Origin of the sequence: Legionella rowbothamii (assembly GCF_900639985.1) — a bacterium.
Classification (GTDB): Bacteria; Pseudomonadota; Gammaproteobacteria; order Legionellales; family Legionellaceae; genus Legionella; species Legionella rowbothamii.
On record NZ_CAAAIM010000011.1, the window covers coordinates 1 to 57,671 of the forward strand.

Consider the following 57,671-nt stretch of genomic DNA (forward strand, 5'->3'; position numbering starts at 1 on the left):
GTCGTCAGTTTTCACTAACGTTTCTTTTTACTTCTTCTATCTAGTCACAAGCACTCAAGTTATTTCAAAGTGCCCACACAGTTTGTCTTCTAAGTTTTTAATGAACATCCGCAGCTTGGACCGACCATTCTACGCAGTTCTCACATAATGTCAAACACTTTTTTAAAAAAAAGTGAAAATTAATGATTCACTGTTGGTTTTTATTTCAAATAGAAAAAATCCAATTCAAAAATGGGGCTAAAGCTCCGCTACGTATCCAAAACGAGCTTCATATTCTAATTCTAACAAGCGGTTCTTTTCATGATTATCTATTAAATAACTTTCCAAATTATCGATTTGAATTTGGCATGCGCTTAATCTTCTATCCAACATGAGCATAAGCTCTTCTTTATCCGGCGAATCATCTTTTTGCACTTCATCGATTAAAAGCTGAAGCGCATGCTTAGCACCAACTGCATATTCCAAGGCTTCTAGCTCTAGGCCTTTTATTTGTGCCGCTACACGTGCCATTCTTATTTTGGCATCAATTTCATCAATACTATGTTCTTCCTCAACAGGCTTTTCATAATATGTAAAGTTATAGTAGGTATATGCTTGCTGGAGGTTGCCAACAGATTCAAAGGCTGCTCCGCTAAAAATACTGTAGATTTGTTTATCAGCATCGTATTCCGCTCTACGCATATTCTCTGCGTAATCACTAACACGCGCAAAATATACTGCCGCACACTCATAATTTCCCAATGTTGCATATAATATGGCCAAGCGCTTATAGGTTTTATATAATAGTGGACTCTCTAGATCTAATACTGGAGTAATTGTTTGTTTCAGCACCTTCTCGATTTCAGTAATTAAAACATGCAGTGTTTCATTATTTCGTTTCCGAAATAAAACCATCTTCGTTGGTGGGTCTAGAACTAATTGATCGATGGTAATATCACTCGCTAGCATATTAAATAGAAAATCATTTACAGCGTTTTGTTTAGATAATAATTCTAATAATGATGTCCTAAGCTCGAGCTGTCTTTCTTGCGGTAATTGTTGGGCAACAAAGCTGTGCTGGTTATTAGTAAATGCATTCGCATAAGGTTCACTATACCAACCATTTCTCGACCGTACTGTTAGCTCTTCCGTTTGGGGATTAAATTCAACATTATAATAATAGGCATGTTCTAATGCTTGATTGATTATAATATTGGTATTATTGATTGTACCGGGAATCCTTTCTTTTAAAATTTGTAGAATATTTGTTTCAACAATGCTTTCATTCCAATGCTGGCTATTCACTACAATAATAACGTCTAATTGAGAATTCTCATGAGTACCAAGCTCTATATCTTTATAATAATGTGGATCCAGATCAATATAAGCTGGTTTTCTTAAGTGAGTGAATAAAGCCTCCTCGCTGCCAAATATACCGAAATGTCCTAAATCGAGAGTAAATGATGATTTTTTTGAATCATAAGGCTTTCGTAATGATTGTGGTGAAACATGTAACATAAAATAGTTATTATGGGTACGATCTTTAATTATAACTGTGTGGCAATGATGTATTGTTTCTGCACATAAGATAACCGACTCTTCAGATTCAAAACTTATTTCTCGATAAGCAGGCTCTGATGCATCAGTGAGTTGGGAATCATAATGAGGTTTTAGTTTGTAGTATTTTGCTTGAGCAGGTGTGTATTGAATCGCCTCATCTTCTCTTACTGAAACAATCAGTGGCATAAGTTACCTTTGTGAATATAGGAATATTGGTCAAAATTTTATCTTATAATGCTTAAGAGACTATTAAGAAGTTTGGTTGATTGAATTTGTTAACACATCTGAGCGCATTACAAATAGGGATTTTCTTAAAGCAAGCAAGATAACCGTGAATATTAATTCGTGAGAGATATAAAGAAGGGGCACTTGCGAGCACCGAGGCTACGCTAGAATAATTTTTCAGGGTGCCCCTCCCCTCCTATCTTAGTCTTCCTTGCTTGAATAACCGCATCCCTCTTGTGGGCACAGTATTTGACGGCCAAAACGCTTACTTTCTTTCACGGTTAGTATAGGCCACGAACACTTCGGACAAGGTTGTGCGATGGGCTCATTCCATAATGCATAATCACATTTAGGATAATTGCCACAGGAATAGAAAATTTTTCCTTTTCTTGATTTCCGCTGCAATATTTTTGCTTCATGACATTTAGGGCATTCAACACCTGTATCTGCTGGTTTTTCTAAAGGCTCCATGTGCTTGCATTGCGGGTAATTGCTGCAACCAATAAAACGACCATATTTTCCTGCTTTAATGTGTAATGCACTGGAACACACTGGGCATACACGTCCTTCAATGACTTCTGGCTCGTTTTTATCATTTTCTTGACCTGCCAGATCTTGGGTGTAATCACATTCAGGATAACCGGTGCAACCAATAAAACGTCCGCGTTTACCAAGTCGGATTGATAGAGGCTTAGAGCATTTAGGACATTTTTCATCAAGCACTTCAGTAGTGACGTCTTTACGTTGTACTTGCTCGTCAGTAGTTTGAATTTGTTGTAGGAAGGGTTGCCAAAACTCTTCTAAAACCGGAATCCACTCTTTCTCGCCACGAGCAATCGCATCCAAGGTGTCTTCCAATTGCGCAGTAAACTTATAGTCCACATAACGGGTGAAATAACCAGTTAAAAAGCGATTTACAATACGACCAACATCCGTTGGGAAAAATCTCTTTTTATCAACAATTACATATTCTCGTTGCTGTAATGTATGAATAATCGAAGCATAAGTAGAAGGACGACCAATATCATACTCTTCCAAAGCTTTTACTAAAGTTGCTTCCGAGTATCTTGGCGGTGGTTCTGTGAAATGCTGATTTGCCTGGATGTCTTTAATGTTTACTTTTTCACCCACAGCAAGTACGGGTAATAAAGAACCATCGTTGTCATCCTCCTTAGAATCATCACGTCCTTCTTCGTACACCGCGAGGAATCCAGGGAAGGTAACGGTAGAACCATTGGCCCTAAATACATTGCCTTCGCCACAACTTAAATCTACGGCTACGGTATCCATTAATGCGTCAGCCATCTGGCAAGCAATAGTACGCTTCCAAATTAAACTGTAGAGCTTAAATTGATCTGCAGTCAAAGCCGATTGCACCATTTCAGGGCTACGTTTAATGGAGGTAGGACGGATCGCTTCATGCGCCTCTTGGGCATTTTTCGATTTTGTTTTATATAGTCGTGGAGTTGCAGGACAGTTATCAGCACCATAACGCTCACTGATGTATTCGCGTATTTCATCCACAGCCTCAACCGCTAAGTTCACCGAATCGGTACGCATGTAAGAGATTAAACCCACGGTACCTGTACCAATATCAATACCCTCATACAACTGTTGCGCAACCATCATTGATTTACGCGCAGTAAATCCTAATTTACGAGCTGCTTCCTGTTGTAAGGTAGACGTGATGAAGGGGGGTGAAGGTTTGCGTTTACGTTGCTTTTTCTCAATTTGGGTCACAGTTAACGAACCCTGAGCTAGCTTGATCAAATCATCTCTGATCTGGTGAGCATTCTCTTGATTAACTACTGTAAATTGTTGCAGTTTTTCATTTTTATAGTGCGTTAGGCGTGCTTCAAAAGGAAGTTTCTCATGCAAACACTCAGCCAATATCTTCCAATATTCCTGAGAAACAAAACGCTCGATTTCCTCTTCTCTTTCAACAATAAGTCTCAGTGCGGGGCTTTGAACACGCCCAGCCGATAAGCCTCTTCGCACCTTTTTCCATAAAAGAGGAGACAAGTTGAAGCCCACTAAATAATCTAAGGCACGACGTGCTTGTTGTGCATTGACCAAATCCATGGAAATAGTACGTGGATTGTTGATTGCGTCTTCGACGGCTGCCTTGGTAATTTCATTGAAGAAAATACGATGAACTTGTTTGTCTTTAATTAAATTTTTTTCTTTCATCAACTCATAAATATGCCAGGAAATGGCCTCACCTTCGCGATCAGGGTCAGTTGCGAGTAATAATGAGTCTGATTTTTTTAAAGTCTTAGCAATGGTTTCAATATGCCGTGCATTCTTTTCCAGTGGCACATAAGTCATGGAAAATTGTTGATCAGGGTTCACAGACCCTTTGCGGGCAGGTAAATCGCGGACATGGCCGTAGGAGGCAAGAACTTCATAGTCATTACCTAGATACTTTTGAATTGTTTTAGCTTTAGCGGGTGACTCCACGATCACCAAGTGTTTACTCATAGTAAAGTTAACCTTTTCAATTTCAATAGATTATTCAAATAGTAATAATATATTCAATATAGTCAAAAAAGCTATTTGTGCTGCTAATTTACTTTTTTGCGCTCATAAAAAATCAAGCATTATATTTTGGATATTTTGGGTATATGCCCAGTATGCAAACTGGGCAACAGTAATTGTGGTGTTATAGCTGATGATTAGAACTAATGCAATGTTAATTCTTCTTCTGTTTGATAAAGTACTAAATCAAGGAAGGTCAATTCTTCTTCATTTAAATTTGCAGATAATACATTTCTAATAGTCCATTTAGTTTCCTCGAGAGTCACAATGCGTGAATCAGAAAACTGCAATTGATTGATAATCGTTTCAAAGGACTCTGCGTTAATAACATCCCATAATTTCATACGCATCAGAAATTGATAACTTGCTTTAGTCAACTTCATTTGTTCATCGTAAGTAAATACTCGAGTTGACGTTGGTTGCTGTGCTCGAACCAGAACTACTTGCTCATCTGCAGTATCTTCTTCATTCATTTGTGCTGCTGCTTCAGCATCTGCGGACTTTTGATTTTTTTGCAACTGCGTTAAACTTGTTTCGAATAGGCTTAGCAACATTTCAAATAAGTTATCTTTCATACTCACACCTCATATAGCCTCCGGGTACTGCATTAACAGCCCCTTTTAATTCTAGTTCTGCAAGCTCGGACATCACTTGCTCAACGGTGTATCCACTACGCAAAATGATCTGATCTACAGTAGTCATTTCAAAGCCAATGAACTTTACTAGGTTTTCATTCTCACTGGCAAGAGAAAAAATGGGTTTATCAATCCTACTTTGTTGTGGCTCGATTCTAAGCTCATCAAACACATCATTAATTGAGGTAACCAATTTTGCACCCTGTTGCAGCAAATGATGACAACCACGAGCCAACGGATTATGTATGGATCCAGGTATTGCCAAAACGTCCCTATTTTGCTCTAACGCCATGCGTGCAGTAATCAATGATCCACTTCGAATTGCAGCCTCGATAACCAATATGCACAATGACAAGCCACTTATTATACGATTTCTGCGCGGAAAATGTCCAGAGGTTGGCAGACTTTTTAATGGAAACTCACTAATTATCAAGCCCCTTGTCGTGATTTTTTCTGCAAGTAGTGCGTGACGACGAGGGTAAATACAGTCAATTCCGGTCCCCATTACCGCAATTGTTTGCCCTTCAGCATCCAAACATCCAGAGTGAGCTTGAGCATCAATGCCTAGAGCTAAACCACTTACAATAGTAACCCCTTGAGCTGCGATTGCTTTAGCAAAAGCATAGGAGTTATGGATTCCTGTTATGGAGGGATTACGACTACCAATGATTGCTAATTGGGGTTGTAAAAAGGCAGATAATTGTCCCTTGGCATATAACACTATCGGGGGGTCAGTGATTTCTTTTAATAAAGCAGGATAATCAGGGGACTCCCAGGTTAACAAATGATGATCTTCCCCAGCGTTGAGCCAATGTAAATCGGCTTGAATCAGCTCCATGTCAAAACTGGAAATTTTTCGAGCTAACAAGGGCGGCAAATCCGCCTGCTCAAGCTCTAAAGCAGAAAGTTGGAACATTTGATGCAAATCTGGCCACCGTTTATACAGCTTAGCTACGGTACGTGGACCTACTTTATCCATACGGTTTAAAGCAAGAAAATAGGGTAAGTTATTCATCGAAGTCAGTCCTTTGTACATTGTTGGATCTTGCAGCATTGCGCTAGATCAAGGATAATATCACAAATTTTACGCAGAGAACCAGTTTAACAATGGCTATTCACAAAATCCGTTATTTACCCGATCCATGTTTAAGAGACGTTTCAAAACCTGTTGTCACCTTTGATGACAAATTACAAACGCTTATCGAGGACATGTTTGACACAATGTATGATGCACGTGGAGTAGGACTCGCTGCTGTACAAATCGGTATCGGTCTACGCCTGTCTGTAATCGATGTAGAAGGTGATAAAAAGAATCAAATCGTTATTATCAATCCAGAAATCATTGCAACCGAAGGTGAAAAGAAATTTGATGAAGGATGTCTGTCTGTTCCAGGCGCTTATGATACCGTGATTCGTGCAGAAAAAGTCACTGTTAGCGCATTAGATCGCCACGGCCAACCTTTTGAAATCGAGGCCGATGGTTTACTTGCGGAATGCTTGCAGCATGAAATTGATCATATGAATGGTAAGTTATTTATCGATCTCTTGTCTCCGCTGAAAAAAGCGATGGCACGAAAAAAATTAGATAAATTCAAACGCCACAATGTGCGTAAATCATGAGTTTAAAGATTGTTTTCGCTGGGACTCCAGCTTTTGGTTTACCTTGTCTTGACGCGTTAGCTCAATCAACACATGAGATTCAGGCAATTTACACCCAGCCAGACCGCCCTGCGGGCCGCGGCCGAAAATTGCAAGCATCTGCAGTAAAAGAATGGGCATTAACGCGCAATATTCCCGTTTATCAACCGCTCAATTTTAAAAGCCCTGAGGCTATTGCTGAATTAGCAGCATTAAAACCGGATTTATTGATTGTTATTGCTTATGGTTTAATTCTGCCTAAAGTCGTACTAGAAATTCCGCGATTAGGTTGTGTAAACGTGCATGCATCATTACTACCTTATTGGCGTGGAGCATCCCCAATTCAACATGCTATTTTGCATGGAGACTCTGAATCAGGGGTAACCATTATGAAAATGGACGTAGGAATGGACACGGGAGATATGCTACGTAAAGTGAGTTGCCCGATCACAAATACAGATACCGCAACAACCTTGCATGATAAATTAGCCGCAATTTCCGCACAGCCTCTACTGCAAACTGTAGAAGAACTAGCCAGCAATACGGCAAAACCTGAAGTGCAGGATGGTTCTTTAGCTACCTATGCGGGAAAAATTAATAAAGAAGATGCGTTGATTAATTGGCAGCGCAGTGCAAAAGAAATTGATTGCCAAATTCGTGCATTTAATCCCTGGCCTATCGCTTATACCCTTTTAGATAAAGAAGTATTGCGCATTCATCAAGCACAAGTTGTGGATATGGATTTAAACCAAACTCCGGGTACCGTGTTACACCTTGATAAAAAAGGCATGCTTGTTGCCACAGCCCATCAAGGATTACTTGTTGAAAAAATACAGCTTCCCGGCGGTAAAGTAATTACTGTTGCTGATTGCTTAAATTCCTCTAAATCGCCGTTACAGGTTGGTTTAGTCTTCTCCTCTGAGTCTTAAACTCAGAGGATCTTAATTAATACATCTAAGTCTGTGAATCCTTATTCATGAATAAAAACGAACGACTGCATGCTTTAAAAATTTTAACTACGCTCTTGGTGGATAAATCTTCTTTATCACAACTTATGCCCTCTGCTGCAGATGTCTCACCCATGACAAAAGAAATCTGTTTTGGTTTCTGCCGCCATTATTACCGTTTGCAAGCCATGGCCAATTGCTTAGTAACCAAAAAGCCAAAAGAAATTGAGATTTGGATTGCCTTGTTAATCGGTATTTATCAACTCCATTACATGAACCAGCCCGATTATGCCGTAGTTAAAGAGACCGTCGCCTTATTAGAAAAAATAAAGAAGCCGTGGGCGAAAGGTTTAGTGAATGCGGTATTGCGTAATTTCTGTCGCCAACAGCAGGAACTATTGGAACAGCTTAAAAAGGATCCTTTATTCCTTTATGGCCAACCTCAATGGCTTTTAAAACGTCTTAAAACCGATTGGCCTGATCATTGGCAAGCAATTGCTCAAGCAAATGACATGCATCCGCCGATGGTCTTACGTGTTAATGTACAAAAAAACTCGCGCGAAGAATATCTGCATGCCTTGGAAAAAGCAGGTATTGAGGCTCAAGCACATTCTGTCGCTACGGAAGGGATTACTCTTAATATACCTTGTGATGTACGCCAACTGCCTGGCTTTGCAGAAGGCTGCATTTCAGTACAAGATGGTGCGGCACAATTAGCCGCATCGTTATTATCTTTGCAGCCTGGGCTGCGTATTCTCGATGCCTGCTGTGCACCGGGAGGTAAAACCTGTCATATTCTAGAAACAGAACCTAATTTAGCAGCTTGTATTGCCTTGGATGTTGATGCGAAGCGATTAGAACGAGTAAAAGACAATTTAAATCGCCTTAAACTGACCGCAACCCTAGTGCAAGGTGATGCGTCGACACCAACAGCTTGGTGGGACGGTCAATTGTTCGACCGAATATTATTAGATGCCCCCTGTTCTGCAACAGGAGTAATACGTCGCCATTCGGACATTAAACTGTTACGGACCCCCGAAGAAATTACTGCTGTCAGTGAAACACAACAAAACATGTTGCATGCATTATGGCCTCTGCTCGCCAAAGGTGGGTTGCTGGTTTATGCGACCTGTTCCATAATGACTATTGAAAATGAGCAGCAAGTTGCTGATTTTGTTTCTGAAACACCTGATTGCAAAGCGATTCGAGGGGACTGGCACTGGGGGCATGCTACAGGCCACGGACAACAAATATTACCCGGAGAACAGGGTATGGATGGATTCTTTTATACGCTTTTGCTAAAACAATAGATATAGCGGTACATTTTTAAGGATAAAAAATGATAATCGATTGGCCCTTAGTTATAGTTTTATTTTGTCTTTCCATCCCAGGCGTGCTTATTGCAATAAGGCGCCTGATTTATTTCTTACTACCTGAAAACTCCGCGGAATTAAAGAAGCGTATCAGTAGTTTTGCCATCATCCAAACCTTGGTTCTAGTCTTTATTTTATGTCTTGCTGGAGCCATTCTTTCTCAAAGTACTGGCTTACGTGCTGCACGCCTGGATGCCTTGTTATATGGAAAAGCCGGGATAAGTATTATTTTTCCCCTCCTTTTACCTGCTGTTGGCTATGCACTTTTAAGCCTGGTTGTTTTTTTGGGTCTTTATCATGTATTAGCCAAACGCCTAATCGATGAGAAGAGCCTGCAAATAATGCGTAACTTGCGAATAGCGCTTGGTCTTGATGGCTGCGTTCTTTATGGTGGGGTAGTGGAGGAAATTATCGCTCGATGGGGACTAATGAATTTAGCTACTTTTTTCGCGATTATCTTTATGCAACATACGACCAACTTAATTATCTGGATCTCTATCCTAGTGAGTGGATTAATTTTCTCCGCAGGACAAATCCCAGCCTATCTAGCTGCAGGATGTAGTTCAAGCCGAAAATTTATCTATTCCTACACACTGCTTAGTACCTCCCCATCAGTTATATTTGGCTATGTATTTTGGCAATATGGATTAGTTTGCTCCATTATATCGCATATGCTCTTTTACTTAGGTTGGGCACTTTACGGCTCAATATCAAACAAAGGGATCAAAAAACAGGCGTAAATTGTAAAAAAAGTGTAAAGCCGCCCAAACTTAACTTTGCCTTAATTTGAGTCACCTATTCTAGCTCTATATTATTTTGTGAATAGGTTATAGTTATGGCAAATAAATACATTTCAAGTGGTGATTTTGCTACATTGGTTAACCAATTACAGCAATCACCTGAAGACCCTTACTTAAAGCAAAAGATAGTTAAATACTTGCCATACATGCAAGAGTTAGCTAAAAAGAATCCTTTTGCACTTTATCACTTAGCTCATGTTTTTCCTGAAAAGTCATCTCAGCATAAAAATATGATTCTTAAGTCAGCAGAGCTAGGATGTACTAATGCCATGCTTGCTGCATGTAAGTTTTTAGCTGAGTCTAAAAGACCAGAGGATCAGCAAAAAGCTAAACTTTTTTTAGCGGAAATTGAGCTGTCTCAAGACAGTTTCATTATGAAGCACAGTAAAGAGTTAGTAGCTGCAAATCCTCATTTAGCTACTACAGCAGCCGCACAACCTGGAATGAGTAGTAATGCAGCAACAGCTAATCATAGGTTTTTTGCTAAGGCAGAAAACAAAGCTAATGATGTTGTACTGGAGAGTCAAAACAGTTATCGACCGGTATAAATGAAGTCTGTACCCCGTATTAGATACAATCCTAATACGGGCTACTTTTAAATTAACAAAAAGCGGAAATTTTTTTGTATTTCATTTAAATCGAATTGATTTAAATACAATGAAAAACTCATCCATGCACTTAATGCTGCTAAATCTCTAAATGGTGAGGGCAAATAGACCGGATTCGTTAAAATATCGCGTTCTTTTAATTCACGCAATAAAGGCAGATCATCTAAAACTAATTTGCCGGTAAAAAGTAATGGGATAGAATCCACATGCTTTTGGCTGATTGCAAAGCGAATGTAGTTATAAATGAGAATAAACCCTTTGGCATAAGATAAATCTTTAGTAAAAGGCCCACCTGTTGGCGTACTGCCGCGAAAAATTCGTACGGTTTGATTGTAACTGTCATCAGGAGTTAAACCACACTCAATAAAATAGCGATAGATATCAACGAAATTCGCCCCCTCAGTCACCTTATCCAAGGCAATGACACGATTAGTTATTTTTAGCATACGCCCAGGATAGGATGAAAAAGTAACAATCTCAGTAATCACCGCAAGCCCTTCCTGAATTACGCTACTGGAAGGAGAACCCTTTGACAGGAAAAAGCAATTCGGCTGCATAGAACCATTTAAGGTAGTACCCACATGCACCCAGCCCTCATGAACCTCTAAATAACGCAAATCACGCTCGCTAAACATGGCTTGCTGACTTAGTTTAATACTATCCGCACCAGCAGAGGCGTCGGCGACCATATCATCGCTTACCATCACCGTTACTCGCCCTGGATGCTTATCAAAAAATGCACCCAGTCGAGCCTGCAAAATTTCTTGAGCTTGTTGTGGGGTGTAGTGCTTCAAATCAGCGTCTGATTGCAATTGTACGCTTAAATTAGATAACACATCAAAAAGCAAAGTGCCCATTTGAGACATACGTGGCCCACCGGCGTAAAACACATCATTAGGGCTCCCATAGAGCTCCATGGCTAGTTCACTAAAAGCTGGCGTACCTCGTGCAGCAAGCATTTGAGAAGCTCGGCTGTACTCTTCACATTGGCGCCGAATCAAGCGCGTCACGGTGGAGTACTGCCCTAATTGATTTTGAGCATCTCGTAAAATTAACCGAAACTCTTCTTGTTTATCATGAACATTGAAAGGCAGTGGCTTCTTTTCATAATATTCTTTATCCACTGCGGGAAGCCGCTCTCCTTTGTGTTTAAAAAAATCCTTTTTAATTCCCTCATCCCATTTAATACTATCGAGAATACGGATCTTACGTTGCGCATCCACAATGCGTTGGGATAATTCTTGTATTATGAGTAATTCATCCGACTCAGATGTCATGATAACCCCTTATTACCTCGGCGGCACAATACTAACTTGTGCATCTTGATTTTGTGGAGGTAAATTGTAAAAGTCACTAATATTTCCTTTTGTTAATGGGGGAGGGACTTGTAAATTCACACCATTCCTACTTTTTAAGTATAGACTCTCACCGTTACTTGAATAACGTCCGGAACAGGCAGTAAGTACCAATACACTACAAACAATAAAACTCAACTTTTTCACAACATTCCCCAATTAAATCAATTCTAAACGCTTCATTACCTGTTCTAATGCGGCATGGTGTTCTGCAGACAATGGAGTTAGAGGTAATCTAAGTTCATTAGCAATTAGTCCCATTTTATACATAGCCCATTTAACAGGAATTGGATTTGTTTCAATAAACAATAAATCATTCAATGGCATGAGCTGCTCATGCAGACGTAAACAGACCGCATGATCACCATCTAAAGCACTGTCACACATTTTTGCCATTAATTTAGCAGCCACATTAGCGGTCACTGAAATATTCCCTTTAGCTCCAGCTAACATCCATGAGGCCGCAGTAGGATCGTCACCACTATAAACATCAATACGGCCTTCAGAAAGACGCAGTATTTGCTGCAACCGTGTCATTTGGCCTGTTGCCTCTTTAATTCCTATAATATTGGAAATCTTCGCAAGCCGTGCGACGGTTTCTGGCAATAAATCACATGCGGTTCGGCCTGGAACGTTATAAAGAATAATCGGCATCGCTACCGATTGAGCAATAGCAGAATAATGTTGGTATAAGCCTTCTTGAGTTGGTTTTATATACGCAGGAGTCATAATTAAAGCAGCATGCGCACCACATTCCATTGCTTCTTGAGTCAACTTGATGCAATCACGTGTCGCATTCATTGCCGTACCCGCAATTACAGGTATGCGCTCTTTTGCTTGTTCTACAACCGTTTTGATTACTAAGAGTTTTTCCTCATGCGATAAAGTCCCTGCTTCACCAGTGGAACCCGCAGCTACAATACCATGAGTGCCCATTTCAATATGGAACTCTACTAATTCACGCAATCGCGGTACATCTACTTGATCATCCTGCATTGGCGTAACTAAAGCCACTATACTTCCTTTGAACATAGCGTCCTCTTCTTCTTATTATTCTAATTACCTAATACTACTGGAAAACCTAGGTCAGAGTAAAATCCCAACGATAAAACTGCTAATTACCAATCAATAATGATTAATTATTTGTCACAACCACCTATTTTTGTACTAATATTGATAATGAAGAAATATCGTATTGGTTGTTTTATTCCAAAGTGAAACATTGCTTTAGAAAAAATACCTAAATAAAAAAAGGGAGTCTACTATGAAGAAAATCATCTCATCATTATGTGTAATTAGCTTCGCGACCTTGATGCTGGGTGGTTGTACCAATACTGAACTAGGCACCGGTGTCGGAGGAGCTGCCGGCGCAGGTTTAGGTTATGCAGTAACTGGTGGTAGCGCTGTAGGAACTGTAATTGGAGCAGGTGCTGGTGCCTTAGTAGGAAATGCTATTGGCCGAGATCAAGACCGACGCGCTTATTATTATAACCGTCATTATTATCGTCATGGTTATTATTATTAATTCATTAAATTACAACCATTACAAACCTGGATCTTCAGTCCAGGTTTACCTCGTTTCTGAAAAAAAATATAGTGAAATACAGCAATATCAAATTTACGTTGCTATACTCTAAAAGATTAATTTTTTGATTGTTCTCAATATTTTTTGAGATTAACCGGAAAACACTACAAGGATTGTAATCATGCGCTTAAAAAATAAGGTTGCAATAATCACTGGTGCCGCCAGTGGTATAGGCAAGGAAATTGCGTTAGTTTACGCAAAAGAAGGAGCAAAAGTTGCCATTGCTGATCTCAATTTAGATCAAGCACACCTTGCCGCAGAAGAAATCAAGTCTAAAGGTGGACAAGCAATGGCTGTTGCCATGAATGTCACCGATGAAAATGAGGTAAATCAAGGGGTTGATGCCGTAGTAGAACACTTTGGCAGTGTTGATGTTCTAGTAAGTAATGCCGGTATTCAAATTATTAACTCGATTGATGAACTCCCCTTCTCCGATTGGAAAAAATTATTATCTATTCACTTAGATGGTGCCTTTTTAACTACCCGGGCCGCACTCAGACATATGTATGCCGCTGGAAATGGCGGTAGCATCATTTATATGGGATCTGTGCATTCCAAAGAAGCTTCCGTACTCAAAGCTCCTTACGTTACCGCAAAGCATGGCTTACTTGGTCTGTGTAAAGTGGTTGCTAAAGAAGGAGCGGCTCATAATGTAAGAGCCAATGTGATTTGCCCTGGTTTTGTTCGTACTCCTTTAGTTGAAAAACAAATTCCTGAACAAGCTAAAGAATTAGGAATTAGCGAAGAAGACGTCATTAAAAAAGTCATGTTAAAGGATACGGTAGATGGAAAGTTCACCACTATAGATGACGTGGCGCAAACGGCATTATTTTTTGCCGCATTTGATACGAATGCTTTGACTGGCCAATCCTTGGTTGTGAGTCATGGATGGTTCATGGAATAACCCAGGTATAGCTGTATTCCCATACAACTATTTAAGTGAGGCCGAAAATGAAAGAATCTGAAGTAAAAGAAAAAGCATTCGCCATGCCACTTACAAGCTCGGCATACCCGCGTGGTCCGTATCGCTTTATTAATAGAGAGTTTCTTACTGTAACTTATGAAACAGATATGGATTTGCTCCGTGAAGTGGTGCCTGAGCCTTTAGAGGTAGTGGAGCCCTTAGTGCAATTTGAATTTATTCGCATGCCGGACTCAACCGGATTTGGTGATTATACTGAGTCAGGGCAAGTAATTCCGGTGCGTTATAAAGGCAAAATGGGCAGCTATACTCATGCCATGTATTTGGACGATTTAGCACCAATCGCTGCTGGACGTGAAATCTGGGGTTATCCTAAAAAGCTTGCTCAACCCAAGTTAGAAGTCGTAAGTGATACCTTTTTAGGGACGCTTAATTATGGTCCTTGCCGTGTTGCCACTGCAACCATGGGATATAAATATGAGGCTTTGGATCTAAAAAAAGTAGCCGATGCGCTCAATACCCCCATTTATTTATTGAAAATTATTCCGCATGTGAATGGTAGCACGCAAATTTGCGAACTAGTCGAAATTATGTTGTCTAATGTCGTCGTTAAAGGAGCATGGCAAGGACCTGCACAATTAGAGTTAGCGCATCATGCCCTAGCCCCTGTAGCAAGTCTTCCCGTACGCCGGATTGTAAAAGCGGTTCATCTATTAACTGATTTAACCTTGCCTTATGGACGAGTGGTGCATGATTACCTCGCCCAATAAGCAAAAATAAAAATGATAAAGCCAAACTTAAGTTAAGGCTGTGATGTGGAGATAAAATAAAAATGTTAATTTTATTAGGTTATGTTGTGGTCTTAGTTTGTGTTTTTGGCGGATTTGCATTAGGCGGTGGCCATCTGGCCGCCGTATTTCAACCCGTAGAATTACTGATCATCGGGGGAGCCGCTTTGGGAGCCCTCATTGTAGGTAATAGTATGAGTGTCCTCAAAGCATTAGGTAAGGCCCTGCCTAAAATATTTCGCAGTGAAAAAACATCTAAAGCAACCTACATTAGTTTATTAGGATTGTTGTATAACCTTTTAAATAAGGCTCGTCAGCAAGGAATGATGTCTGTTGAATCAGATATTGAAGAACCAGAAAGCAGCCCTATTTTCACCAATTATCCAGCATTAATGAATGAGCATCACATCATTGAATTTATCTGTGATTATTTCCGCTTAATTATTACGTCAAATTTGCAGCCCTTTCAATTAGAAGCCCTGATGGATATGGAAATTGAATCGCATCATGCCGAAGAGTTAATCCCAGCAAACACGATTACTAAAGTAGCAGATGCAATGCCTGCTTTTGGTATCGTAGCAGCGGTTCTTGGTGTGGTCCACACTATGGAATCAATTAACCTGCCACCAGCGGAATTAGGGGTGCTAATTGCACATGCGCTTGTAGGGACTTTCTTAGGTATTTTGTTAGGTTATGGATTTATTGGACCTATCGCTACGGCAATGGAACAAAGAGCTAATCAAACTCAGCTTATGTTGCAATCAATTAAAGCGACGATTTTAGCAAGTTTGCATAACAACCCACCACTAATTGCTGTTGAGTTTGGCCGTAAGGTCCTATTCTCAGCTCAAAGACCATCCTTCTCGCAATTAAGTGATGAAATAAAGAATGTAAAACAAACTGATTCTGCCGCCGCAAGTACCGCAACAAGCTAGAGAAAAATTATGAGTGAATCGAATAACAACAATAGTAACAATAATAGTAAGACTAAAAAAACTACTCCTATTATTATTAAGAAAGTAAAAAAACATGCCCATGGCCATCATGGGGGCTCTTGGAAAATAGCCTATGCTGATTTTGTAACGGCAATGATGGCATTTTTCTTATTGATGTGGCTTATTGCCTCATTAAATAAGGCCCAAAAAGATGGTATTTCCGAATACTTCAAACAGCCATTACGCGTATCCTTTTTTGGTGGGGAAAACGTCGGTAACCAGCAAGTTCGCATTAAAGGCGGTGGTCCAAAGGTTGAAGACACTAATGGTTCAGTTTCCACCACGGACAAAGCCGCAGCCAAATTGGCAAAGCAAGAACAAAGTACCCAAGTTATTCAATCATCACAAAATGAAACACAAAAACTTGAAGCGCTAAAATCACAAATTAGTCAAAGCATTCAAACTGATCCTGCACTCAGCGGATTAAAAGATCGTATGTTAATGGAAATAGTCCACGATGGATTACGTATTCAACTAATCGACGATCAAAAGCACCCTATGTTTGATGTAGGCTCAGAAAAATTAAACCCTGATTTTGAACCTGTTTTCCTGAAAATTTCCAAACTACTTAATGGGGTTCCTAACAAGGTAACCATTCAAGGATATACTGACTCTCACCCCTATCATAATCCTGATGAGCTGGAATATACGAACTGGGAATTATCAACACAAAGAGCAAATGCCGCACGTCGTGCTTTGGTGAAATCAGGTATGGATGAAAATAAAGTAATGTCTGTTACAGGCTTTTCATCAACAGTTCCCCTCAATAAAAAAGACCCATTAAATGCAGTTAACCGTCGCATTAGCATTATCGTGATGAAGCACGGAGCAGCTGAAGAGATAATTAAAAACAAATAAAGACGTAGGTTGAGCCTCGGGCTCAGCCTATAGATATTATTTGATTTTTTTTACCCTCCTTGTAAAGTAACTGGCATAGTAACCTTAAGGATTTGTTGTATTTTCTTAAAGAAGCAACTGAGTTCTAAACTGCTTTAACTTATAGGGAACAATAAATAGCTCCTAATGTTATTACGAAAATTAAAATAATATAGTCAGTCTACTCATCATTTAGGAGCAATCTCGTGCCTCAAAAAACCCAAGACATCTTGGCTCAACTTCATACGTTAGCCAATCACTCATCTGATATTAATACCTATTTATTTAAATTAAATACCCTAATCATACAAAATAATATCAGTGATAAAACTGTCTTAGCAGACCCTGCCCATAAAGTTGCCTCATGGAATATAGGCTGTGGGGGTTATTGGGTAGTTAAAAGTAGTTTAACCAAACTTGAAAAACCACGTAAACGCGGTAGAGAAAGCTCCTCAGCCAACGAGGAAGATCGTAGTGAAATGGAGCGAGTACAAATTGCTCAAGCGGTTATTGAGTCGCTCCATCAAAAAGACTTTGAATTAGTATTTTTACAAGAAGGGCCAAGTACTGAGTATTTAACCAAAAACCCTGAAGTGAACGCGCAAGGGCTTGGCTTAAAAAATACCGGCGAATCAGGCCAAATATGCTGTTATGCCTCTCTCCCCCCCTCCGTAACACTTGCTCCCGCTTTTTCCAAACAAGCAGAGTTACTAGTGAAAGAAGGCAAAAGCTTAGGGCTGCTTGATAAGGAATATCAAATTATTGAGACTGTTCAAGGACAAATTTATGTTAATGTGCATCTGGAGTGGTTGTATACGCCTGGAGCAGAGGGACCTACAGCCAAATACATAGAATTACAAAAACGCATGGAGTTTTTAGAAGCAGCTGCTGCGTGTGGTATTGTGCTTGGTGATACTAATATTGAAAAAGAAGATTATGCAAAACTGGTGCAGCATATCCATCAAGGCTATATACAATTAAATGGTGGCTGCTCTACTCTAGATATTTTAGCCGGAGAAAATATTGGGCCACAACTCACCGAACGCTCATCGCCAATTCCTCCCCCAGATGTCTATTCCACTCCATCTGAAGATTTTTATGATGAAAAGCCAACTTTATTCCATCAGCCTTTAAGATAAAAAAAACCCGCCATTAGGCGGGTTTTTTCGGGTCTTGGGTAAGACAGCTTACATCATGCCGCCCATGCCTCCCATTCCACCCATACCGCCCATGCCGCCCATGTCAGCAGGTTCGTCTTTCTTAGGTAGATCAGCAACCATGCACTCAGTCGTTAACATTAAGCTAGCTACAGAAGCCGCATTTTGTAACGCCATACGAGTTACTTTAGTTGGATCTAAGATACCCATGTCAACCATATCACCATACTCGCCAGTAGCTGCGTTGAAACCATAGTTCTCTTTGTTTTCAGATACTTTGTTTACAACAACAGAAGCTTCATAACCAGCGTTAGTAACGATTTGACGTAGTGGAGACTCGATTGCACGACGTAGGATGTTAATACCCATAGTTTGGTCGTCGTTATCGCCTTTCAATGCATCTAAAGCTTTTTGAGCACGGATTAAAGCAACACCACCACCCGCTACGATACCTTCTTCAACTGCAGCACGAGTAGCGTGTAAAGCATCTTCAACACGAGCTTTCTTTTCTTTCATCTCAACTTCAGTAGCAGCACCAACTTTAATTACTGCAACACCGCCAGATAATTTAGCAACACGCTCTTGTAATTTTTCACGATCGTAATCAGAAGAAGTTTCTTCGATTTGCGCGCGGATTTGAGTGATACGTGCTTTAATTTCAGCAGCTTTACCTTCGCCATCAATAATGGTGCAGTTTTCTTTAGTTACTACGATGCGCTTAGCAGTTCCTAGGTCTTCTAAAGTAGCAGCTTCTAAGCTCTTGCCAATTTCTTCAGTAATAACTTGGCCATGAGTTAAAATTGCGATGTCTTGTAACATTGCTTTACGGCGATCACCGAAACCAGGAGCCTTAACAGCACATACTTTAACAATACCACGCATGTTGTTAACAACTAGAGTAGCTAAAGCTTCACCTTCAACATCTTCAGCGATAATCAATAATGGACGGCCAGATTTTGCAACACCTTCCAATACAGATAACATATCACGGATGCTAGAGATTTTCTTGTCAACTAACAGAATGAATGGGTGCTCTAATTCGCAGCTCATGTTTTGTTGGTTGTTGATGAAGTATGGAGAAATGTATCCACGATCAAATTGCATACCTTCAACAACTGATAATTCATTCTCTAATCCATTACCATCTTCGACAGTGATAACACCTTCTTTACCAACTTTTTCCATAGCGCTAGCAATGATAGAACCAATTGCTTCGTCAGAGTTAGCAGAAATAGTACCAACTTGAGCGATTGCTTTGTTGTCTTTGCATGGCTTAGACATAGATTGTAATTTCTTAGTAACTGCCAGAACCGCTTTATCAATACCGCGTTTCAGATCCATGGGGTTCATGCCAGCAGCAACTGCTTTGTTACCTTCAACAAGAATAGAGCGAGCTAATACAGTAGCAGTAGTAGTACCGTCACCAGCAGTATCAGAAGTTTTAGAAGCAACCTCTTTAACCATTTGTGCACCCATGTTCATGAAGCGCTGTTCAAATTCGATTTCTTTAGCAACAGATACACCGTCTTTAGTTACAGTAGGTGCACCATAAGATTTTTCTAATACAACGTTACGACCACGTGGACCCATTGTCACTTGGACTGCATCAGCTAATGCATTAACACCAGCAAGCATTTGTAAACGCGCGTCGTCTCCAAAACGTAATTCTTTAGCCATTCTTTTTATCTCCTAATGAATCAATTCAATTACTTCTCGATTACACCCATGATGTCGTCTTCGCGCATCACTACATACTCGATACCGTCCAATTTAATTTCAGTACCAGAGTATTTTCCGAATAATACGATGTCACCAACTTTTACGGCTAATGCACGCACGTCACCGTTTTCTAAGGCTTTTCCAGCGCCGATAGCAATGATTTCGCCACGCATGGGTTTCTCAGTAGCGCTATCTGGAATAACAATACCACCTGCTGTGGTACGCTCTTCTTCCATACGACGAACTACTACGCGATCGTGTAAAGGACGAATTTTCATAACATATATCTCCTGAATTTAATTAAACAGTAATGACGCTGAATAGACATATGGGGTCGCGGAATATACTTTCAAGGGGCAAAATAAAAAAAATTTAAAATGTTTTTTATGAATTAGCATTTTTCGCTATTATTTCCAGCAAAGTCTCTTTTATAATCCACAGCAAAATAATTTTTAGCCATAGGGTGAATAAGTTAAATGTTTGATTTTACGGGAAGTTATACCGACCTCTACCAATTGACTATGGCTCAAGTTTATTTTTTACAAGGACAGCACAAGCAACAAGCTATTTTTGATTATTTTTTTCGTAAATTACCATTTGGTTCTGGCTATGCCATTTTTGCTGGTTTAGCGGATCTCTTAGACATTTTAGAGCACTTACGTTTTGATACGGCGGACATCGAGTTTTTAGAAAAAAATGGTGTACATCCCGAATTCTTGAATTATCTGAAAAACTTTCAATTTACAGGAACCATCTATGCTGTTACTGAAGGAGATTTAGTATTTCCTACCGCACCGATTGTTACTGTTGAGGCGAATATTATTGAGGCTCAACTAATCGAAACCATTCTTTTAAATTTATTAAATTTTCAGACACTAATTGCTACCAAAGCAAGTCGTATAAAACAGGTTTCAGGCGATAGCACCCTAATTGATTTTGGCTTACGTCGCGCTCAAAGCACTGGAGGTTATTATGCCAGTCGAGCAGCTATTATTGGTGGCTTTGATGCTACCAGCAATGTACGAGCCGGTCGTGATTATCAAATCCCCATATCAGGCACGATGGCTCATTCATTTATTCAAAGCTACGATAGTGAACTTGCAGCATTTCGTGCTTTTGTCGAAATTTGGCCTGATCATTCCACCTTACTGGTTGATACCTACAATACCTTGGAAAGTGGGGTTCCTAACGCTATTCACGTAGGAAAAGAAATGGAACTGCGAGGACAGCATTTGCAAGCAATACGCTTAGATAGTGGTGATTTGAATTATCTTGCTCACAAAGCACGCCACATGCTCGATGAAGCAGGAATGCCTTATGTTAAAATTATTGCCTCGGACCAATTAAATGAGCACAGCATCAAAGCCCTACGCGCACAAAAAGCACCAATTGATGGGTTTGGGGTAGGTTCAAATTTAATCGTTGGAATGCCGGATGCGGCTTTAGATGGCGTGTATAAATTAGCTGAGGCAAATCACAAACCACGCATTAAACTTTCAGAAAATGCAGCAAAAATAACAATCCCCTATAAAAAGCAGGTTTATCGAGTCCTGACTGATGAACATCTATTTTTAGGTGCGGATGTTATTGCCTTAGCAGAGGAACAACAATTAGATACTTTATATTCTCCCCAAGGTAAAGCAATGTTGAGTGGTCTGCACCATTATCCCAAAGAACCTTTACTTCATAAAGTGATGGCTCAGGGTAAAACATTAATGCCGGCAAAATCCGTACACGAAATTAAAGAATACTCTAGCCTACGTCTGTCGCAATTACCTGATGAGTACAAGTGCTTTGAGCACCCTAAAACATATCAAGTAGGCCTAAGTAATAAGTTGAATGCAAAACGCGAGGAACTTATTCAAAAATATGAGCAATGGGATAAATGAAAACATTAATCATTCTAGACGTTCAAAATGATTTCATGCCTGGAGGTGCCTTAGCGGTGCCCGAGGGTGATGTGATTGTTCCCGTAATTAACCAAATAATGGATCATTTTGATTTAATTGTGGCTACTCAAGATTGGCATCCACAAAACCATAAAAGTTTTGCCTCACGCCATCCCGGCAAAAAACCTTTTGAAAAAATTCAACTCCATGGCATTGAACAAACTCTTTGGCCTGATCATTGTGTGCAAGGAAGCAAAGGGGCTGAGTTTTTTCCACAATTAGAAACAGCAGGCATCGCGGCCATTTTTCGTAAAGGGATGGATCCAGAAATAGACAGTTACAGTGGTTTTTATGAAAATGATCATAAAAAAAGCACCGGATTAGCAGCATACCTGCGTGCGAAAGGAGCGTCAGAGCTTTATTTTTGTGGTTTATGTGCGGATATCTGTGTTTACTATAGTCTCAAAGATGCAGTGCACGAAGGATTTAAAAATTATTTAATTGAAGATGCCACTCATCCTTTAAATGCCGATGTATTTAAACGTATTCGGGTGGAGTTAAAGCAGCTAGGCGTTGAGTTAATTAAGAGCGCTCAATTACCTTAGCAATTGCTTCACCCTGCATACTTTATAAATACCGCAGTCGAACCGCGATAATTGGGGCTTCTATATGCCCCCAACCCCATATTTGACAAAATATTTTCCTATTGTTGTAATGTTTACATTCGAGCACATTGATCGCGCCGAATTACTTAGGCCTAAAATACGCTCTCACCACTACTACGAAAGTCTACTTTTTAGGTTATCGTTTTAAAACATTTATAGGGATCGTTGTGATGTTTTATTTTGTTAATCATTTTCGTTCATTTGTTAATCGTGTTCTATGGGGGGAAGTTAGTTCTCCATCGCTGTTTAGTGAAATAAAAAATGCGGCTCAGCCGGTCCATTTCGTGAATTTTGGTTTATTAGGAGGGAATGTAGCTTTTATAAATCCTCAAGAACTGAATATGGCCCAACTACTCGATACACTCGATGCCCAACCGCAAGGACGTCAAGGAGAAATGGGACTTCGTTTTTTTGTCGGTGGTAACTTCATTAGTACCCGAGCTAAAGATGATGAAGATTATACCGCATTAAGTCATCATTATTTATTATCTGGCCTATTATCCAGACCCGCTGCCTTCATTGAAAACACCCAACAATCACTTCATTTATATTTAGACAAGCAACACCAACAATCTGTTTCCTTACTTGAGTTAGCAACTACTCCATTAAGAAATAGCTTAGCACGGGGTTTATTTGATATTGAACAAATACCTCCGAACCTACATCAAGCACTGCAAGGATTTTCAGATTTAGTGCAAGACAAATTAGAAAGTTTTGGTAAAACCTTATCGGTTAAATTAATGACCGCGTACTATTCTTGGTTATTTTATTTCATTCCCCAATACCAGCAAGCAAAACAAAACTACTTGGCAGCAAGTGAAGAATTTTTGGCAGAACAAGCCAATGCCATTATTGCCCATTTCCAAGAGTTAAAACATGACAATCAAAAGACTTTATTTAATATCACCAATGCATTAGCCCGTTTTATTGCTCAACGAGTCAAGGAAACCTCTCCCGCTCTAGATGCAGCGGAGTTGCTCGATTATTTATCCTGCATGACCGCGGAGGATTTGCAGCCTTACTTACAAGAAGCCTATATAAAAACTCTTCCTGTACTGCCCCTGCCAGGAGATATGATTGTTATCCCCGCCTGCAGTGCAATGACTGAATTAGCTCAGAATAAAACATTACTGCTTGAATTAAGAAGTGAACTAGAAAAACGCAACTTTAAAAATAAAACGGCCGAAGAACGCCGCGAAGATATTTTACAGGATAAGCATAATAATGGTTTACTGCATCGTATTTTTTTAGAAGCTTTAAGACGCGATTTTCAACAGAAAAAACCAGCAGATTTGGAAGCGGAAACAGTTATCCTCCGCTATTGTGAACATGGTATTAATCTCAAAAATCAAAGTAATGAGCAGATAGCGCAAATTCCCCCAAAAACTATGATTGCCATTTTGAACGCCCTCCCTCGTTTTGATCCTAAGATTTGGCCTGAACCCGAACGATTCGACCCAAGTAGATTTGAAAATGATGAGAATAAAACACGTGAAAAAACCGTGCTTACCATTTTTTCCTATGGCAAACGCCGCTGTCCAGCAAATTTAATAACCGAGTTTATTTTTCAAACGTTTATTGCGGAGTTAGTAATGAATTATGACATTGGCTTAATTCATGGTGATGATTTGAAACAGGCAGAAATAAAATTGCAACCTTTAGTGGCCAGTGCTGATTTAGAGCTAGAGGGTGACCGTTTAATGACGGAAATTTAGGTACAGCACGTCATCCCCAAATGTAATGAGAACTTCTGAATGAGGATATGAGTTTACTCCCCATTCAGGAGCTCCTCCACCCAAACTCCTTAGGATGACGTACCATTTCTCATTTAAGAGTTACGTTTTATCTCTATTCGAACTACAATGAAGTAAATTGCATTGCTGTTATCAAGGTCTCAAATGAAAAAATGGTTGCTCTTTTTTATATGCTGTTTTACTACCATTATTGGATATACCGCCCCTCCACCTCCTGGCCAAATATTTCAGGTCAAGGTAAACCTTGTTGATCTCAACACCTTTACCGTCAATTTCCAGATTAAAGCACAGCATTTCTTGTATTCTAATAGTATTAAATTGGAACCTGAGCATAATAGCATCATGCAGTTAGGCCCCCTACGTCTTCCTCCCACCCTGGAAAAAACAGATAAGCGTGGTCAAAAATACACCGTTTATCGAGATAAAGTTTCAATTCCAATAGCTATATTAGGTAATAAGCCAGGAAAAACATCCCTACAATTAAGCTATCAAGGATGCTCTGATGATGGTTTTTGTTATCCGCCGGAAGAACAAAAAATTCAGCTCGTTATTAATGATAAGCTCGAATTGAGTCAAGTAAGTCTGATGGAGATAGAAAATAAGTCAGCAACCCTCCCTATTCAGCCTAAAGGTGAACTGAGTAAGATCTTTGAAAGCAATAACTGGGCTATGATCCTAATCACCTTCTATGGCTTAGGATTACTTTTATCATTTACCCCATGTATTTTACCTATGGTTCCTGTTTTATCCGGGATCATCATTGGCCATGGAAAAGAAATTACGACGCGAAAGGCATTCTTTCTCTCTCTAAGCTATGTACTTAGCATGTCCCTTACTTATGCCATCGTGGGTGCAGTCGTTGCCCTATTAGGCTCTAATCTGCAAATCAGTATGCAATCACCATGGTCGATTGGTTTCTTAAGTGTAATATTTGTGTTGCTTGCCTTATCTATGTTTGGGTTTTATGAATTTAAATTACCCAATTCCTGGCAAGCCAAAATTGGCAGTACCAGTCGTAATCAACGAGGTGGCCACTATCTTGGGGCGGCCATTATGGGCTGTTTGTCTACTTTAATTCTATCCCCCTGCGTTACCGCCCCCTTAATCGGCGTATTAACCTACATAGCCCAAACTAAAAATGTTCTTTTAGGCTGCCTCACGCTACTGGTTCTAGGACTTGGTATGGGAACGCCACTACTTCTGATTGGTACTTCTGCTGGAAAGTGGTTACCAGAAAGCGGAAGCTGGATGAATACAATTAAAGCCTTCTTTGGTGTTCTGTTCATAGCAGTTGCTATTTTACTGATCTCACGTATTGCTCCAGCGGTAGTAAACATGGCGCTATGGGCGAGTTTACTTATTTTTTCAGGTATTTATTGTGGTGCATTAGCTCATTCAGCAAGCAATCAAGAAAAGTTCAGTCAAAGTGTGGGAATTATTTTATTGGTTTATGGCATCCTTATTTTAATTGGGGCCAGCATGGGAGCAACTAATCCACTGCAACCCTTAACTGTCTCCCAAGCTGCAAGCGTGATTCCTTCTAAGGTAGTCCCCCATGAAGCGCTCACCTTAAACCAAATAAAGCAGAAAATTATCGGCGCACGCGGCAAACCCGTGATGTTGGATTTTTATGCGGACTGGTGTACTGCATGTAAAGTTATGGATGCCACCACTTTTCAAGATCCACAGGTACAAACAGCATTAGAGCAATTTGTTGTTCTGAAAGTGGATCTTACTGCGAATAATGCTAATGATAAAAAAATATTGAATTATTTTAATGTAATCGCCCCCCCAACCTTTATGTTTTTTGATGCCAAAGGCATGCAACATGATGAATTGCTTGTTGTTGGTGAAGTATCTACGGATGAATTTTTGGCGAAGCTCAATCAAGTGCTTCAAGGGCAAGAATAGAGGTCTGCTGAGATTAATCATAACCTGATTGCTAGCAACCAGGTTATGATTATTATTTTTTATTGAGTGAGAACAAAACTCCTAGCTTGTTCTTGCAATACGTTCGCTGATTTTGGAAGAGCGTACCCACAGCATTGCTCTGCATCGGGGAATTGATAATCTTCTGGTAAATTAACGTTCTTTTGGAAAATTAGAACTTGTTTACGATGACCTCCGGCTTCACTAATTGGACTTTGGTGACGCTTAAAGAAGCGAACTAGAGGTAATGCCGTACCTTCATCTAACTTTTCTACTTGATAACGAAAATCCTGGTTTAGATTTACCAATTTATTTAACAAGGAATGCGCATATTCTTCGCGTTGGCTCTCAGTTGGCAACTCTTCTTCATCATTTAACTCAAGCCAAATTTCCAATTGATCCGCGCCCGTTTCGTCTTGGTAGGTATAAAAAGCCTTCTTTAAAACGATTTGTTCTAAATGCTCATCAGTGGTTACGGCGCGCTCTAATTCAGTAAACGCTAAATTAGCTCCACCGAATACAACTGTTGAATCGCGACCCCATACAAACATTAACGGAAGATTGGTTTTGGGCTGCTGGAACATGCCATATTTAGCTAAAAGAGCCTGGACATCACTTGATGCATACACTCGGCCTTTATCACCTAAATTATAACGGATACGGGGAGAAGAACGGTCATTACGAGTACAGGTAAATAGTAAGTTATCCTCGTCATCACATTCGACATGATAATTCATGGGATCATAATGGAATACCATGGGTAGACCCTTGTTCTCACCATACAGCTCGCGAGCAAGCCCAGGATTCGTCTCAATTGCCTTACGTACCGATATTTCGTATTCTGTTTCAACACCTAAATTAATATCTAAATCTGAGGCACCATAAGAAGAATAAATCTGATTAAAACCATGCCGCATTAATTGATCGCGCATAGCTTCTGATATAGCCTGGCCACCCACAACACCAATCACCGAAAACTCGTCAAAATTATAACCTTTCTCCTGCGCATATGCGGTAAGGTCTTTGAGGAATGGAGGGTAACCGGCAATAATTACTTGATTCTTTTCTTTATTTAATGCATCAGCCATTGCTTTAACTTCTGACTTATATCGTCGAATTATGACTTGGGCCCCCCCATCCAACTGAGAGACAGCTCTATCAAATTCATCTGCAAGCGTTGACGTTCGCTTTTTTAGCATCGCTTTTAAAGTAGTTTCAATTAAAGAAATGATTATCTGTTTATCATCCTCTGATAAATTAGGATGTTTGCGCATAAACGCGCCAACGGCAAGTTCCAATTGATGCCGCTCATAGCGTGCATTGCTTACTAATTTATCAAGAATCTTATCTTTATCAGGGCCTGTGGCAAAAACACTTCCAGTATCACGCATTAGCTCATAAGTGGTTAACCCTGTAGCCCATGGACCTAGAGCAAAAGCATTAATATAGGATAAGCGTCGTCCTCCAAATTGGATTTTGGCGGCTAACTGCAACGATTTTTTAACTGTTTCGAGCTCTTGTTCCCCACGAACCCACTCAGTAGGTTTACCCGTAGTTCCTGTTGAGGTATCTGTTTTATAAGCAACAGGATATTTTCCTTGTAAATGAGTATCTGAATCATGTTCTTGAAATTTAATGTAATTATCTTTTGTAGTTTCAGGAATTTGTCGGTACTCGGTTTTCGAAGTGGGGACACCGTTAAAGCGGACAACATGATTTTTATAAGCTGGAACTTCTTTATATGCCTCATGAAAGCGTTTTTTGGCCAGTACTTCACCTGCTTCCAAAATATCTGCTTCTTTACCCACAAAAAGAAATCGTATTTTAATTAACTTCACACCAACGATTGTTTTTTGGTAAAGCCAGCTAAGAAAAGAACCTTTGAAAAAGTCGCCAATACGATTAGCCCAGCTATCAACCAAACGCTGATTATGTCGTCCTGCATGGCGCAGACCTTCTGTTCCTGCTCGTATTTGCTGCTGCTTTTGCTCCGGACTGTCGTTAGCCCATAGCTGTTGATTAAGTGCCGTAGCTAACTCAGCATCTTGCAGATTTTTATGAGCATCTTCACCGAGATATTTGATCAAGCTATTGCGATTAATACGAAACTCACGTAGCTCATATGCTCCTAATTCGTTAACTACTTCAGCCTGAAATTTAATTGTTTTATAAAACAAAGAAGCTGCATTACCATGAATAGTAACGCCATTTTTTCCAAGAACATCACGAGGATTAATAATACCATTCTTAAATAATAGTCTTTGACCGTATTCATGATGATGAAATAAAACAACGGGTGTATCAAGTTTATAAGTGGGCATATCCATTCCTAGATAAATAAATTCGCCCTATTTTAATACACTTAGATTAATAGAATATTAAGAAAAATGAATTGGAGAACTAATTGTAGGTTGTTGTTTTTTCGAAATATTAGTCACTGCCACTCTTCCTCGTGTTCAGGTGGCAGTGAAAAAAAGACCTGCTAAGGTGTGCCTATACTACGTGGAGGCAAACCGGGTATTTCAAAATCTTCTTTTGTCTTTTCAGATGGCTTAAACTCATCACCCTCTTTAAATTCCTTACCATCAGCATGATATAGTTTTCCATCACCGTTTGAATAAGCAGTGACATTTTTAGTCGCGGGATCAAACATAACGAAAGCCTGACCTTTTTCACATTGCTTCATAAAAAATTTAGCGCATTCTTCTTTTGAGCTGAATTTTAAACTAACTGTATTGTCATCCTCGACCTTAGGCTCTTCATAGTGTTCATCACCAGCATACGCTTCGTTGAAGTCGGCAATAAGTTCTTCGATATTTTCGCTGCTAGCCGAGACCGTCGTTGTCTCAAGCTCAATTAATTTAGCTTCTAGCTGGGAAATAGGTAAGTCGGAATCTTTGATAAATCTGAACTTCAACCGCTTAAGTTCTTTCTCCTGCTCTTGAGTCAATGCATCAGTTATTTTTCTTAAATCAATCAAACGCTGTAAATCTTGTTTTCGTCCCATAATTTCTCCAAAGCAAAATTTCTTACTTAATGATACGCAATTTTTTCTCACTTGATGAACCTGATCTTTTTTTCTTTACTTATTTCTTACAAATACGTACGAGCAAAAGCAAGATTAAAGTAAAATTCCTTAAATAGTCGACATTCCTATGGAGAAAGGGTATAATTCGTTCATTTTTTTTACAGTTAGAGTTTTATGAATCATAAAGTCGGTTTTGTTAGCTTAGGTTGTCCTAAAGCATTAGTAGATTCAGAACGAATCATTACTCAATTACGTGCTCAAGGTTATGAGTTGGTGTCCAGCTATAACGATGCCGGGGTGGTTGTTATTAATACCTGTGGGTTTATTGATAGTGCTGTTAAAGAGTCTTTAGATACTATTAAAGAAGCCATGGCAGAAAATGGACGCGTTATTGTAACGGGTTGTCTTGGTGCTAAAGCAGATATTATCAAAGAAGCCTGCCCCGATGTCCTACATATTAGTGGCGCTCATGCGTATGAAGAAGTGGTGAACGCGGTTCATGAACATCTTCCACCTCCGGCGGATCCATTCATGCAATTAGTTCCACCTCAAGGAATTAAACTTACTCCCCGCCATTATGCTTATCTAAAAATATCTGAAGGTTGTAATCAAAAGTGTACATTTTGCATTATCCCCACCATGCGCGGCAAATTGCAAAGCTATCCCCTAGTTCAAGTTTTATCTGAAGCGAAAAAATTAAAAGAAGCAGGGGTTAATGAAATTTTAGTCATTTCCCAGGATACCAGCGCCTATGGCGTGGATACGCGTTATGAAGAGGTAAGCTGGCAAGGAAAAACTATAAGCACCCGTTTTTATGATTTATGCGAGCAACTAGGCGAATTAGGTATTTGGGTGCGTCTGCATTATGTTTATCCTTACCCTCATGTAGATGACATTATCCCCTTAATGCGTGATGGCTTGATTCTTCCCTATCTTGATATTCCATTACAACATGCAAGCTCACGGGTGTTAAAAGCAATGAAACGCCCTGCAAGCAGTGAAAATACTTTGCTGCGTATCGCTGCATGGCGTGAGATCTGCCCGGATATTACTTTACGCTCTACGTTTATTGTTGGTTTCCCTGGGGAAACAGAAGAGGAATTTACAGAGCTGCTTAATTTCTTGAAAGAAGCACAATTAGATCGCGTAGGTTGTTTTAAATATTCCCCTGTTGAAGGTGCAAAAGCGAATGATTTAGCGGATCAAGTGCCCGAGGAAATTAAGGAAGAGCGCTATCATCGCTTTATGCAATTACAAGCGGAAATTAGTCGGAAAAAATTGGAGCAAAAAATTGGCAGCATCCAAACCGTATTGATTGATGAAATTACACCAGAGCACATCATCGCGCGTAGTAAAAGTGATGCCCCGGAAATTGATGGATTAGTTATTTTACCGCCAACTCCCGGTGTGAACGTTGGTTCATTTGCTGAGGTACGTATTACCGACAGTGATGATTATGATTTATTCGCAGAATTCATGTTAAATTAAAAAAGTAGGTAATGATGACAGACTTAAAAATAGGCGAAGAGGTATGGATTATTAGTTTTGAAGTCGAAAATGATTTCTATTTGTTAGCTAAGCAAGTAATTACTGAGCTTTTAGAAGATCAGGTTGAATGTGAAGATGAGTTTAATACCTTCCATGTGTCTTATGATGATATTTATCGCAGCAAAGCAGATGCATTTAATGCAATGGTTGAGCGGTTAACGCAAGTAAGGGATGCCGAGTAATTTTTAAATTATAAAAACCATCATTGCAAACGACGTGAAGCAATCCAGGGTTCCGTGCTTGGGATGACTGGGTTGCTTCATCACTAGGTTCCATACCCCGTGAACAGTGAACTTATTTCGCTACAGCAAAGCTGCCGTTGTTATTCCGCGAGTACTTTTAGCGTTACATCGATATTACCACGTACTGCATTAGAGTATGGGCAGACATGATGTGCTTTTTCAACAAGTTCTTCTGCATCCTTTTGGTTTAAACCCGTAATAGTAGCTTGTAACTCCACGCCAAGTTTAAAACCTTTCTCTGGTGTTGGGTATAAGGAAACTGTTGCTTGCATATGGGCGTCGCTTAAGGGAATCTTTTGCATTTGAGCAACATAGCGAATAGCGCTTTCAAAGCAAGCGGCATAGCCAGCAGCAAATAATTGCTCTGGATTATTACCGTTACCTTTTCCACCTAGCTCTTTAGGCATTGCCAAATCTAATTTTAAAAGACCATCAGTTGTTTCTACATGCCCATTGCGTCCACCATGGGTTTTAGCAGTTGTAGTATAGAGTGCGTTCATTTTTAATCCTTTATATTGAAGCTCGATCCAAAGATAGTTACAACTTATGGCTTTGTCAAATGAGACAAACACTGCTGATAAATAGCTGCAACCTGATTGGGAATGTCCTCATCAATCTCAGTTCCAGGACGTAGCAGTTGCAAATGTAATACATGATGATAATAGCGATATGCTTTTTTTAATATGGAAAATTGTTCCTTACTTATAATATTTGCGGCATGCAAGCGCTTTAATTGTCCTAACGTTTGAGTGGAACGAGCCAGTTCAGGACCACCTGAATTAAGCACTAAAAACTGTACTAAAAATTCTAAATCCAATAAGCCTCCAGGAATATGCTTCAAAGGCAAAGACTCCTGATGCTGTTCGATTCTGGCCCTCATGGCAATGACCTCGTTTTGCAAAATGTCTTTATCGCGTGACACAGACAATATTTCCCTTTTCAATTGTAAAAAAGTATGTTTAATTGCTGGGTTGCCCGTTAAGATGCGGGCCTTTAACAAGGCCTGATGCTCCCAAGTCCAAGCTTGGTTTTTTTGATACTCCACAAAAGAATCCATATGGCTCACGAGCAAACCTGCCGAGCCTGAAGGACGTAATCGAGTATCGACTGAATATAAAACCCCAGATTGCAGGCGCGTGGTCAGCATGTGCAAAATTTTCTGAGTGAGACGCGTGACTAATGCTTCATCTTCAGGTCTTACCGTATGCAAAAATACTAAATCCAAATCTGAAGCATAACTCATCTCCCTGCTTCCCAATTTGCCATAAGCAATGATGGCAAAATGCGAGTGCATTTGTTTCATTTCCGGATAACGTAAGCTTAATTGCTCGCTGGCTAAGCTCAAGACTTCGTTAACAATGACTTGCGCGACATCCGTTAAAAAACGCCCTATACGAACCGAACTGCAAAAACCATAAAGTTCTGCACGCGCTGCCATAAGCCAATTCGTTAACTTAAATTGCCGCAAAAGTTCCTCTTTAGCCTCCATATCCGGATAATGCTTCAATTTTTCCCAAAGCAATTCCTGTAATTTCGAACGTGATAGTGGACGCCATTCTTGTCCTTGATCTAACAATACCTCTAATAAAAATGGTTGGCTTACCAGCAGAGAAGTAATAAAGGGACTATGCGCAAACCAAAAAAGTAGTTCAGTTAAAACATGTGGATTTTCAGTTAATAAAGCTAGATACGCGCTGCGACCGACAATATTTTCTAATAAATGCAAAACTTGTAATAAAACCTTGTCCGTATGTTCCGCACGCGTTAATTCGGTCAACAGGAGCACCATAAAACGATCCAAACGCATGCGCGCACCTTGGGACAAGCGACGACAACGAGGACCATGACGAAATGCATGGATCATTTGATAACAATGTTCTGCATTGTCAAAATCCAAACTGATTAATAAATTAATCGCCATACCTGTTTCAACATGTCCTTGCCAAAGACTTGCCAATTGGTTCGCCAACAACCTTTTCTCATCTTCATAATAATCAACCTTTCCCATTACGGCGTGAAAGGCATAACTGATAATACGCTGATATTGATGAAGCCTCTCTAAGAGCTCATCCCAAGATGCAAAACCTATAGCTAAAGTTACTTGCGCTTGTTTTACAGGATCTTCGGGTAAAGAGTGGGTCTGCTGATCATTTTGACTTTGTACTATATTTTCAAGTCGTCGTAAGAATAAATAAGCCTGCTTTAACGCATCACTGTGATGCAATAAACCTTCTTGCTTCAACACAGCAAGCGCCTCTAAAGTGCTTTGGGTTTGTAATTGAGGTAAACGGCCTCCACGAATTAATTGAAAATTTTGAATAATGAATTCTACTTCCCTAATCCCTCCTCTCCCTCGTTTAATATCATCTAAACGAGGATTGAGCTGCACTTCTCGCTCAATCATTGCTTTCATGCTACGCAAGGATTCAATCACACTAAAATCTACGTAACGTCGATAAACAAAAGGAGTTACCAAACGCTCAAACCAAGGATGCTCTTCATCAAGTGATATGGAGATTACACGTGCCTTAACCATGGCATAGCGCTCCCAATCACGCCCTTGTTCTTGATAATAAGTCTCCATTGCCGCGAGACTTGGAACTAAGGTACCGCTATCCCCATTGGGTCGTAATCTTAGATCCACACGGAATATAAAACCTTCTGGGGTTATTGTTTGAAATAATTGGCTAAATTGTTGCACCACTTTATTAAAGTATTGCTGATTTTCAATCGACTCTTCCCCATCCGTTTCGCCAGCCGCCGTGTAAGCAAAAATAAGATCGATATCTGAAGAGTAATTTAATTCTCGTCCGCCCAACTTCCCCATACCCAAGGTTAATAAAGTGACTTGATTTCCCTCTTTATCTCGAGGAATACCGTAACGCGAAGAAAGAGCATGTTGACAATAATCCAATCCATGTAAAATGAGTGCATCAGCACAATCGGACCAAGAACGTATAACCTGTTCCGTATTACTAAGTCCGGACAGTTCCAGGAGTAATAATCGTAATAAATGGGTATGACGAAAGTAGCGTAACTCTCGTGCAAAATTAGCTTGCGGCAAGGTTAGGGATATATGAGTTATCGCCTGAAAATATTCTTCTCGCATTAATGCTGTGGCACAATTATCGACAGTTAAAAGCTTCTTTAGTAGCAGCACTTGCTTACATGCATAATCGCTAACCAAAACCAGTTCTTTTACTGCATTGCTTAACGGATGTGATAAATCTGAAAAATGCTTTTCAATAAACCATGATTTAGATTCGCGTAACTCGTAGGTATCTATTGGCATAAATTGGATTCTTTATCCTGAATTCACGTTAATAATGAAATTTTTCATTCCCAAAACTAATATCTCGTTATAATCTATAAAAATCAATCATTATTCAGTGAATTAAAATGAATTTCTTTCGTAGTCTGTTACTTGCAGGCATTACTTTTTCTTCAGCATTATTTGCTGCGGATCTGCCTGTCTTAAATATTGGAACTGAAAGCTTTAACCCCCCCTTTGTGATGCGGGGCTCAAAAAACGAAATCTATGGCTTTGACATCGACACAATGAATGCCTTGTGCAGAATAATGGGACGTACCTGTCACTATCACATCATGCGATTTGATGCACTTTTAGATGCCGTGGCCCGAAAACAAATTGATATGGCTATGAGTTCCATTACCATTACCCCTGAGCGAGCAAAACTGGTAAATTTCAGTCTACCTTATCTACTGAGCTATTCACGTTTTGTCACCACACCCAAGGTAAAAACTGAGCCTTTTACTCTAGAGTTCCTGAATAACAAAAGGATCGGTTTGGAAAGTGGAACGGTATTTGAGCAAGAATTAAATACCATGGGGGTTAAAAATCCGAGAATCAAATACTATATTACCGTATCAGACCAGCTCACGGGTTTAAATAAAGGTGAAGTAGACATTATCTTGCTGGATAATCCAACCGCTAATTATTGGGCAGCGAATTCCTCAGATACCTTCAAGTTAGCCGGCCCACCTTATATGTATGGTTATGGACTTGGTATTGCGATCAACCCAGGAGAGGGAGCATTATTGACTGAGTTAAACCAAGCCTTGTTGCAATATCAGGGTTCACCTGAATATAAACAAAATTATGATAAATATTTGTTAGAGTTTTAACTACCAACTTCAATTTGATTTGGCTGCCATTTAGGAAAACCTGCTTGCAATTAATGGTGCCACGCTCGAATTACCGCAGCTTAGTAGGGATACCGCTGGTAATTCGAGTCTCGTCTACATGCCACAGATTCTTATCTCACCTAAGTGCAATTAGAGGCCTGCATCCAAGCTACATTCTTAGCTATACCCAAATAGCTTTCATTCCTTGTTCCTCTTGTGAGCTCACCCGTTTCAGATTCATATTATTCCTAAGATGAGATTGGACCGAAGCCATTAAATCGCGCACGACGTCACTGCAATCATAAAATAATTCTACCTTAAACATATGCAATGTCTTATTAGCCAATACTGCCATAGCTAACACTTCTAAATGCTCCAAGCTCAAATTACAATCGACTAATGAAATAACCTTTAAGGTGGTATTTTCTCTTATAATTTTCTCTAATCGATTAACATCATCTTGGTTCATGGGAAAAGTATCGAATTCAGCCGTCGTTATGTCACTATTCACATCTTCCAACATTTTGAATAGTCGCAACTTTCCACTCATAGGGGGCTTAAAAAAGCGCTCTAGTTTTTGAGACATAAATAATTCCTACTTAAAATATTCCACACTTCACTTTATGAGAAGAAGCATGTTCTGTAATTATTGTTTTAATATTTTCTAAACTACGATTCAAACCACTTTGGGTCAAAACCCCATAGGTCTTCCCTATTTTCTTTTCTATATCTAAATTTGCATTCACGGTATTAGTAACCAATAAATCAAGCGCATGCGATGTCTTTAGCAAATCTACTTGTCGATTAAATTCACTTGCCAAAAACAATTTCTCTTTGGTTAAGTTATTATCGCGAAACACCTTGCTGATAAAGCTTAAGCTTCCATTACTACTACCTCGAGCATTGATGTATCGGTTCATTTCCAACTTAACCTTATTTAGCAGTGCGGGGTCAATTGGCGCCTGACCTAATTGAAGTAGCCTGGATTCAGATAAAGGGTTTTCTTGCACTAAATAGCGAGGCACATAATGCTGGCTAAAATAACGAAGATAACTCTCCCATGCAGCCTCACGGCATACAGAAAAATCAGGATCAATTAATTCTTGTTGGACAAAAAATTGATTATAGTTTGGAGGAGGAGCTAATTTGCCCTGTTGTGGAATATGAACCTCATAACCAGGTACCAAACCTAATGCATAGTGCGCAGGGGCTATCACCTCATGAATGCTATGAAATCCCGCAGCAACAATATAAACCATCACCGCAGTTAAATAATTCTTTTTCAAATTCTCCGTTGGAAAGTTTGCCAAAATTTCCATTTGGCCTAAAAGCACACTCGTCATCCCTGATGGTCCTGAAACATAAACCGCATCATTCTCGATGAGATCCAGAACGTATTGGGACTTCAAGTTAGCTCCTTGTGCTTTGCAATCAGCCGTCCAAATAGAATGATGTGTAGGCAGGTCAATTTCATATTCCTCTTGTCCCCAACCCAATAAACCTAATTGCTGCGTAGCTTCCTCATCAAAAGCATTAGGCATCTTCCCACGATTATCAAGTACTTTATATAGCGGAGATTCATACATTAGGGTATCGGGAATATAACTTCGATAAAACCCGCCCAAAGTGGGGTCGTTTAAACCCTCAGAAAAAAATGTTTCCGCAGGCCCCGGCCAAATAGTGGTTACAATTTCGGCCATTTTGCCTACCGGTTTTCTTTCTATGCCCGTTATAGGAAACTTTCGTACAATCCCTTGAGCAAATTTATAATGAATATGCATTATTTCAGCTAATTGCTCAGGTTTGTTTTCTGCCAATATTTTTTTTATGTCTTCAAGCGTGGGACTTTCCTCTGCCCCAAAAGAGATAACATGATAACTTCGACTAAATAAGTCAATGTAAAAAGACCAATCAATTTTATTTTTAAGTAAACTCAATTGATCGATAAAACAAAGAATTTGCGCCGAAACCTCCTGAACCGCCTGCATCATTGCCTCAGTTGGGTTGCACAACAAAATTATAGCGAGTTCAGACTCCCAGCGCCGTGCCAGTGGATTATCAAACTTTTCTTTAATTGTTTGTTGGTACGTACTATTTAGGATATTAAAGCTCAGCTCCCTAAGCAAAGCCTCTTCATTCGGAAGAATATCACCTTGAGATATAAGCTCTTCAATAAAATTTGCGATAATTTTTAGGTCTTGCTCATGATTTTCCATGGCAATTTTTAAATTACTAATACAGGCATTGAACAGACTAAAGGTAGTATTTGTTTTATCAGAAACTACCCCTATATGTTGTTTGCTTAACTGAGTTAGCAATGAAATAGCATAGGAATAAGCTTCTGTTCTCGATTTGAAATTCATAATCAACTACCAGGCATTAGCCATTTTTCACTGTGACTAGATCAGGGGGCACTTTAAAATCAGGATTTATACATCAAGACCTTTTTTTATGCTAGTTATTTTTTGAAATCATATTTCACCGGTAAATGTATTTGTCCTAATAATTAGGATACAATTGTTGGCATTTTTCAGTATCTTAACTGTATTTTTTTAGAAAAAGCGCAGTTGAGAAAAGGACTTCTCATGAAAAAATATTGGTACTTAATTTACATCGTTTTTTGTTTTTATTTATTACTCAGTATTCCTAGCACTGCGGATTCCGCTGCGTCAAAAGAAATTGGACCTATAACTCAAGATACAGCGTCCAAACGCTCGATTATAATTCCCCATAAGGTGCGTCAGTTTACTTTAATTTTCAAAAAAACGGCGAATATTAAAGACCTGTATCTAACAGCGCCCGATGGAAGCAAATATTCACTTGCTAAAGAGGATAATGGAATCTTAGCTACTAAAAATTATGAAGTAGTACAAATGAAAACCCCTACAGCGGGAGAATGGAGTTTATCGGGTCCCGAGGAACAATTACAGCAAGTATTCATACTGATTGATGCTAAATTAGGTACAAACTTTACCAATGGAACCTATTTTATTGGTGAATTGCTCACCTTAAATGGCTACCTTGAACAAAATGAGCAACCCATTAAATCGGATATGGCTGCCCAAGATCTCAAAATGAATTTTCAATTGATTAATGAGGAACATAATTTCTCTTATGTGATCCCCTATGGCCAAAATGGTGTGTTTATTAATGCTTTTATCCTAAATATTCCTGAGGGAACTTATAAGGCAATTTTGAAGACCGAAGGAACTTACATCAACAAAAAAAATGAATACCAAGCGTTTATTAAACCCTCCCCCTTCACACAAATGATTAATGCCAAGCATGATTCATTGATGATTCAGCTCGAGCATCCCGACGTAATCAAGCCTGAAAGTGTCAATATCAAAATTATCTACAAAGATAAGCCGACAAGAACGTCATTCAAAAAAAGCAAAGAAGGCTGGGTCGCGGATTTGTATTATTTATGTGAACGACGTGGCTTTTCAGAAGAAAACGTCATCGTCGAAATTAGCGCGCAGATGGTAGGCGGTCGCGCAGTACTTTTTAAGTTATTATTAAATGGAAAAGCTTGTTCGCCCGGCTATAAACCTCCAGCTCCAGTAGATACTAAAAAATTATTAGAAGAGGAAATAAAAAGAAAGCGACACGCAAAACGTGTATTAATCCTTATCGCATCAGTAGTTAGTGTTTTAATTATTGCTATTGCTCTAGCATTTTGGCTATGGGTGAAACGTAAAAAGAAAAAGAGTAAAGAAGATATTAATACCGGAGATTAATATGTTTATAGTTTAAAATCGAATCACCGCGGCTTGGCCGCGGTATCCACATTTATCTTGCTTCTTATTTCGCACTTATAGATAGCACAGTCAAGCTGCGGTAATGCGACGTATTAATTTAGCAAGAAAAACTTAAGCCGTATTGTTCTTTACTTGCAACCAAGCTAGGCAAACTTTAATGCACGGTATTGCCCTGGGTAATGCAGCGGGTAATCACCTGCCGAGTCACAAAATCCCCTTGACTCTCCCCATATAATAGATAGAAATGCTTCGCTAAATTAATAACCCATCCGGATAAGCAAAAATTCATACGCTTTTCTGCAGTATCAACAACAATTTCAAAAAGCCCTAATGAATCACTCTCTCGCTCACTAGCATATTCTTCCATAATTACACGCGCAGCATCTAAATCTCTGTCTCTGGTAGGCCAATTTTGACTCATATTATTCTTCCTAAAAAGCATGATTAGGTCTCAGTAATATTCAAATTACACAAGCAGAAATGACTAAGCATTATCCCATGTCTTGAGCAAATACTCAATATTGAGAGTAATTTTTGAGCGATTAATTGGTTCGCAAAAAACAAGAAAACAAGTACGTATTAACCTGACTTTACTCAACATTCATATAGCATGTTTTCCTAGAACAGCATATGATATATGCCATTGCACAATTTTAAAAAGTACAACATGGCTTATCAAATACTACCTTCTATGCTTTCTGCTGATTTAACTCGTCTTGGCGAAGAAGTAGATGCAGTTATGCAAGCAGGAGCAGACTTTATTCATTTTGATGTCATGGACAATCATTATGTTCCCAATCTAACCTTTGGCCCCGCATTCTGTAGCGCATTGATGAAGCGTTTCCCTAACTTACCTATCGATGTTCACCTAATGGTTGAACCTGTTGATGCTCTAATTGAGGCTTTTGCGACAGCAGGAGCCAAACGAATCAGTATCCATCATGATGCGACGATCCATTTGGATCGCAGTTTACAACTTATACACGATTTGGGATGCGAAGCAGGCCTAGTGCTTAACCCAGCCACCTCCATTGATGTACTAACATGGTGTGCTCATAAACTAGATTTTGTCTTGGTCATGACGGTAAACCCTGGATTTGGTGGTCAACAATTGATTCCAGAAATTATTAATAAAATAACGCAAATCCATCAATCTTATCCGCAACTCGCTCTCTGTGTTGATGGGGGTGTTAGTACTCAAAATATTGCTGACTTAGCGCGCGCTGGAGCCAATCAGTTTGTTGCAGGTTCTGCTGTATTTAACAGCGAGGACTACAAAAAAACGATCGCAACTATGCGGGAACGATTAACTACTATTTAATGGCAACGAAAGATATTTTATGAAAAAAATAATCATCCTATTATGTGGACTTATCAGCTCGCAAACAAGCCAGGCCCTTAGTGCACCAGAATATATGGAGCGCTTTAATACCTATGTTGCTTTAAGCCAAAAACTACCAATCACCCCAACGCCCATATTTCTTGAATTTGTTAAAGGAACCACACCTCTTTCCAATAAATTACGTGAACGTTGGCTTTATGAGCTAGCCAGAACTAAAGATTGGACGACGTATAATCAATATTATCAACCATCTAATGATTTAAATCTGGTCTGTTATGAGCAAATTGCAAAGTACAATTTAGGAGCCCATCAAGAAGCATTAAAGGATTCAATACCCATATGGCTTAGCGGAGAATCCAGACCTACTGCCTGTAATAACCTCTTTGACCTCTTAATGCATGATGAAAATTTTGACCAAAATTTAATTAGCCAACGGATTGCGCTTGCTTTAGACCGGCGCAACATCCAGTTGGCACGTTATCTATTAAAACAATACAAAACCCCTCATCCAGCAGACACTCAAACCCTAAATGCAGTAGTACAAAGCCCAAGTGCCATTAGCAAACTCACTCCAGGTGGTTTAAACGGTGAGTTTTACCTTTATGGCCTAAAGCGCATGGTTTCCATAAATATGGATAAAGCGCTGCAATTATGGCAACAAAGCAAAACATCCAAACTTTTAAATCCAGCGCAACAACAGGCATTTCTAGCTCATGTTGCTTTGTATAAAGCAATGCGCAATAGTGAAGACACGTCTGAGTGGTTTGCAAAAGTCAACCCTCAATATTACAACGATACCTTGCTCGATTGGGAAATACGTTACGCCTTAAAACGTGATGACTGGAAAGAAGTAAGCACCTTAATTAATAATTCTAAAAATAAAGAAGCACCCTGCTGGCAATATTGGTTAGGACGTTCTTTAGAAGAGCAAGGTAAAATCGCTGAAGCACGAGCTATTTATGAGCCTTTAGCAAAGAGCCGACAATATTATGGTTTCCTTGCCAGCTTACGCCTTAAACAAACACCAAGCTTCGTTAATGAAACTCCAATACAAAACTTGGATGTATTAAAACCCTATCAAGCATTTCTGGATCAAGTAAAAACTCTGTACTTGAGTAAAAATACCCTCCCTGCATCTCGCCTATTAAATGATTTTATTAGCGAATTGCCTAAAGACGAAGCCAGCGCGCTAGTTTATTGGATTGATAACAATTTACAATGGCATGGCAAATCAGTTTACTTAAGCAATACGGATCGTTTAAATAATCAACTTATTTTACGATTTCCACTTGCTTATAAAACCGCGATTAAGCAATACTCAAAAAAATACGCCGTGTCCCCAGAATTTATTTATGCCATTATCAGGCAGGAAAGTGGATTTAGAGAAGATGCCACCTCCACGGTTGGCGCGCGGGGCTTAATGCAGGTGATGCCATATACTGCAGGGCTAGTTTCTAAAGCAGATAGAATCGCCTATCAGAATAAGGATCAGTTGTTTTTATCAGAAAAAAACATCAACATTGGGGTAGCTTATTTAAAACAACTGGCAAAGCGATTTGATAATCATCCTATTCTTATGGCCGCAGCCTACAATGCAGGTCCAAAGCAAGTGGTCTATTGGTTAAAAAATCATCCGCCGAAAGAAATTGATGTTTGGATTGAAACATTACCTTGGCAAGAAACACGCAACTACTTGAAAAATGTGATGGCGTTTTATGTGGTCTATCAATATAGGCTAAATCAAAAACCAAATCTTGCGCGTTTTTTAGAGCGTTTATGACCAAATAGTCTATTAGCGTTTGTTTAATACCGCCAAAACGCCTCCGAATTCCTGCGGTCAAGTCGCAGGAACTCGGCTAAGATATCCCCTTAATTGCCTGTACAACCCTGAGAACCTTTTATTTCGTTCTTCATGGCCGCAATTTTTTATTTTATCCGTTCTTGACTATTTACAAAGAGCCGTTAATCTTGTGATTATTTTTTCACCATATGGATATTAATCATGTTACAAAACTGGCAAAAAAGATTTCCTCAAAGCTTTAAGGAACATCCTAACCTTTTTATTGAATTAGCCTATTCAACTCAAGAGGCCCTATCTGCCCTCCTGCGGGAACTTGACGAATTAGGATTATTAAATGAGCACTCAATCAACTGCATCTTAGATAATGCCACCAACCCTCTTGAATATATTCAACTTATTACACGAATGCTGAAAGCAGGAATAAATGTTGAGCTTATTCCTGACTTTCTCTCAAAATTCGTTGCTGTAGATGGGATAAGTCGTGCAATTACATTATTTGATCTTAGTAGTTTTGCCTACAACGAGGAGCATGTTCTCAAGTTCAGTGTACTAACCAAAGTGCTTGCAAACTCCTTATGCCAAACCATTTTTGATGCACGGCTACGATCTTTTTCAGATTACACCATCCCCGACGAACCATTACGCCCTCAAGAAGCGACCCACATTATTCAGCAACTTTATGATTTGCAAGATGAAGAGAGTAGAATACGAACATTTTTTGATTTTTTAGCGGCATTCCGCCCGATTCCTTGTAGTCAGAGATACCTTACCGAAACGAGTAGCGCAACCCAAGTAGCAATAGCCTTAGAGTTATATTGTGCCGCAAAAATTGAAGCAATTACCTCCTATCAAGACAGCGTAGAAGTAAAGGAAATGATACACATATTACAAACGCAAGGGGGCAATGAAACTCATTTTGAAGCAATTAAATACATCGCTGCAAGTAACCTAGAAGCAGAAAATTGGGCATCAACTAAATATTACGACCAACTTATGCATGAGATATGGCAGGCACTTATTCAGCCTCAAACCGATTTGCGTAATTTTTCTGTTCTCAATGAGAATAGCAATAGAGCGAACAGAGTTTTAACAACCGCTCTTAATGCGCCAACGTTACTATTCATGCAACAAGTGCCCGTTGAGAGAACTAATGAGCCAAAAACAAACAGCTCAGCCCCCCAGGAACAAATAAGTACTGCAACTTATCAATAAATAGAAACAGCGCTCCATGCGCGTATCACGATAACACTCAAGTTGCTCCTTTCCCAAGCCCATTGGCAAATCAATGGGCATTTTATGTAACCTTTTGATTCCATTAATTTTAAAGTAGTCCAACTATAAATCTCTTTACACTCTAGATTGTTTCTATTAACAATAATTCGCCGTCACAATAAAAAAAGGACATGTAGAGTAAGAAGTTCACGATTGCGCTCCAATACGAGCTCCCATTCACCACCAAATATACCGCCCCCACTGTTCGTCCATTAGATGATATCAACTGACGTTTTTTTTCATCTGGAGAAAACAATGCCCCACACGATTAAGAAATAAAGCACTTTCGTGATGCCTTAAAAGCGATTCATTTTGATAGCTGGTTGGTTTTAGATTTGGATAATACCGTCATGCCCCCCCGGCTTGCCTTAGGAGGTGATGCTTGATTTGAAGGATTATTTACACATTGTATGCAACATAATATTGCACGCTCATCAGACTATGAAGATAACTTTTTTCAACTACCGAATCATTTACCAGTAGTTGCATTACCACAATCGCTTGTTCGTTCACCAAGGTTTTTTTATAAAAAAGGGGCGGCTGGTGAGCGCCTGATGTAAATTACCAATCGCAACCCGCCTCATTACCATGAATTGTAGGTTGGGTCCATGGCCCAACCTACAATTCATGGTAAAGTTCTCTTAGTTATTCGTCCTTAATAGTCAAATAAACTAACACGACTAGAATCATCATAAAAATATGAAAGGCGCTACTCGTAGCTCCGCTTAACACTGGAGACATCCATAAACCAAACCATTCGCCCCCTATCGACATAAACAACACTTGCCAGGTAAAAAAACCACAAGTAAGTCCTACTGTAGCCCATTTTTTAGCTTGATTAAAAGCGATTGCGGGTGCTTTGCGCGCTCTAAATAATATCCAGGCTCCATAAGCACAAAAAATCCCGCTCAAAGATTCGCAAACAACAATAATAGCAAAGGCAAGCCCTTGTAAAATAGGATTAGTGATCGCACGATAACCAATAGATGAGCCAGGGATTATATCGTTCATACTTAAGGCTTTTACAACATGAGAATAATTGGCGGCAGAATCAGAAATATTTCCTATAACGACCAAAAAACAATAAAAAGCAACTGTTACGACACATACTATTTTAGATATTCGGGTCATCGTTCACCTGTACATTTCGAGCAAAACGCAACAATACATGATTAGCACGTACAGAAGCTTGATGCACTGCTGCCTCAGGACTGATTAAACCTGCAAACATCGCCTCCAAAACTTCATCATTAATACTACGAATTTGATTTTGTGGGCCCAGATACTTTAATGGCTTTTCTTGCATACCGCTATTTAAATCAGCTTGCGCCAATATTAAATTGGGATGATGGCTGGCTTTCACAATATCCGCATACTGGCCTTGCAAACCTAATGGCAAATAACCCGTATGTTCATGCCAACGTTGTTGGTTTTTAGGTTGGGCAATAAATGCAAAGAATAGGGCTATTCCCTTATAGTTCACCTTATCTTGTCCAGCTACAACCCATAAAGCAGCCCCACCAGCAACATTAGCGTGTCGTACCTTACTGATTTGCGTATCCAATGGCATGGTAGCTACCCCCAACCGAAATGGAACTATAGCAAGAAGGCTATTATAAGCCCCAGAGGATTGGCTAAATAAGGGACAAACATTACTAGTAAATAAAATGGTAGCGTCATCTACCCGACCTGCATACCGAAAATAACGTTGTGAATGCCAGCGCTGTAAACGTTTAAAATGACTAACTAATTGAGGAGTATCAAAAACTGCCATCTGTGGTTTCCCTTCAGTTAGAGGTAACCCGTGAATCGCTAAAAATGACTCAAAAAGCACCCAACCCGGATAAGCCGTAGTATAAGTACAATCATAACCTACCTTTTTAAGCTTTTGGGCTAATACTTCCATATCCTCCCAAGTCTGGGGAAAATTACTACTGCTATACCCCGCTTTAGCCAGAGCATCCACATTATAGTACAGGGTCGGTACGGAAAGATTAAAGGGCAAAGCCTGTAACTGCCCATTTTTGCTATAAAACTCACGAATGGAAGGAATAAAATCTTCTTTAGGTAAACTAATCCCTTGCTCTTGCATTAAGGCATCAACAGGTTTAATCGCTCCCTGGGTTGAATGCATGATTGCCGTACCTACTTCAAAAATTTGTACGATTGCTGGTGGCTGATGAGCCCTAAAGGCTGCAGCAAAACTTGTTAATGTTTCAACGTAATTCCCTTTATAAACAGGCTTAATAACATACTTCGTTTGGCTCTTATTAAAATCATCGGCAAGCAACTTAACCTCATCGCCCAAATGCCCGGCCATCCCATGCCAAAGTACCAGCTCAACAGGTTTTGCGTGCAAGGATAAGGCGCAAAAGAATGCCCATAAACAAGCGATCAATTTACTCATGCTAAAAGATCTGGATAATCACTGAAAATAGCATCCACGCCCCACTTGAATAGCTTATTCGCCTGGCGTTTACGGTTCACCGTATAAGCACATACTACAAATCCTTGCTCTTTAACTGCTTTCACTCTCTCGGCGGTTAATATCTTCCGATTGAAATGAATCGAAAAACACTCCAATTGTTTTGCTTTTTTCAGCCACTGCTCATCCCATTCGTGAAAAAGCAATCCTAAAGGCATTTCTGGCGCCAAATTACGACACATCAATAAAGCATTCCAGGAAAAGCTAGAAATCAAGGGCAAGCCCCTCCCCTCTGGCCAGTATCGATTAATATGAGTAAGCACCGCCACTGCAGTTTGCTCATCGGTTCCTGGATAAGGCTTAATTTCTATATTCGCTTGCATATCAGAACTGACTAGCCACTCCAAAACCTCTTGAAAATGGGGGATAGCCTCCCCTTTGTATTTTCGGGAAAACCAGGAGCCGGCATCTAAAGAACGTAAATAATCGGCATTCACCTTCCCTATCTCACCACGCCCATTCGATGTTCTTTTTAACTTATCGTCATGGAATATAAACGGCTCGCCATCTTCACTACACATGACGTCAAACTCAATAAAACGGCACCCCATCTCCAATGCTTTGTTAAATGCAGCCAAGGTGTTTTCAGGGGCATATGCCGATGCACCACGGTGGCCAATAACTTGTTCAACAACCAAGAAATTTACTCCTCATTCTTTAATAATCAGTCATCAGTCTTATCCAGGAGGGCATCAAACCACAGTAAATAGCCTAAGCCCCCCCCTTTCAATCATTCCTAAGCTTCATCGCTGCCGAGTTACCGCGGCGGAGCGGCGATAATTCGGGAGAAACTATGTCGCCGACAGCGCACGGAGGACAAAGGCAGCCTTAATAATAACAAATATCGGCTTAATATATAGGCTTTAACTCAACCTGTCTAAGGCTTCCGATTTGAAGCAGCCTCAACTACCGCGGTCAAAGTAAGCTCATTACTTACTGACACTTCAGGCATAGGCGCAGCAGCACCGACAGCCATCATGGTATTTTCTTTATAAGCTCTCAAAGGTTGCACTGGAGGACGGTCGCCAGACACAAAAACCAAATTACTCACACTATAGTTTTGCGTTGGATATACCTTGTTCAATCGTCCTAGTTCATCATTCACTTGCTGATATAATTGCTCGCGAACTTTAACTAAAACCGCCTGAACCTCCTCCAAGCTTGGTTTAAATTCGACGCTAGCAACTTCATATTTGGCTCCAGGAACACTTACTGATTTAGCATTTTGATAAATAGCAGTTAATGCCGTTTGATTCACCCGCGCCTGTGCTTGAACGTAAAGTTTTTCTAAACCTGAACTATCCTGTGAACGATCAAAGGCAGTTAAATGCCAATCTCCTTCAGCAATCTTATTTAATCGCTCCATAATATCAGAGCGAGCTTTTACTAAATCTGCATTCGACAAAGTAACATTAATATTAACACCTAATAATGCTGATTGAGTCGTGACCCATTGCTTTGCTGAAACTTGAAAAAGAACCTTATCGAGAACTATCTGAGGCGGAAACACTGCATCTGCCGCGAAAACAAATGGTGTAATTGCCATCAAAGCAAGCACCTTAGCAACTGCCTGTCGCATAATCGTCTCCAACTTAATTAATTGTATGATGAACTCAAGTTAGTTTATACCAGCAACTCACCAGAAACCAAATTATCATTGATTTAATTTTTAAATAGGACTATAACTTCTGCAAAAAAATATTCGTAACAGGAGTGTAGGTAATGATGTCTGTTGAAAATATAAGCACTGCCAGCTCAGCACGAGCTGATGATGATTTCCTTGAATACGCCCTAGCACATGGGTTTGGTGATTTGCATTTTAAAGTAGATCCTGAAACAGGCATGAAAGCCATCATTGCCATACATAACACCAAATTAGGCCCCGCTTTAGGTGGCTGTCGTTTTATTGAATACCCTAACACTGCTGCAGCCCTTAACGATGCAATGCGTCTTGCTCGTGGCATGAGTTATAAAGCTGCCTCAGTAAATTTACCGTTAGGTGGTGGTAAATCAGTAATCATCAAACCACATGGCTCTTTTGACCGTGCTGGATACATGCATAAGTTTGGAAAGTTTGTTAATGAATTAAATGGACGTTACATCACTGCTCTGGATAGCGGTACGCTCTTAAGCGATATGGATATTATTGGCGAACACACCAACCATGTTGCAAGTTTATCTAAATATGATGGCGATCCATCTCCCTCAACTGCACGTGGAATTTTACGTGGTATCCAAGCTGCCGTTGCGTATAAACTCGGCAAAGATAATCTTAAAGGCGTTCATGTTGCTATCCAAGGTTTAGGTCATGTGGGTTATCTTCTTGCCCAACATTTACATGAATTAGGGGCAACACTAACTGTTGCTGATATTTCTCCTGCTGCGGTAGAAAAAGCAATTAAAGAATTCGGTGCTAAGCCTGTAACTACAGAAGAAATTCACAAAGTTCCTTGTGATGTATTTGCTCCCTGCGCTTTAGGTGCAATACTCAATGATATTACTATTCCTCAGTTGCAAACGACTATTGTTGCTGGTGCTGCAAACAACCAACTTGCTCATACCTATCATGGTAAATTATTGCATGAAAAAGGTATTCTCTTAGCGGTAGATTATGTAATTAATGCGGGCGGATTAATTTTCGCAGCATCTAAGTATCTGCATACTCCAGAGAGCAAAATTAATGAACAAATCGATAATATTCGGGAACATTTAACTGAAATTTTTGCCCGTTCAGCAAAAGAAAATGTCCCCACTAATGAAATTGCCGATGCAATGGCTCAAGAGAAATTAGCATAATGAAACAATTAAGCCTGACTCTAGAGCTTTATGACTACATTTTGGATAAATCATTGCGTGAGCATCCTACCTTGGAACGCTTGCGCAAGGATACTTCCTTAATGGAACTAGCAAACATGCAAGTTGCGCCAGAGCAAGCACAATTCATGCAGTTTCTCTTACGCACCATAGGTGCCAAGAATGTATTGGAACTAGGAACATTCACGGGCTATAGTGCTTTGGCCATGTCTTTAGCCCTACCCGAAGATGGTCGTTTAATTACCTGTGACATTAGTGCTCAATGGACTAAAAAAGCTCATCTTTTTTGGGAAGAAGCCCAGCAGGCAGAAAAGATTGAATTGCGTCTTGGACCAGCTCTAAACTCTTTGCAGGCACTCATTGACGAGGGTTGGGAGCAAAAATTTGATTTTATCTTCATTGATGCGGATAAAACCAACTACGTTCAATACTATGAATTGGCATTACAACTGATTCAACCTAAAGGCATAATTGCTATTGATAATGTTCTTTGGGATGGTAAAGTGATCGATGAGCACGACACCAATGGCCAGACCCGAGAAATAAAAAAATTAAATGATTTGATTAAAAATGACCAGCGGGTGTTTACCAGCATGTTACCCATAGCCGATGGATTGTTTTTAGTGCACTTGGCATAGGCTTAGGTTTGTCAACTTAAGCCCAAAGCACGATAAGGAAACCTATAAAGGAGTATAACGAATGCAAAAAAATGAGAACCCATGTGGATTAGATGGCTTTGCTTTTTTAGAGTTCTCAGGACCTGACAAAAGACGCCTACATCAACAATTTCTCGATATGGGCTTTCAAATTACCGCAACCCATAAAGACCAGGACATAGTCTTATTTCAACAAGGGCAAATTCAATTCATAGTTAATGCAACAACACACAGCCAAGCAGCAGCTCACGCAGCCACTCATGGCCCTGGCGCCTGTGCAATGGGCTTTAAAGTACGTGACGCTAAAGCCGCTTTTGCGCATGCAATTAAGCATGGAGCCACTGCCTTTGAAGATTGTGAACATGCCCATCATGGCCTGCCCGCAATTCAAGCAATTGGTGGTAGCGTCATTTATTTTGTTGATGACCAGCATCAACCTTTTGCCCAACACTGGACAAATAAAGCAGATGCACCTGCAGGTAATGGTCTTTTACTTATTGATCATCTAACTCATAACGTCTTCCGCGGTAATATGGATAAATGGGCTAATTTCTATGAGCAGATTTTTAATTTCCAAGAAATCCGTTATTTTAATATCAAAGGCAAAATGACCGGTTTGCTTAGCCGTGCCCTAGGTAGCCCCTGTGGGAAAATCAAAATTCCTTTAAATGAATCCAAAGATGATGTATCGCAAATTGAAGAATTTCTCCATGAGTATCATGGTGAAGGCATCCAACATATGGCCTTGACCACCGACAATATTTATCATACGGTGCATAGTCTAAGAGACCAAGGGGTTCAATTCCTTGATGTTCCAGACACCTATTATGAAATGCTGCAAGATCGCCTCCCATGGCATCAAGAGCCAGTAAAACAGCTGCACCAAGAAAAAATACTGATTGATGGGGAAACTGATCCTAAACATGGTTTATTGCTGCAAATCTTTACTGAAAATATTTTTGGCCCGGTGTTTTTTGAAATTATTCAGCGTAAAGGTAATCAAGGGTTTGGTGAAGGAAACTTCCAAGCGTTATTTGAAGCAATTGAACGTGACCAAATCAAACGTGGTACTTTAAAAGAAGTTCAGTAGGAATCTTTATGAAACTAGCGACGTTAAAATCAGCCTCTTCACGAGATGGAGAGTTATGCGTGGTCAATCAAACATTGACCCACGCAGTACGCGTTCCGCACATTGCTGCCAATATGCAATACGCTCTAGATCATTGGCAACAAGTTGAACCTGAATTGCAACAGATATACCAGCAGTTAAACGAAGAGCATTTGAACGATGCATTTGCATTCGATCCCCAGCATTGTACTTCTCCCCTACCCCGTGCGTATCAGTGGGCTGATGGCAGCGCCTATGTGAACCATGTTGAATTGGTCCGCAAAGCTCGCGGCGCAGAAATGCCAGAAGATTTTTGGACTAATCCACTGATGTATCAGGGAGGCTCAGATACCTTCCTTGGCCCAAGAGATCCAATCCTTACAGCCGATGAAGCTTATGGAATCGATTTTGAAGCAGAAGTTGCCGTGATTACAGATGATGTGCCGATGGGAGTTGAGGCTGAAGATGCTGGAAAACATATTAAATTACTGATGTTAGTTAACGATGTTTCTTTGCGTAATTTAATTCCTGAAGAGCTAGCCAAGGGCTTTGGTTTTTTCCAATCAAAACCATCAAGCAGCTTCTCTCCTGTAGCTATTACTCCTGACGAACTCGCGCATTCGTGGGATGGTCAGCGAGTACATCTCCCTCTCATTAGCCACTTAAATGGGCAACTATTTGGCCAGCCTGAAGCCGGTATTGATATGACCTTTTCATTTACTGAATTGATCCAACATGCCGCAAAAACTAGGGCACTAAGTGCAGGAACAATTGTTGGTTCAGGAACCGTATCGAATCTGGACCGCAGTAAAGGTTCTTCCTGTATTGCAGAAAAAAGAATGTTGGAAATCCTAGAACACGGCCAAGCTAAAACCCCCTTTATGCATTTTGGAGATACGATTCGCATCGAAATGCTAGATAAACAGGGTAAGAGCCTTTTTGGGGCCATCGAACAAACTGTGAAGCAGGGGTAAGCCGAAATCATGATGAAACTTTACGATTACTTTCGCTCTACCGCCAGTTATCGTGTACGCATTGCCATGAATCTTAAAGACATCAATTATGAAAAAATCGGCATTCATTTAGTTAATAATGGGGGAGAGCAACATCTCCCCGAATACCGTAAGATCAATCCGCAAGGGCTGGTGCCTTGTTTGGAGGTTGAAGGAGAAACAATTAATCAATCCTTGGCCATCATTGAGTATTTGGAGGAAATCTATCCGAACCCATCATTACTACCACCAGATCCTTTTGCCAAAGCTACGGTACGCTCACTTGCATTAATGATCGTTTGTGACATGCATCCATTAAATAATTTACGCGTGTTAACTCAGTTGAAAGCGGAATTTAATGCCAATGAATCACAAGTTACTGAATGGTATCATCATTGGTTAAAAATCGGATTTGATGCGCTTGAAGCAAAGCTACAAACCATTAAGCGTACGCAGCCATATTGTCTCGGAGATAGCCCGTCCATGGCGGATCTTTGTCTTATACCCCAAGTATTTAACGCGAAGCGTTTTAATTTTGCGTTGGATGATTACCCACTAGTCCGGGAAATTGATGCTCATTGCTTAACATTAAAAGCGTTTCAGGATGCAGCTCCGAAAGAAGAGTAGACTGAGAAGTAGGCTGGGCCGTTAAGCCCAGCAAACATGGTTCTTGTTACTCTCGATGCTGAGCTTAACAGCCTAGCCTACATTTTTAGCCGTGGTTTGGAAATTCCATCCAAGCTCTTATTTAAAACCACGCCTTCTTTAACTCCGACGTTACCACTCCCTGAGGTGTTTTTTCCAACATACTCCATGTGGTTTTACAACGCTGCAAATAGCCTAATAATATATTTTCATTAGTACAGCGATAACGAACTGGCATTTCCTCGTAAACTTCAGTTGAGTAAACCGCTAAACATCGTTCGCCATTGGACAATTCAATCCCCCAGGGATAGGTCCGCGACATATCAAGGGTCTCATTTTGCGCATTATTTAAAGGAACCGATACATTAATTTGTACGCTATCGCCCACCCAAGGTGATTGTGGGCATAAAGCCTCTTTGCGATTAGTCCCGGCTTTAACAAAACAAGGATCAAAAGTTCGTCCCCCTGCTTCACAACGCCATGCATCCTCACGCACAATAATACGTGATTGAGACAGACAGTGCCCTACTAAAGTTTGTTTTACGATAGGCATTACTTGACCTGTGGCTTCACCATAAGGCCTGTATAGTTTCAATACAGTATCTTCAGCCTGCGCCAAGGTCGAACAACAAAATAATAACGCAAATAAAACTCTTTGCTTCATAATGCTCCCTCACCGATTTTATTTAGTGTATCATCGCATATTACATTCAACTACAGGAATAAAAAATGGCAGAAGTTTTTACCATCAAAGAATGTTTAGATGGTGTAGTCAACGTAGATGAGCAAGTTACTGTAAGAGGCTGGGTTAAAACCCGCCGTGATTCCAAAGCAGGTTTATCCTTTATTAGCGTGCATGATGGCTCCTGTTTTGCGCCAATTCAAGTTGTAGCTACTGATGCGTTGTCAAATTATCAAAATGAAGTTACCAAACTTAATGCGGGTTGCTCTATCATCGCTCGCGGTAAATTAGTTGCCTCTCAAGGCAAAGGCCAATCCTTTGAAATTCAAGCTGAGCATATTACTGTTGTTGGCTGGGTAGAAAACCCAGATACCTATCCTATTCAAGCAAAACGCCATACCCTTGAGTTTTTACGTGATGTAGCTCACTTGCGCCCTCGCACTAATACCATTAGTGCCGTAACGCGTATTCGTCATTGCTTATCTCAAGCAGTGCATCGATTCTTCCATGAGCAAGGTTATTTTTGGATACATACGCCTATTATTACATCCAGCGATTGTGAAGGTGCAGGGGAAATGTTCCGCGTATCGACTTTAGACTTAATTAATACGCCTAAAAATGCTCAAGGCCAAATTGATTTCAGCAAAGATTTCTTTGGTAAAGAATCTTTCTTAACCGTATCTGGACAATTGAACTTAGAAGCATATTGCTTAGCAATGTCTAAAGTATATACCTTTGGTCCGACCTTCCGTGCTGAAAATTCCAATACTAGCCGCCATTTAGCTGAATTTTGGATGATTGAACCCGAAGTAGCTTTTGCGACGCTTCATGATATTTGTGACCTAAGTCAAAATATGCTGCGCTATTTATGTAAGGCAGTATTGAATGAGCGTCTTGACGACATGGAGTTTTTCAATCAATTTGTAGCTCCTGGATGCATAGAGCGTCTTGAACATATAGTTAATTCTGATTTCGAAGTAATGACCTATACGGATGCGATTAAAGTTTTAGAGAAGTCAGGACAGAAGTTTGAATTCCCAGTCAGTTGGGGTCTGGATTTACAATCGGAGCATGAGCGCTATCTGGCCGAAGTTCACTGCAAAAAACCGGTAATTTTAACCAACTACCCACAAGAAATAAAAAGCTTCTACATGCGCCTTAATGATGATGGAAAAACAGTTGCCGCAATGGATGTATTAGCTCCTGGAATTGGGGAAATTATTGGTGGAAGCCAACGTGAAGACCGACTGGATATTTTCGACCGGCGTCTTGAAGAATGTAACCTTAATAAAGAAAGCTATCAATGGTACCGGGATCTACGTCGTTACGGCAGTGTCCCTCACGCTGGTTTTGGTTTAGGTTTGGAACGCTTAGTTAGTTATGTAACTGGTTTAGCGAATGTTCGTGATGTAATTCCATTTCCTCGTACACCGGGTCATGCTGAATACTAAGATCTGAACACATAGCCCGTATTGGCCAAGTCATAATACGGGCTAGAGCTTTCGCGCCTCTCTAAATAGGACGTGTAAAACAAGGTTCTGGCTCAGGCGAATTAACTGGAGCAGGAGGTACGCTTTTACGCGATAAAAAACCATGTTTTGAAGATTTAGCTAAGGAAGGTACTACTGCACCAAAATCTTTTAAATCATACTGTGCGCGATCAAATCCCTCTGAGGCAGAACGTTTCCGTTTTGCTCCACTAAATTTAACATTATGCAACTTTTCACTTGGTGCTTGTCCATCGTTAATACCCATCTTGATTACTCCCTATCGATTAAAAATATACTAACTTGATAAAGTCCCCTCTCCCAAAACCAGCACTCTATCCATGCGTTGTGCTAATTGTTGATCATGCGTCACAATCACTAGGGCGGTATTCATTTTTTTATTTAAATCCAGCATCAAATCAAAAACCTTGGTTGCTGTTGCCTGATCCAAATTTCCAGTTGGCTCATCAGCCAAGACACAATAAGGTTGATGAACCAGTGCGCGGGCAATCGCTACGCGTTGACGTTCCCCGCCCGAAAGTTGGGATGGTTTATGTTCTTTTCTGGCCTCAAGACCTACCGCATCAAGAATCATGCTTGCTTTTTCTTGAGCCTCATTAATAGAACTATTACCCAATAATAATGGCATACATACATTTTCAAGCGCAGAAAATTCGGGGAGTAAATGATGGAACTGGTAGATAAACCCTAAACCTTTATTACGCAACTGACAGCGTCGTTTTTCACTGATCTTCTGCCAATTTACGGCGTTAACTACTACCTCTCCACTGGTTGGCTTATCCAGGCCACCTAATAAATGCAAGAGTGTACTTTTGCCTGAACCCGAAGGACCAATAATAGCCAGCCGTTCCCCGCGAGCAATGGAGATATCTATTCCTCGCAGTACCTCTACTTTTGAGGAGCCATCATTATAGGATTTATAAAGTTGCTTACTGCTTAAAATAATATCACTCATAATGCAAAGCCTCCGCGATTACCGTTTTTGACGCGCGCCAGGCAGGATAAATAGTCGCCAAGAAACTCATTAATAATGCCATAACACATACTTTCCAAATGTCGCTAAACAGAATTTTAGAAGGCAGGTAATCTACAAAATAAATACTGGATGACAAAACCTGAACATGGAACCACGTCTGGAGATGATTCACGATAGTAGTAGCATTATCAGCCAAGAGCAGACCACCAATTAAGCCTAAGGCCGTTCCGACAACCCCTACCATCATCCCTTGAACAATAAAGGTCCATAGTATTGTTGAGGGTGTTGCTCCAATCGTTCTTAAAATCGCTATTTCTGCTTGCTTGTCATTCACTACCATCACTAAGGACGATACTAAATTAAATGCAGCTACAGCAATAATCAGCAATAAGATCATAAACATCATGGTTTTTTCCATCTTTACTGCTTCGAAAAATGCTCCATACTGTTCCGTCCAATTACCTGCTTGATACTCATCACCTAATAAATGGGATAAACGCACAGATAGCTCAGGAGCCTGATACACATTATTAATCTTCATTTTAAGGCCGGTAACATCATCACCCATTTGAAAAAGCTTTTGCGCATCTTCCATATTGATGAATGCTAAGCGAGTATCGAAATTAAACCCTGAGCCCGCAGAAAAGACACCAACAACCGTAAATCGTTTAAAGCGAGGAATCATGCCTGTTGGGTTCACCGTAGCTTGAGGGATCATCACCGTCACTTTATCCCCAATCATTGCTCCCATGGTATCCGCAATATTCTTACCTAAGATGATACCAAAATGGTTCAAGTTTTGGACGCTTCCCCCCAGCAACTTATCCTTTAAATGAGTGATTTTCTCTTCAACAGAAGGAAGTACGCCAGTTAATACAATGGGTAAAACTTGACCATCATGAACCAACAAACCTTGGCCGCCAACATAGGGGGCAACTGCCTTAATTTCAGGAATGGTCCGAATTTTTTCCTCAACTGCCGGCCAATTACTTAAGCGTTCATTAGGGCCTGTTACAGTAATTTCAGGAGCCATACCAAAAAAACGATTGTGTATTTGCTCATCAAAGCCATTCATTACAGACAAAACCGTAACTAGCACCGTTACCCCGATGCCAATACCCAGCATTGAGCTTAAAGAAATAAATGAGACAAAATGATTTTTCTTTCTGGAACGCGTATAACGCAACCCCATAAATAGGGCTAGTGGTTTAAACATAATTGCTTGAATTTTGGTTAAAGACCTATTGTAGAGAAAAACGCAGCCCAGCGATATAGTTAATACCCATCCCAAAGTAATTATTTCATTATCAGCTAACCCACATACTTATCCACAGAATTTGTGGATATCTCATCGTTCTGTAATTAATTTAAAATCAAAAAATTTCCTTCAATTTTATTCTCAATAACTCAGCCAAACATTTCACCACAGCAACTTCTATGAAACTCATTCTCCTTTATTGGGGATCACGTGCTCCGAGATTAGATTACTTTAACGTATATTTTTCTATTTAATAGTATTAATTTAATAAACTAACAGGTATTCTGTACAAACTAAAAGCACTCAATCCAATAAGGTAAAGTGAATGATTCTTAGTTCATGGTATTTTCCATCGTTAATTGCCCTGTGCCTCTATGGAGCTTGGGGATATTGGGGAACGAGAGCATCCAATTTTATTAGCCCACTTTCAATTACCTTTTATTCCAGTCTTGGGGTACTCATTTCCGGGATTATTGCCTTGATGCTACTTGGATTTAGACCCGATTTACATGCTAAAGGCGGACTCTATGGACTGCTTAATGGCTTAGCTAGTGGCATTGCTTGTATTTTTTTCATTTTAGCCTTACGCAATGGGCCAACCATGCCGGTGGTTTTAGTCACCTCAATGTACCCAATGATCACACTCGTCCTGTGTATGGTGTTCTTAAAACAAAGTTTAACCTTAAAGCAAGCATTAGGTATGGGCTTTGCAATTATTGCCTTAATTTTGTTTGCTACAGAATAAATTAGAGGTCTTTTATGAAAGCCTATTTGTTCCTCCTAACATTAATCTGCTGCAACCTTGCTCAAGCAAAACCTATTCTTGCTTTTGAACGCACGGGCTCTATTTGGATAGCAAACATTGATGGCAGCGATGCGAAAAAAGTGGCTGAAGGTTATGTACCTGAAGTGTCTCCTAATGGAAAATACATTGCTTACAATGTAATGGGTAATAACCACTCCACAAATCGTTATCTCGTATTATTAGCGCTTGAGTCTGGGAAAATAATTCAGTTAAAAAATATCCCATCCCAAAATAACTTTAATCCCGTGTGGTCTCCTGACAGTAAAAAGCTCCTGTTCAACACCTTCATTAACAATGAATGGCATTTGGGACTAATCAATGCTGATGGCAGCGGATACCGTACGATTAAAAATACCAAAAATGAGTACCAACCTACTTGGGCTAATAATGGAACTTCTTTTTTTAGCCATGATTTGTATTCAATTTATTGGTTGGATTTAGAGGGTAAGCTAATTAAAAAATGGCCGATTAATACTCTTATTCCAAACGGAAGCATGAGTAGCGCTTCTCGACTTAATATTTCACCCAATGGAAACATGCTGATTATGGATATCGATATGGATGAAGAATCCCCTGTATCGAGTTGGGAGGGGCCCCCTTCAGCACTATGGATCTTTGATTTTAACTCCGGAAAAGCTAGTCGTATTAGTCCTAAAGGTATGCTT

55 protein-coding genes (1 of these 55 running past the window's edge) are annotated in these 57,671 nt (G+C 39.9%); 31 read left to right on the forward strand and 24 right to left on the reverse strand.

Annotated elements, in window-relative coordinates:
- Positions 1–237: 237 nt before the first annotated feature.
- The 4 genes from E1P08_RS14905 to dprA form a co-directional block, all read right to left on the reverse strand.
- Positions 238–1,725, reverse strand: coding sequence for a hypothetical protein (locus E1P08_RS14905; protein WP_133137792.1), 1,488 nt, complete (start codon positions 1,723–1,725; stop codon positions 238–240).
- A 240-nt stretch (positions 1,726–1,965) separates the two neighbouring features.
- Positions 1,966–4,245 carry a type I DNA topoisomerase gene (gene topA, locus E1P08_RS14910; protein WP_133137793.1) on the reverse strand — a complete coding sequence of 760 codons (2,280 nt, stop codon included), beginning with the start codon at positions 4,243–4,245 and terminating at the stop codon, positions 1,966–1,968.
- A 200-nt stretch (positions 4,246–4,445) separates the two neighbouring features.
- Positions 4,446–4,877, reverse strand: a complete 432-nt coding sequence (locus E1P08_RS14915; RefSeq protein WP_133137794.1) for a DUF494 family protein — start codon at positions 4,875–4,877, stop codon at positions 4,446–4,448.
- Complete coding sequence (gene dprA / locus E1P08_RS14920) at positions 4,867–5,952, reverse strand: DNA-processing protein DprA (protein WP_133137795.1); 1,086 nt, start codon at positions 5,950–5,952, stop codon at positions 4,867–4,869. The genes E1P08_RS14915 and dprA overlap by 11 nt, the downstream gene beginning before the upstream one ends.
- A gap of 92 nt (positions 5,953–6,044) precedes the next feature.
- Between dprA and def the strand changes: the two genes are divergently transcribed.
- The 5 genes from def (at position 6,045) to E1P08_RS14945 (ending at position 10,243) form a co-directional block, all read left to right on the forward strand.
- Positions 6,045–6,557: a peptide deformylase gene (gene def, locus E1P08_RS14925; RefSeq protein WP_133137796.1), complete on the forward strand. Its 513-nt coding sequence runs from the start codon at positions 6,045–6,047 to the stop codon at positions 6,555–6,557.
- Positions 6,551–7,504, forward strand: coding sequence for a methionyl-tRNA formyltransferase (gene fmt / locus E1P08_RS14930; protein ID WP_133137797.1), 954 nt, complete (start codon positions 6,551–6,553; stop codon positions 7,502–7,504). The genes def and fmt overlap by 7 nt, the downstream gene beginning before the upstream one ends.
- A gap of 47 nt (positions 7,505–7,551) precedes the next feature.
- Positions 7,552–8,832, forward strand: coding sequence for a 16S rRNA (cytosine(967)-C(5))-methyltransferase RsmB (gene rsmB, locus E1P08_RS14935; protein WP_133137798.1), 1,281 nt, complete (start codon positions 7,552–7,554; stop codon positions 8,830–8,832).
- A gap of 29 nt (positions 8,833–8,861) precedes the next feature.
- On the forward strand, positions 8,862–9,635 hold the full coding sequence (locus E1P08_RS14940; protein ID WP_133137799.1) for a CPBP family intramembrane metalloprotease: 774 nt from the start codon (positions 8,862–8,864) through the stop codon (positions 9,633–9,635).
- Between the two features lie 95 nt (positions 9,636–9,730).
- Positions 9,731–10,243 carry a hypothetical protein gene (locus tag E1P08_RS14945; protein ID WP_133137800.1) on the forward strand — a complete coding sequence of 171 codons (513 nt, stop codon included), beginning with the start codon at positions 9,731–9,733 and terminating at the stop codon, positions 10,241–10,243.
- Positions 10,244–10,290: 47 nt separating this feature from the next.
- Here the strand turns inward: E1P08_RS14945 and E1P08_RS14950 are convergent, their stop codons facing one another.
- From E1P08_RS14950 to dapA, 3 genes are read right to left on the reverse strand one after another with little or no spacing between them, the layout of a single operon-like run.
- The gene (locus tag E1P08_RS14950; RefSeq protein WP_133137801.1) at positions 10,291–11,583 is read right to left on the reverse strand and encodes a flavohemoglobin expression-modulating QEGLA motif protein; all 1,293 of its coding nucleotides are present in this window, start codon (positions 11,581–11,583) and stop codon (positions 10,291–10,293) included.
- A 9-nt stretch (positions 11,584–11,592) separates the two neighbouring features.
- Positions 11,593–11,805, reverse strand: a complete 213-nt coding sequence (locus E1P08_RS17535; protein ID WP_133137802.1) for a hypothetical protein — start codon at positions 11,803–11,805, stop codon at positions 11,593–11,595.
- Positions 11,806–11,817: 12 nt separating this feature from the next.
- A complete protein-coding gene (gene dapA, locus E1P08_RS14960; protein WP_133137803.1) occupies positions 11,818–12,690 on the reverse strand; it encodes a 4-hydroxy-tetrahydrodipicolinate synthase in 873 nt (290 codons plus the stop codon).
- Positions 12,691–12,922: 232 nt separating this feature from the next.
- Here dapA and E1P08_RS14965 point away from each other — a divergent pair, with 232 nt between their 5' ends.
- The 6 genes from E1P08_RS14965 (at position 12,923) to E1P08_RS14990 (ending at position 17,963) form a co-directional block, all read left to right on the forward strand.
- Positions 12,923–13,183: a glycine zipper domain-containing protein gene (locus E1P08_RS14965; protein WP_133137804.1), complete on the forward strand. Its 261-nt coding sequence runs from the start codon at positions 12,923–12,925 to the stop codon at positions 13,181–13,183.
- A 181-nt stretch (positions 13,184–13,364) separates the two neighbouring features.
- Positions 13,365–14,147 carry a 3-hydroxybutyrate dehydrogenase gene (locus E1P08_RS14970; protein ID WP_133137805.1) on the forward strand — a complete coding sequence of 261 codons (783 nt, stop codon included), beginning with the start codon at positions 13,365–13,367 and terminating at the stop codon, positions 14,145–14,147.
- 47 nt (positions 14,148–14,194) lie between these two features.
- Positions 14,195–14,935: an acetoacetate decarboxylase gene (locus E1P08_RS14975; RefSeq protein WP_133137806.1), complete on the forward strand. Its 741-nt coding sequence runs from the start codon at positions 14,195–14,197 to the stop codon at positions 14,933–14,935.
- A gap of 62 nt (positions 14,936–14,997) precedes the next feature.
- Positions 14,998–15,888, forward strand: coding sequence for a flagellar motor stator protein MotA (gene motA, locus E1P08_RS14980; protein WP_133137807.1), 891 nt, complete (start codon positions 14,998–15,000; stop codon positions 15,886–15,888).
- 9 nt (positions 15,889–15,897) lie between these two features.
- A complete protein-coding gene (motB, locus tag E1P08_RS14985; protein ID WP_133137808.1) occupies positions 15,898–16,806 on the forward strand; it encodes a flagellar motor protein MotB in 909 nt (302 codons plus the stop codon).
- Positions 16,807–17,030: 224 nt separating this feature from the next.
- Positions 17,031–17,963 (forward strand): hypothetical protein, encoded by a 933-nt coding sequence (locus E1P08_RS14990; protein ID WP_133137809.1) that lies wholly within the window; start codon positions 17,031–17,033, stop codon positions 17,961–17,963.
- Between the two features lie 48 nt (positions 17,964–18,011).
- Here E1P08_RS14990 and groL read toward each other — a convergent pair whose 3' ends face one another.
- Together groL and groES are read right to left on the reverse strand one after the other, a co-directional pair.
- The gene (gene groL / locus E1P08_RS14995) at positions 18,012–19,658 is read right to left on the reverse strand and encodes a chaperonin GroEL (protein WP_133137810.1); all 1,647 of its coding nucleotides are present in this window, start codon (positions 19,656–19,658) and stop codon (positions 18,012–18,014) included.
- Positions 19,659–19,687: 29 nt separating this feature from the next.
- Positions 19,688–19,978: a co-chaperone GroES gene (groES, locus tag E1P08_RS15000; protein WP_133137811.1), complete on the reverse strand. Its 291-nt coding sequence runs from the start codon at positions 19,976–19,978 to the stop codon at positions 19,688–19,690.
- 198 nt (positions 19,979–20,176) lie between these two features.
- On the opposite strand from groES, the gene E1P08_RS15005 reads away from it, so the two are divergent.
- The 4 genes from E1P08_RS15005 to dsbD all read left to right on the forward strand — a co-directional run bounded on the left by E1P08_RS15005 (position 20,177) and on the right by dsbD (position 25,919).
- Positions 20,177–21,589, forward strand: coding sequence for a nicotinate phosphoribosyltransferase (locus E1P08_RS15005; RefSeq protein WP_133137812.1), 1,413 nt, complete (start codon positions 20,177–20,179; stop codon positions 21,587–21,589).
- Positions 21,586–22,194 carry a bifunctional nicotinamidase/pyrazinamidase gene (pncA, locus tag E1P08_RS15010; RefSeq protein ID WP_133137813.1) on the forward strand — a complete coding sequence of 203 codons (609 nt, stop codon included), beginning with the start codon at positions 21,586–21,588 and terminating at the stop codon, positions 22,192–22,194. The genes E1P08_RS15005 and pncA overlap by 4 nt, the downstream gene beginning before the upstream one ends.
- Positions 22,195–22,424: 230 nt before the next feature.
- Positions 22,425–23,969 carry a cytochrome P450 gene (locus tag E1P08_RS15015; RefSeq protein WP_133137814.1) on the forward strand — a complete coding sequence of 515 codons (1,545 nt, stop codon included), beginning with the start codon at positions 22,425–22,427 and terminating at the stop codon, positions 23,967–23,969.
- Positions 23,970–24,152: 183 nt separating this feature from the next.
- A complete protein-coding gene (gene dsbD, locus E1P08_RS15020; RefSeq protein WP_133137815.1) occupies positions 24,153–25,919 on the forward strand; it encodes a protein-disulfide reductase DsbD in 1,767 nt (588 codons plus the stop codon).
- Between the two features lie 59 nt (positions 25,920–25,978).
- Here dsbD and E1P08_RS15025 read toward each other — a convergent pair whose 3' ends face one another.
- Together E1P08_RS15025 and E1P08_RS15030 are read right to left on the reverse strand one after the other, a co-directional pair.
- Positions 25,979–28,258 (reverse strand): phenylacetate--CoA ligase family protein, encoded by a 2,280-nt coding sequence (locus E1P08_RS15025; RefSeq protein WP_133137816.1) that lies wholly within the window; start codon positions 28,256–28,258, stop codon positions 25,979–25,981.
- Positions 28,259–28,419: 161 nt separating this feature from the next.
- Positions 28,420–28,944: a hypothetical protein gene (locus tag E1P08_RS15030; RefSeq protein ID WP_133137817.1), complete on the reverse strand. Its 525-nt coding sequence runs from the start codon at positions 28,942–28,944 to the stop codon at positions 28,420–28,422.
- A gap of 195 nt (positions 28,945–29,139) precedes the next feature.
- Between E1P08_RS15030 and rimO the strand changes: the two genes are divergently transcribed.
- Together rimO and E1P08_RS15040 are read left to right on the forward strand one after the other, a co-directional pair.
- Entirely contained in the window at positions 29,140–30,453 is a 1,314-nt protein-coding gene (rimO, locus tag E1P08_RS15035; RefSeq protein ID WP_133137818.1) for a 30S ribosomal protein S12 methylthiotransferase RimO, read from the forward strand.
- An 11-nt stretch (positions 30,454–30,464) separates the two neighbouring features.
- Positions 30,465–30,695 carry a hypothetical protein gene (locus E1P08_RS15040; RefSeq protein WP_242602493.1) on the forward strand — a complete coding sequence of 77 codons (231 nt, stop codon included), beginning with the start codon at positions 30,465–30,467 and terminating at the stop codon, positions 30,693–30,695.
- Positions 30,696–30,835: 140 nt separating this feature from the next.
- Here E1P08_RS15040 and E1P08_RS15045 read toward each other — a convergent pair whose 3' ends face one another.
- Together E1P08_RS15045 and glnE are read right to left on the reverse strand one after the other, a co-directional pair.
- On the reverse strand, positions 30,836–31,255 hold the full coding sequence (locus tag E1P08_RS15045; RefSeq protein WP_133137819.1) for an organic hydroperoxide resistance protein: 420 nt from the start codon (positions 31,253–31,255) through the stop codon (positions 30,836–30,838).
- A 44-nt stretch (positions 31,256–31,299) separates the two neighbouring features.
- Positions 31,300–34,047 (reverse strand): bifunctional [glutamate--ammonia ligase]-adenylyl-L-tyrosine phosphorylase/[glutamate--ammonia-ligase] adenylyltransferase, encoded by a 2,748-nt coding sequence (glnE, locus tag E1P08_RS15050; protein WP_133137820.1) that lies wholly within the window; start codon positions 34,045–34,047, stop codon positions 31,300–31,302.
- A 107-nt stretch (positions 34,048–34,154) separates the two neighbouring features.
- On the opposite strand from glnE, the gene E1P08_RS15055 reads away from it, so the two are divergent.
- Complete coding sequence (locus E1P08_RS15055) at positions 34,155–34,901, forward strand: transporter substrate-binding domain-containing protein (protein ID WP_133137821.1); 747 nt, start codon at positions 34,155–34,157, stop codon at positions 34,899–34,901.
- Positions 34,902–35,082: 181 nt separating this feature from the next.
- On the opposite strand, the gene E1P08_RS15060 is transcribed toward E1P08_RS15055, so the two are convergent.
- Complete coding sequence (locus E1P08_RS15060) at positions 35,083–35,487, reverse strand: hypothetical protein (RefSeq protein WP_133137822.1); 405 nt, start codon at positions 35,485–35,487, stop codon at positions 35,083–35,085.
- A 13-nt stretch (positions 35,488–35,500) separates the two neighbouring features.
- The gene (locus tag E1P08_RS15065) at positions 35,501–37,264 is read right to left on the reverse strand and encodes a hypothetical protein (RefSeq protein WP_133137823.1); all 1,764 of its coding nucleotides are present in this window, start codon (positions 37,262–37,264) and stop codon (positions 35,501–35,503) included.
- Positions 37,265–37,486: 222 nt separating this feature from the next.
- On the opposite strand from E1P08_RS15065, the gene E1P08_RS15070 reads away from it, so the two are divergent.
- Positions 37,487–38,641, forward strand: a complete 1,155-nt coding sequence (locus E1P08_RS15070) for a hypothetical protein (protein ID WP_133137824.1) — start codon at positions 37,487–37,489, stop codon at positions 38,639–38,641.
- A 175-nt stretch (positions 38,642–38,816) separates the two neighbouring features.
- Here E1P08_RS15070 and E1P08_RS15075 read toward each other — a convergent pair whose 3' ends face one another.
- Positions 38,817–39,083 (reverse strand): hypothetical protein, encoded by a 267-nt coding sequence (locus E1P08_RS15075; RefSeq protein ID WP_133137825.1) that lies wholly within the window; start codon positions 39,081–39,083, stop codon positions 38,817–38,819.
- A gap of 246 nt (positions 39,084–39,329) precedes the next feature.
- Between E1P08_RS15075 and rpe the strand changes: the two genes are divergently transcribed.
- The 4 genes from rpe (at position 39,330) to E1P08_RS17250 (ending at position 43,637) form a co-directional block, all read left to right on the forward strand.
- Complete coding sequence (rpe, locus tag E1P08_RS15080; protein WP_133137826.1) at positions 39,330–39,983, forward strand: ribulose-phosphate 3-epimerase; 654 nt, start codon at positions 39,330–39,332, stop codon at positions 39,981–39,983.
- A 19-nt stretch (positions 39,984–40,002) separates the two neighbouring features.
- On the forward strand, positions 40,003–41,784 hold the full coding sequence (locus E1P08_RS15085; RefSeq protein ID WP_133137827.1) for a transglycosylase SLT domain-containing protein: 1,782 nt from the start codon (positions 40,003–40,005) through the stop codon (positions 41,782–41,784).
- Between the two features lie 222 nt (positions 41,785–42,006).
- On the forward strand, positions 42,007–43,017 hold the full coding sequence (locus E1P08_RS15090; protein ID WP_133137828.1) for a hypothetical protein: 1,011 nt from the start codon (positions 42,007–42,009) through the stop codon (positions 43,015–43,017).
- Positions 43,018–43,487: 470 nt separating this feature from the next.
- Positions 43,488–43,637 (forward strand): hypothetical protein, encoded by a 150-nt coding sequence (locus tag E1P08_RS17250; protein WP_165485205.1) that lies wholly within the window; start codon positions 43,488–43,490, stop codon positions 43,635–43,637.
- Between the two features lie 85 nt (positions 43,638–43,722).
- Here the strand turns inward: E1P08_RS17250 and E1P08_RS15095 are convergent, their stop codons facing one another.
- From E1P08_RS15095 to E1P08_RS15110, 4 genes are all read right to left on the reverse strand, one after another.
- Positions 43,723–44,208: a DUF2165 family protein gene (locus tag E1P08_RS15095; RefSeq protein WP_133137829.1), complete on the reverse strand. Its 486-nt coding sequence runs from the start codon at positions 44,206–44,208 to the stop codon at positions 43,723–43,725.
- Complete coding sequence (locus tag E1P08_RS15100) at positions 44,192–45,484, reverse strand: extracellular solute-binding protein (RefSeq protein ID WP_133137830.1); 1,293 nt, start codon at positions 45,482–45,484, stop codon at positions 44,192–44,194. The genes E1P08_RS15095 and E1P08_RS15100 overlap by 17 nt, the downstream gene beginning before the upstream one ends.
- Positions 45,481–46,200: a glycerophosphodiester phosphodiesterase gene (ugpQ, locus tag E1P08_RS15105; RefSeq protein ID WP_133137831.1), complete on the reverse strand. Its 720-nt coding sequence runs from the start codon at positions 46,198–46,200 to the stop codon at positions 45,481–45,483. The genes E1P08_RS15100 and ugpQ overlap by 4 nt, the downstream gene beginning before the upstream one ends.
- A 239-nt stretch (positions 46,201–46,439) precedes the next feature.
- A complete protein-coding gene (locus E1P08_RS15110) occupies positions 46,440–47,141 on the reverse strand; it encodes a hypothetical protein (RefSeq protein WP_133137832.1) in 702 nt (233 codons plus the stop codon).
- A gap of 143 nt (positions 47,142–47,284) precedes the next feature.
- Here E1P08_RS15110 and E1P08_RS15115 point away from each other — a divergent pair, with 143 nt between their 5' ends.
- The 5 genes from E1P08_RS15115 (at position 47,285) to maiA (ending at position 51,759) form a co-directional block, all read left to right on the forward strand.
- Positions 47,285–48,358 (forward strand): Leu/Phe/Val dehydrogenase, encoded by a 1,074-nt coding sequence (locus E1P08_RS15115; RefSeq protein ID WP_133137833.1) that lies wholly within the window; start codon positions 47,285–47,287, stop codon positions 48,356–48,358.
- Positions 48,358–49,014 (forward strand): O-methyltransferase, encoded by a 657-nt coding sequence (locus tag E1P08_RS15120; protein ID WP_133137834.1) that lies wholly within the window; start codon positions 48,358–48,360, stop codon positions 49,012–49,014. The genes E1P08_RS15115 and E1P08_RS15120 overlap by 1 nt, the downstream gene beginning before the upstream one ends.
- A gap of 61 nt (positions 49,015–49,075) precedes the next feature.
- Complete coding sequence (hppD, locus tag E1P08_RS15125; RefSeq protein ID WP_133137835.1) at positions 49,076–50,122, forward strand: 4-hydroxyphenylpyruvate dioxygenase; 1,047 nt, start codon at positions 49,076–49,078, stop codon at positions 50,120–50,122.
- An 8-nt stretch (positions 50,123–50,130) separates the two neighbouring features.
- A complete protein-coding gene (locus tag E1P08_RS15130) occupies positions 50,131–51,114 on the forward strand; it encodes a fumarylacetoacetate hydrolase family protein (protein ID WP_133137836.1) in 984 nt (327 codons plus the stop codon).
- A 12-nt stretch (positions 51,115–51,126) separates the two neighbouring features.
- Entirely contained in the window at positions 51,127–51,759 is a 633-nt protein-coding gene (maiA, locus tag E1P08_RS15135) for a maleylacetoacetate isomerase (protein ID WP_133137900.1), read from the forward strand.
- Between the two features lie 121 nt (positions 51,760–51,880).
- Here the strand turns inward: maiA and E1P08_RS15140 are convergent, their stop codons facing one another.
- Entirely contained in the window at positions 51,881–52,441 is a 561-nt protein-coding gene (locus E1P08_RS15140; RefSeq protein ID WP_133137837.1) for a hypothetical protein, read from the reverse strand.
- A gap of 65 nt (positions 52,442–52,506) precedes the next feature.
- On the opposite strand from E1P08_RS15140, the gene asnS reads away from it, so the two are divergent.
- The gene (gene asnS / locus E1P08_RS15145) at positions 52,507–53,910 is read left to right on the forward strand and encodes an asparagine--tRNA ligase (RefSeq protein ID WP_133137838.1); all 1,404 of its coding nucleotides are present in this window, start codon (positions 52,507–52,509) and stop codon (positions 53,908–53,910) included.
- Positions 53,911–53,971: 61 nt separating this feature from the next.
- On the opposite strand, the gene E1P08_RS15150 is transcribed toward asnS, so the two are convergent.
- The 3 genes from E1P08_RS15150 to E1P08_RS15160 are packed head-to-tail and all read right to left on the reverse strand — an operon-like array spanning position 53,972 to position 56,159.
- The gene (locus E1P08_RS15150; protein WP_133137839.1) at positions 53,972–54,214 is read right to left on the reverse strand and encodes a hypothetical protein; all 243 of its coding nucleotides are present in this window, start codon (positions 54,212–54,214) and stop codon (positions 53,972–53,974) included.
- Positions 54,215–54,244: 30 nt separating this feature from the next.
- Positions 54,245–54,922 (reverse strand): lipoprotein-releasing ABC transporter ATP-binding protein LolD, encoded by a 678-nt coding sequence (gene lolD / locus E1P08_RS15155; RefSeq protein ID WP_133137840.1) that lies wholly within the window; start codon positions 54,920–54,922, stop codon positions 54,245–54,247.
- A complete protein-coding gene (locus tag E1P08_RS15160; protein WP_133137841.1) occupies positions 54,915–56,159 on the reverse strand; it encodes a lipoprotein-releasing ABC transporter permease subunit in 1,245 nt (414 codons plus the stop codon). The genes lolD and E1P08_RS15160 overlap by 8 nt, the downstream gene beginning before the upstream one ends.
- A gap of 367 nt (positions 56,160–56,526) precedes the next feature.
- On the opposite strand from E1P08_RS15160, the gene E1P08_RS15165 reads away from it, so the two are divergent.
- Both E1P08_RS15165 and E1P08_RS15170 read left to right on the forward strand, forming a co-directional pair.
- Positions 56,527–56,946, forward strand: coding sequence for an EamA family transporter (locus E1P08_RS15165; RefSeq protein ID WP_133137842.1), 420 nt, complete (start codon positions 56,527–56,529; stop codon positions 56,944–56,946).
- 14 nt (positions 56,947–56,960) lie between these two features.
- Positions 56,961–57,671: the 5' portion of a TolB family protein gene (locus tag E1P08_RS15170; protein WP_133137843.1), read on the forward strand. Its footprint extends 153 nt past the window's final position; only the first 711 of its 864 coding nucleotides appear in the window; its start codon is at positions 56,961–56,963; its stop codon lies beyond the right edge, outside the window.

Coding starts and splice junctions, on each gene's coding strand:
- lolD (WP_133137840.1), bottom strand. CDS start 54,922: ATGAGTGATATTATTTTAAGCAGTAAGCAACTTTATAAATCCTATAAT.
- E1P08_RS15030 (WP_133137817.1), bottom strand. CDS start 28,944: ATGGGACGAAAACAAGATTTACAGCGTTTGATTGATTTAAGAAAAATA.
- E1P08_RS15095 (WP_133137829.1), bottom strand. CDS start 44,208: ATGACCCGAATATCTAAAATAGTATGTGTCGTAACAGTTGCTTTTTAT.
- dprA (WP_133137795.1), bottom strand. CDS start 5,952: ATGAATAACTTACCCTATTTTCTTGCTTTAAACCGTATGGATAAAGTA.
- E1P08_RS15120 (WP_133137834.1), top strand. CDS start 48,358: ATGAAACAATTAAGCCTGACTCTAGAGCTTTATGACTACATTTTGGAT.
- E1P08_RS14945 (WP_133137800.1), top strand. CDS start 9,731: ATGGCAAATAAATACATTTCAAGTGGTGATTTTGCTACATTGGTTAAC.
- E1P08_RS14975 (WP_133137806.1), top strand. CDS start 14,195: ATGAAAGAATCTGAAGTAAAAGAAAAAGCATTCGCCATGCCACTTACA.
- rpe (WP_133137826.1), top strand. CDS start 39,330: ATGGCTTATCAAATACTACCTTCTATGCTTTCTGCTGATTTAACTCGT.
- E1P08_RS15055 (WP_133137821.1), top strand. CDS start 34,155: ATGAATTTCTTTCGTAGTCTGTTACTTGCAGGCATTACTTTTTCTTCA.
- topA (WP_133137793.1), bottom strand. CDS start 4,245: ATGAGTAAACACTTGGTGATCGTGGAGTCACCCGCTAAAGCTAAAACA.
- motA (WP_133137807.1), top strand. CDS start 14,998: ATGTTAATTTTATTAGGTTATGTTGTGGTCTTAGTTTGTGTTTTTGGC.
- E1P08_RS15130 (WP_133137836.1), top strand. CDS start 50,131: ATGAAACTAGCGACGTTAAAATCAGCCTCTTCACGAGATGGAGAGTTA.
- E1P08_RS14970 (WP_133137805.1), top strand. CDS start 13,365: ATGCGCTTAAAAAATAAGGTTGCAATAATCACTGGTGCCGCCAGTGGT.
- E1P08_RS14915 (WP_133137794.1), bottom strand. CDS start 4,877: ATGAAAGATAACTTATTTGAAATGTTGCTAAGCCTATTCGAAACAAGT.
- E1P08_RS15165 (WP_133137842.1), top strand. CDS start 56,527: ATGATTCTTAGTTCATGGTATTTTCCATCGTTAATTGCCCTGTGCCTC.
- E1P08_RS15115 (WP_133137833.1), top strand. CDS start 47,285: ATGATGTCTGTTGAAAATATAAGCACTGCCAGCTCAGCACGAGCTGAT.
- E1P08_RS15005 (WP_133137812.1), top strand. CDS start 20,177: ATGTTTGATTTTACGGGAAGTTATACCGACCTCTACCAATTGACTATG.
- E1P08_RS15140 (WP_133137837.1), bottom strand. CDS start 52,441: ATGAAGCAAAGAGTTTTATTTGCGTTATTATTTTGTTGTTCGACCTTG.
- E1P08_RS15075 (WP_133137825.1), bottom strand. CDS start 39,083: ATGAGTCAAAATTGGCCTACCAGAGACAGAGATTTAGATGCTGCGCGT.
- E1P08_RS14965 (WP_133137804.1), top strand. CDS start 12,923: ATGAAGAAAATCATCTCATCATTATGTGTAATTAGCTTCGCGACCTTG.
- E1P08_RS15045 (WP_133137819.1), bottom strand. CDS start 31,255: ATGAACGCACTCTATACTACAACTGCTAAAACCCATGGTGGACGCAAT.
- pncA (WP_133137813.1), top strand. CDS start 21,586: ATGAAAACATTAATCATTCTAGACGTTCAAAATGATTTCATGCCTGGA.
- E1P08_RS15100 (WP_133137830.1), bottom strand. CDS start 45,484: ATGAGTAAATTGATCGCTTGTTTATGGGCATTCTTTTGCGCCTTATCC.
- E1P08_RS15090 (WP_133137828.1), top strand. CDS start 42,007: ATGTTACAAAACTGGCAAAAAAGATTTCCTCAAAGCTTTAAGGAACAT.
- E1P08_RS15040 (WP_242602493.1), top strand. CDS start 30,465: ATGATGACAGACTTAAAAATAGGCGAAGAGGTATGGATTATTAGTTTT.
- E1P08_RS15110 (WP_133137832.1), bottom strand. CDS start 47,141: ATGCGACAGGCAGTTGCTAAGGTGCTTGCTTTGATGGCAATTACACCA.
- rsmB (WP_133137798.1), top strand. CDS start 7,552: ATGAATAAAAACGAACGACTGCATGCTTTAAAAATTTTAACTACGCTC.
- hppD (WP_133137835.1), top strand. CDS start 49,076: ATGCAAAAAAATGAGAACCCATGTGGATTAGATGGCTTTGCTTTTTTA.
- glnE (WP_133137820.1), bottom strand. CDS start 34,047: ATGCCAATAGATACCTACGAGTTACGCGAATCTAAATCATGGTTTATT.
- E1P08_RS15085 (WP_133137827.1), top strand. CDS start 40,003: ATGAAAAAAATAATCATCCTATTATGTGGACTTATCAGCTCGCAAACA.
- dapA (WP_133137803.1), bottom strand. CDS start 12,690: ATGTTCAAAGGAAGTATAGTGGCTTTAGTTACGCCAATGCAGGATGAT.
- E1P08_RS14940 (WP_133137799.1), top strand. CDS start 8,862: ATGATAATCGATTGGCCCTTAGTTATAGTTTTATTTTGTCTTTCCATC.
- E1P08_RS15160 (WP_133137841.1), bottom strand. CDS start 56,159: ATGTTTAAACCACTAGCCCTATTTATGGGGTTGCGTTATACGCGTTCC.
- E1P08_RS15065 (WP_133137823.1), bottom strand. CDS start 37,264: ATGAATTTCAAATCGAGAACAGAAGCTTATTCCTATGCTATTTCATTG.
- groES (WP_133137811.1), bottom strand. CDS start 19,978: ATGAAAATTCGTCCTTTACACGATCGCGTAGTAGTTCGTCGTATGGAA.
- rimO (WP_133137818.1), top strand. CDS start 29,140: ATGAATCATAAAGTCGGTTTTGTTAGCTTAGGTTGTCCTAAAGCATTA.
- E1P08_RS15015 (WP_133137814.1), top strand. CDS start 22,425: ATGTTTTATTTTGTTAATCATTTTCGTTCATTTGTTAATCGTGTTCTA.
- E1P08_RS15150 (WP_133137839.1), bottom strand. CDS start 54,214: ATGGGTATTAACGATGGACAAGCACCAAGTGAAAAGTTGCATAATGTT.
- motB (WP_133137808.1), top strand. CDS start 15,898: ATGAGTGAATCGAATAACAACAATAGTAACAATAATAGTAAGACTAAA.
- E1P08_RS15060 (WP_133137822.1), bottom strand. CDS start 35,487: ATGTCTCAAAAACTAGAGCGCTTTTTTAAGCCCCCTATGAGTGGAAAG.
- dsbD (WP_133137815.1), top strand. CDS start 24,153: ATGAAAAAATGGTTGCTCTTTTTTATATGCTGTTTTACTACCATTATT.
- def (WP_133137796.1), top strand. CDS start 6,045: ATGGCTATTCACAAAATCCGTTATTTACCCGATCCATGTTTAAGAGAC.
- asnS (WP_133137838.1), top strand. CDS start 52,507: ATGGCAGAAGTTTTTACCATCAAAGAATGTTTAGATGGTGTAGTCAAC.
- E1P08_RS15025 (WP_133137816.1), bottom strand. CDS start 28,258: ATGCCCACTTATAAACTTGATACACCCGTTGTTTTATTTCATCATCAT.
- E1P08_RS17250 (WP_165485205.1), top strand. CDS start 43,488: ATGCAACATAATATTGCACGCTCATCAGACTATGAAGATAACTTTTTT.
- E1P08_RS14905 (WP_133137792.1), bottom strand. CDS start 1,725: ATGCCACTGATTGTTTCAGTAAGAGAAGATGAGGCGATTCAATACACA.
- groL (WP_133137810.1), bottom strand. CDS start 19,658: ATGGCTAAAGAATTACGTTTTGGAGACGACGCGCGTTTACAAATGCTT.
- E1P08_RS15070 (WP_133137824.1), top strand. CDS start 37,487: ATGAAAAAATATTGGTACTTAATTTACATCGTTTTTTGTTTTTATTTA.
- maiA (WP_133137900.1), top strand. CDS start 51,127: ATGAAACTTTACGATTACTTTCGCTCTACCGCCAGTTATCGTGTACGC.